Origin of the sequence: Catellatospora chokoriensis, assembly GCF_011297315.1 — a bacterium.
In the GTDB taxonomy this organism is placed as follows: Bacteria; Actinomycetota; Actinomycetes; order Mycobacteriales; family Micromonosporaceae; genus Catellatospora; species Catellatospora citrea.
In genome coordinates this window covers 455,809-511,915 of the sequence record NZ_JAAOTI010000001.1, presented here as the reverse complement: position 1 = coordinate 511,915, position 56,107 = coordinate 455,809, and the positions used below count along the sequence as shown (strand labels likewise).

Below are 56,107 nucleotides of genomic sequence, written 5' to 3'. Positions count from 1 at the left end.
GGATGCGGCAGCGCCGACCGGCAGGGTGAAGCCGGGTGAATCGGCCTGCGGACCACCGGTGACCAGGAAGGGGACGGACAGTCCGGCCACGGTGGCGACCGCGGCGAGCGCTGCCAGGGCACCGCGCCTGCGCCGCATGCCCTTGGCCCCCCGCAGCGCGGCATCGGCGAGGTCAGCCGGTCCGGCGACGTCCGACAGCCGCTGCATGGCCGTTTTCAGCTCAGGTTCGTATGGCGCGTTCATACTGGCTCCTCGATGTATCTCAGCTCCGGACACAGCACACGAAGGCGGGTCAGCGTGCGATGGACCTGACTGCGGACCGTCCCGACCGAGGTGCCCATCAGCGCGGCCACCTCGGCCTCGGGCAGGTCCTCGTAGTAGCGCAGCACCACCACCGCCCGCTGCCGGCGGGTCAGCTCGCCGAGCACCCGTGACAGCGCCAGTTTGAGGACCGTCTCGCCGGACGGATCCTCGACCGCGGTCATCTCGGGCAGCAGGCCCATCACGTGCTCGCGACGGTTCCGGCTGCCCCGCCAGATGCTGATGTGCTGGCGATACAGGATCTTGCGGACGTACCCGTCCGGCGACCCCGATCGGTGCACTCTCGGCCAGTGCAACGCCAGTTTCGTCAGCGCGACCTGAAGCAGGTCCTCGGCGTCCTGGTGATGTCCGGTGAGCAGGTAGGCGATGCGATACAGGGCCCCTTGCCGCAGCGCCACGTACTCCCGGAACTCCCGCTCGGCGAGTTCGTCCATCAGGTTCCTCCCTCGTGTCACCTCTCCACACGCGGCCGGAGGGGCGTCGCTATGTCGGGCGAGGACCGAATTCTCGAAGAATCCGAAATCGCCGGTAAGAATCGGTCCGGCGGCGCCACTACTGGTCGACGGCTAACCTTCCCCAAGGAGCAGGGCCAGTGACACATTCCGCACAGCGGGCGCGGTTCACCGCGCTGTTCGACCGACATCGCCGGCAGGTCTACGCGTACGCGGTGAGCCGTGCCGGGCGTGGTGCCGCCGACGACATCGTCAACGACACCTTCCTCGTGGCGTGGCGGCGGCTCGACGCCGTCCCCGCCGACCCCCTGCCGTGGCTGCTCGGCGTCGCCCGCAACGTCGTGCACGAGCAGCACCGTGCCGAGGCCCGCCAGCTCAGCCTGCTGTCGCAGGCCAAAGCCGCGGTCGAGGGCGACGTGGCCGAGGTGGTGGCCGAGCGGTCGGCGACCCTCGCGGCCCTCGACGCCCTCGGCGACGCCGACCGTGAGCTGCTCACCCTCGTCGCCTGGCACGGCCTGTCGGCGCGCGACGCCGCCAAGGTGCTGGGCTGCGCGACAGCCACCTTCTTCGTACGGCTGCACCGCGCCCGGAACCGGTTCGACAACGCCCTCGCCGCCCAGTCGGCCATGGCCGCCCGCACCCCTTCAGCACACAGGAGATCCGCAGATGAATCGCCATCGCCGCGCGTTGCAGCTGATCGCTGACGCGCGTCCCGCGGTGCTCGACGACGCGCCGGACCGGCCCGCGCCGCACTTTCCCGACCTGCCGGCAGGCGGAAGGTCCGTGCCGCGCTCGCGCCCCCGCCTGGTCCTGGCCGCTCTGCTGCCCGCCGCGGCAGCAGGCCTGATCGCCGTCGCGTTCCTCGTGTCCACCTCGCACACGCCCGTCAAGACGCCCGAAGCCCGGCCGGAGCAGTCCGCCCCACCGGCCGAACCGGTGACCGCGCGGGCCATCCTGCTCGCGGCGGCCGACAAGACCGCCGCGCTGGCCCCGGAGACCGGCGGCTACTGGGTGACCAGACAGGAGATGTACCACCTGTACGACGTCGGCAAATACCATGTCCTCGGCCGCAACGAGGTCGAGACCTGGCACGCGATGCATGCCGGGGGACAGCTCGTCATCGTGGCCCGGTGGCTGGGCGCGGCCCCGGCGACCGACGCCGACCGGGCCGCCTGGGCGGCGGCGGGATCACCGAAGCAGTGGACGTCCGCCACGCCCGACGGCAAGCCGGGCAGGCAGATCCCGGCCGGACCCGGCACGCGCAAGGTCGGCGCCACGACCAGCCCGGGCTTCGAACTGGCCGGCGGGAAGCTCACCTACGCGCAGATCCAGGCGTTGCCGACCGAACCGGACGCGCTCAAGGCCTACCTCATCAAGGCCGACGACGCGACGCGCGGTGACCTGCGGCCCGACGAACTGGAGCGGTGGCGCGTGGAGATGCTGTTCTCCAGCTCCCGCAACCTGCTCACGGAACTGCCGGTGGGTCCGCCGGTGCGCGCGGCGACCTACCGGATGCTGGCCGGCCTGCCCGGCCTGATGCTCACCGAGAACGTGCGCGACGAGCACGGGCGCACGGGGGCGGGGATCGGCTACGCGTACCGCAACGCCGACGGCAGCACGTACGAGTCGACGCTGGTCATCGACCCGCAGTCGGGTGCCCTGCTGGCGCTGAAGGAGCCGTCGTCGAGCGTGGTGATGCTCGGCGACCGGTTCACGGACACGCCGCCGCCGCGGTCCTGACCGCACTGCCGGCCGTGGCCGGCTGACGACAAGTCCCCACCCACTCCCGGTGCGGGCCGGACCTGATCCGGCCCGCACCCGGCTTCAGCGTGCCCGAAAACATCCCTCCCGCAGAACGGAACACCCCCCATGCGATGGAAGCGAACACTCAGCGCCGCACTCCTGCTACCCGCCGGCCTGCTGGCCGGGCCCCTGCCCGTCACGGCACAGCCTGCCTCGGCGATACAGGCGACGGCCGCACCCACCGGCGCGGCGACGCCGCAGGCCCGGGCGGGCCAGACGGTCACCCTGGTGACAGGCGACCGGGTGACCGTCGGCGACGGCACCGCGGTGTCGATCCAGCCGGCGAAGGGCCGCGAACACGTCACCTTCGCGACCAGCCGGTCCCGGGGACGCCTGCGGGTGATCCCGAGCGACGCCATGACGCTGCTGGCCGCGGGCCGTCTCGATCCGCGCCTGTTCGACGTCACGGCCCTGCTGGAGTACGGCTACGACGCCCGGCGGGCCGAACTCCCGCTCATCGTCACCGCCGACGGCACGAGCACGGCCCAGACCCGCTCGGCTGCCGCCGCCGTGCCGGCCGGCGGCCGGGTCCGGCGGCAGCTGCCCCGGCTGGGCGTGCTGTCCGTCGCGCAGGACCGCGCGCAGGCGGCCGCGTTCTGGCGGGAGCTGACCGGCCAGACCGGACAGGCGATGCGGCCCGGGATCGCCAAGGTATGGCTGGACGGGCTGCTCAAACCCACCCTCGACGGCAGCGTGGCGCAGATCGGCGCACCCGCGGCGTGGCAGGCCGGGCTCACCGGGCAGGGCGTGACCGTGGCGGTGCTCGACACCGGCATCGACGACACCCATCCCGACCTCGCCGGTAGGGTGACCGCCCGCAGCAACTTCACCGGCGGCGTCGACCAGGGCGGTGAGGACGACCGCGACCTCGCCGGCCACGGCACCCACGTCGCCTCGATCGTCGCGGGCAGCGGCGCGGCCTCGGGCGGCCGTTACCGTGGTGTCGCTCCCGACGTGCGGCTGCTCGACGGCAAGGTCTGCGTCGAGTGGGGCTGCGCGGAGTCGTGGATCCTGGCCGGGATGCAGTGGGCCGCGCAGGAGCAGCGCGCCAGGATCGTCAACATGAGCCTGGGCGGGTGGGACTCGCCGGGAACCGATCCCCTGGAAGAGGCGGTCGAGACCCTCACCCGCCAGTACGGCACCCTGTTCGTGATCGCGGCCGGCAACGACGGACCGTACGCGACGTCGGTGAGCAGCCCGGCCAGCGCCGACGCGGCATTGGCGGTCGGCGCGGTCAGCAAGGCCGACGCTATCGCCGACTTCTCCGGCCGCGGACCCCGGACCGGCGACGGCGGCATCAAACCGGACCTGACCGCACCGGGCGTGGAGATCACCGCCGCGAGGAGCAAGGACGCCCCGGGGCTCGGCGGCGAGCCCGGCGACCCCTACGTGAGCCTGTCCGGCACGTCGATGGCGACACCGCACGCCGCCGGAGCGGCCGCGATCCTCGCCCAGCAGCACCCGGCGTGGACCGGCGCCCGGATCAAGGCCGCGCTGATGGGCACGGCCCGGCCTAACCCGTCGGCCACCGTCTTCGACCAGGGCGCCGGGCGGGTGGACGTCGCGGCGGCCGTCGGCCAGGCGGTGACAGCCGAACCCGGCAGTCTCAGCTTCGGCAGGCAACTCTGGCCGCACGGGGACGACGCGGTGCTGACCCGCGCCGTCACCTACACCAACTCGTCGGCGACGCCGATCACCCTCGACCTGGCCGCCACCGCCACGATCGGCGGCAGCGCCGCGCCGGCCGGCATGTTCACCGTCGACCCCGCGCGGCTGACGGTCCCGGCGGGCGGCAGCGCGCAGGCGACGGTCACCGCCGACACCCGGGTGACCGGTCCGGACGGACTGGCGGCCGGTGCGCTGACCGCGACCGGCGCCGACGGCAGCAAGGTGCGCACGCCGTTCGCCGTGGACCGGGAGGTCGAGAGCTACACCGTCACCCTGGAGCACCTCGACCGCGCCGGACGCCCGGCGCAGTTCGCCGACGACGTGACCCGATACGACGGCCTGGTCGGTTTCAACGCCGCCGCCGCGGACGGGACGGTGACCCTGCGTATGCCCAAGGGCCGCTACGCGTTGAGCAGCTGGTTGGCCGACCGTGCCGACCCCGCCCTGACCCTGCTGGTCCATCCGGCGCTGGACGTGACCGCCGACCGTGTCGTGACGTTCGATGCGCGGCTGGGCAGGACGAGCATGATCACGGTGCCCCGGCCGGCGGCGGTCCTGGCGTCGATGAACATCGCGTTCAGCCTGCAGACCCCGCACGGCCCGGTCGTCAGCGGGCAGGGCGGCTCGTCGTTCGCGAACCTCTACACCGCCGACGTCGGCGACGGCATCCCGGCGGCGGGTTTCACCTCGTTCATCAGCGCGGTGTTCGCCAAGGCGGGCACCGACGCCGACGGCTACTTCCACGACAGCCCCTGGGTCTACACGATCAGTCACCACCAGGCCAACGGGCGGCTGATCAGCGGATACCGGCGCGACGTCGCCGAAGGCGAACTCGCGACGCTGCCCGTCGCGGTGGCCGCCGGCGACGAGCCGATGGACGGGCTGTGGGGAGCCACCAGCAGCATCCGACCCGGCCGGGAGGACGAGACGCCCGTGTTCCCGATCGCCTCGCGGCTGCCGTCCACGACGGTCCACTACGTCGACGTCGAACCGGGCAAGCAGTGGCGCGCGCGGCTGTACCGCACCTGGACCGATCCAGGGTCGGGCGACGGCTGGCGCCTCGGTCCCGCCGTGAGCGGCTGGACCGCGTACGTCGCGGGCCGGACCTACGAGCAGCGGTGGAACCAGGCCGTCTTCGGCCCCGCCTTCGCGGCGGTCGGCGACGCGACGACGGGCGTCACCCGCAGCGGCGACGTCATCGACGTGGACCTGTCGCTGTACGGAGACGGCGCCGGCCGGGTGGACCGTGAGGTCGGGCCGGGCACGACGGTGCTCTACCGCGACGGGCTCCGGGTCGGGTCGGCCGAGCTCGCCGGGCGCGGCGCGTTCACGGTCCCGCCGGACGACGCGGGGTATCGGCTGGAGGTCGCCGCGGCGCGGGGAGCCCCGTTCACGTCGTCCACGCAGACGACCGCCGCATGGACGTTCCGGTCCGGACACACCACCGGGGTGCTGCCGCTCTGGGCGGTCCGGTTCTCACCCGCGCTGGACCGGTTCAACACCGCGCCGGCCGGCCGATCGTTCACGGTGCCCGTGTCGGTCGTCGCGCAGCCGGGCGCGGCGGTCGGGAAGGTGAGCAGCCTGACCGTCGACGTGTCCTATGACGATGGCGGCACCTGGACGAGGACGGCGGTGCACCAGGGCATGATCACACTGCGCCATCCGGCGGGGGCGGGCTTCGTGTCGCTGCGCGCCGTGGCCGCCGACACCCGCGGCAACAAGGTGGAGCAGGCCATTTTGCGCGCGTACCGCTTCGGCGGGTGACCGGGTCGTGAGGTGAACGTGCCCGCCTGGCGCTGCACGTTCACCTCACGACGGCGTGCGGCCCGGCCGCATGCACCGCCGGCGGGCCATGTCACAGCGCTCGCCTAGGCTCAGGCCCGTGGGAGTACATGAGCTCACCCGCGCCGAGGCGCGCCGCATCGCCGTACGCGCCCAGCTGCTGGACCGGCCCCGGCCGGCCGCGCTGCTCGGCGTCGTGCAGCAACTGACGCTGCTGCAGGCCGACCAGACGGCGGCCGTGGCGCCCAACGCGGATCTGGTGCTGTGGTCCCGGCTCGGGTCGGCCTACCGGCCCGCTGACCTCGAAGCCGCGCTGGGCGACCAGGCGCTGCTGGAGCTGCAGGGCATGATCCGCCCCGCCGCCGACCTCGCGCTCTACCGGGCGGACATGGCCGACTGGCCCGGCCGCGGTGAACTGCCCGACTGGCAGGAGTACCGGCGCGACTGGGTCGAGGCCAACCGCGGTTGCCGGCTGGACATCCTGCGCCGCCTGCGCTCCGACGGGCCCCTGCCGGCCCGGGAACTGCCCGACTCGTGCGAGCTGCGGTGGCCGTCGAGCGGTTGGAGCAACGACCGCAACGTGCTCAAGATGCTGGAATTGATGGAAGCGCGCGGCGAGGTCGCCGTCGCCGGCCGGGACGGCCGTGAGCGGCTGTGGGACCTGGCGGAGCGCATCTTCCCCGATGACCGGGTCGTCACGGCCGACGAGGCGGCGCGGATCCGCGGGCAGCGGCGGCTGCGGTCGCTGGGCATCGCCCGCGGCAGCAGTGCCAAGCAGGCTGTCGAGCCGGTCGACGTGCTCGAGGCCGGGGAACCGGCCGTGATCGAGGGCCTGCGTGGCCGCTGGCGGGTCGACCCGGCCCAGCTTGACCAGCCGTTCACCGGCCGGACCGCGCTGCTGTCGCCGCTGGACCGCCTCGTCTTCGACCGCAAGCGGATGACCGAGCTGTTCGAGTTCGAGTACCAGCTGGAGATGTACAAACCCGCGGCCAAACGGCGGTGGGGCTACTGGGCGATGCCGATCCTGCACGGCGACCGGCTGGTCGGCAAGCTCGACGCCACCACCGACCGGCGGGCGGGCGTGCTGCGAGTCGACGCGGTCCACCGGGATGTGCCGTTCACGAAGGCGATGACGGTCGCGGTCGACCGCGAGATCGCGGACCTGGCGGCGTGGCTCGACCTGAACCTCGACCGCCCGCTGGACTGATTCTCCGCGGCCGGGCCACATGTGATCCAGCTCAAGATCCGGGTCGCCGACGCGGGCGAGGTGTCACATTCGGGAGTGCTGTCCTGTCTTCACTGCAGGGCGGCGCTGACCGAGCGGCAGGAGGGGGACGTGATGGCCACGGAACAGGACGCGCCACGGGTGCTGATCGACAAACAGCACCCGCAGGTGTATCGCGCACAACGCGATCTCGCGGCAGCGGTCCGGCAGGCCACGCGCGATGCCGGGCTCAGCCGCGTCCTCGTCGAGCTGGTCAACATCCGGGTCTCGCAGATCAACCGCTGCGCGTACTGCCTGGACGTGCATGTCCGCGACGCCCTGGCCGGCGGTGAGAGCGCCCAGCGCATCGCCGTCCTGCCGGCCTGGAGCGACACGACCCTGTTCACCGACCGCGAGCGGGCCGCGCTGACCCTGGCCGAATCCCTCACCACGCTGCCCGCCGACGGCGCCCAGGAACGGCACTACGCCACCGCCAGGCAGCACCTGACCGACGAGGAGATCTCCGCGCTCAGCTGGGTGATCATCGCCATGAACGCCTTCAACCGGATATCCATCGTCAGCCGCCACCCCGTCAGCCCGCAGCCCTGAGAGGAATCACGATGCCCGCCACCGTGCGCGACAATCCCGCCGAGAGCCGCTACGAGATCTACGACGGCGACCAGCTGGCCGGATTCTCGACCTACAAGCTGACCGCCGACACGATCGCCTTCACCCACACCGAGGTCGGTGAGGCGTTCAGCGGCCGTGGGCTGGCCAGGCAACTCGTCATCGCCGAACTCGACGAGGCCCGCCGCCGCGGGCTCGCCGTCCGCCCCTTCTGCCCCTACGTCCGCGAGATCATCCTCCGGCTCGCCGACACCTACCTGGACCTGGTCCCGGAGGCCGAGCGCGAGCGGTTCGGGCTGGTGCCGGACGTCGTGTGACCGGGCAGGCGATGGCCCCGAGCGCGCGCGGCCGTCGGGTCAACCCCGGGTGATCAGCTCGTTGGCGTAGGTCGCCACGTCCAGCACCGCCTGCTCGCCGGTGCGCCGGTGCACGTCAAGGGCCGTGTCGATGAACTTGATGCCGTGCGAGTCCTGGTCGTGCAACCCGCGTGCCATCAGGTCGGCCGGGTCCGTCGCGCCCCGGTCCGGCATCACCCGGGCATCCGGGGGAGAGTAGGCGCTGGTCACCGCGGCGGTGGCGGCCCAGGCAGCCTGCACGCTCGGCTCCCACAGTGCGGGCGGCAGCACCGGCACGACACGGGCGATCGCGCTGGGGGCGGTCGCCGCGTGCACCAGCATCACCGGGTTGCCATGCCCGTGCGTGCCGTACCGCAGCACCGCCGCCTCGACGATGGCGGCCAGCCGGTCCGGGGCACCCGAGCCGCCGTCACCGGGCGCCGCCCCGGCCGACTCGGGCCAGCCGGGCAGGTCGGCGAGTTGCGCCAGCCGGGTGCGGATGCCCGACCGCTGATGCGGGACGCGGGGCACCGCGTCCAGAGCCGAGCGTGGATCGGTCGACCGGTACGGGCCCTTGCCGGCGGGCGCCAGCGGCTGCCAGCGGGCCGCCCAGTAGCCGAGCCCCGCGCCCAGCTCGGCCACCCGAGCCGGGGTCGCCCCGCCGTCCTGCTCGCTGTCGAGCAGGGCACGTACGGCGTGCCCGACCCGGATGACGCCGTGCGTGGCTCCGGCCGCCACCCCGGGCAGCAGCCGCGGCCACCACTCGATCAGCACCTCGCGCCAGGGCCGCTCGGTGAGCTGCCGGTCGAAGAAGGTGAGCCAGTCACCGGTGCGGACCGGATCGCCCAACGGCTCGCGCCACTGCCCGGCCGAGATGCGCTGGATGCCGCGTGGGCGTTCGGACAGCCGGTCGGCGTACCCGTCGATCCAGGCATGCACTCGGTCGCCGTGCCCGTGGCGGACGAGCGCTTCGGCCGCCATCGGGGCGTGGTTGGACAGCCAGCCGTCGCGCTCCGGCCCGGTCTGCTGCAGCCGCTGGTATACCTCGTCAAGAACACCGTTTGTCATGGTCAACAGCGTGCAATCTCAAGTGCGCTTGATGTCAACACCTTCTGGCCTGCTGTGACATCGGTGGGCGGTCCTGGTCAGCTCGTGCGTCGGCGCACGTTCGCTCCGGCGGCCGATCAGCCCGCAGTGGTGGCGGCGTGGTGGTCGCGGATGACTTTGCGGAGCGCGGGCAGCACGGGCCCGGCCTGCTCGGCCAGTTGCTCGATGCGCTGCTTGCGCTCGCGGGTCTGCGCGCGACTGATCGCGATCCTGATTTCCCCGACCGCGGCGAGCGCCGTCAGTGCTCCCTCCTGCGGGTGGGCGCTGCTCGCGCCCAGCGTGCGGGAAACCGTCGACCGCAGCTCACTGACCAGCCGATGGCTGTGCACCTTGACCCGGGTCGCGGGAAAGAGGCCGAGCCACCGGTAACGCTCGGTGCTGATGAGGCGGGCGTCGGCCAGCCGCTGCTGCACGGCGCGGAACATCGGGGTCTGCGCGCGGTGCACCCAGTGCTTCCAGCTCTTGAGCCTTGGCGCGGCGGCGAGGTCCCGGAGCACGTCGGCGAGCAGGGGGTCGGCGACGCCGGTGCCGGTCGGCTCGGCCTTGCCGTCCGCATCGGACAGCGCGCCGAGCTGGAGGAGCTCGGTCAGGGCCGCGGCGCGCAGGACGTAGCCCAGGTAGCCGTTGCAGGTGAGCTGGTGCCGGTCGGTGTTGTAGGCCAGCAGGTAGACCTGTGAGGTGAGCTCCATGTCTGCCTCTTTCAGTCCGGGTCCTTGGGGGGACGTCCGCGCCGCCTCGGCTCGCCGACCCCACCGGGCAGCCTTCCGTCGCGGGCCAGCGACTGGCGCAGCAGGAACTCGATCTGCGCGTTGACGCTGCGCAGCTCGTCTGCCGCCCACCTGGCCAGCGCGTCGTGCACGGCGGGGTCGAGCCGCAGCAGCAACTGCTTTCGCTCACCCGCCATGGAGCTAGCATAGTGATATCACTTTTCGGGGCGCAAGTGGGTCCGGCAGCCGTTCCCGACGGCGGCTCTCAGCCCGTGCCGTGCGGCCCGGCGGTGCGGCGCAGTCCGGGGTGTACGCCGCGCGGGTAGCCGCTGTGCTCGGCCAGCCGCTGCAGCAGGGCGAGCAGTTGCCGCCGCTCGCCGCCGTCCAGGCCGGTGAGCAGTTCCTCCTCCTCGGCGTCGGCGATGGCGACGGCTTCGGGCAGCAGGGTGCGGGCCGCGTCGGTCAGGTGGATCGCGTGGGCCCGCCGGTCGGTGGGATGGCGCCGGCGTTCGGCGAGCCCGCGCTGCTCGAGGTCGTCGAGCAGCCCGACCATCACCTTGCGGTGGATGCCGAGCGCCTCGGCGAGCTGCTGCTGAGTCCGGCCCTCGCCCTGGGCGAGGTGCATGAGCAGGCCGAAGTGACTGGGCTGGATGCCCAGCGAGGCCAGGCGATCGGTGAACCGCGCCGCGGTGTGGAAGCCCAGCTGTGACAGCAGGAAGTTGGTCCGCTCGCCCAGCGGTCGGTTCGAAGGCGCAGGCACCGGAGTATTGTACGTCCACGAAATTGTCCTGTACGGTAACAATCACCGAGACTCCTCATTTCCGGAAAGGCACCTGATGAAACTGACGGTCTTCGGAGCCACCGGCGGCATCGGCGGGCACATCGTGCGCCAGGCCCTGGACGCCGGACACGCGGTGACCGCCGTGGTTCGCAGCTCGGCCTCATTCGACCTGCGGCACCCCGCCCTGGAGGTGGCGACGGTCCCCGGCCTGACCGACCCGGAACTCCTGCTACCCGCGCTCACAGGCAGTGACGCGGTCCTGTCGGGCGTCGGCGCGCGCGGCCGCAAAGCCGGCACCGTGGCCTCCGACGCGACCCGCGGCATCCTCGCCGCCATGGCGGACAGCGAGGTGCGGCGCTTCGTCGCGGTGAGCGCGGCCCCGCTCGCGCCACCTCCGGAGGGCGAGGGATTCTTCAGCCGCCGCATCCTGCTGCCGCTGGTCCGCGCCGCTCTCAAGGACGTCTACCGGGACCTGGCGGTGATGGAGGGGCTGATCCTGCAGAGTGCGACCGAGTGGACGGTGGTCCGGCCGCCCAAGCTCGTCAACAAGCCGGTGACCGGCCGCTACCGCACGGCCGTCGGCGGCAACGTGGTCGGCGGCCACACGATCTCCCGCGCCGACGTGGCACACGCCATGCTGGCCGCGCTGCACGACCCCGCGACCATCGGACAGGGCGTCGGCGTCGCCTACTGAGTCCCGCCGCGCGCGGGCGACAGCCGGCGGGGCGTGCGCCGTCACCCGACGGCCGCCGTCCGGGTTGACTGACTGTCACAGGCGGCACGGGAGGATCGGGGCACCATGCGTTTGAGCATCCGCAACCAGTTCGACGGCGAGGTCGTCGACATCGCCCGCGGCAAGGCGATGGCGACGGTGAAGATCCGGCTCGCGGAACGGACGGCCATCACCTCCGCGATCACCGTGGAGGCGCTGGACGACCTCGGGCTGACCGTCGGCCGACCGGCCACCGTCCTGATCAAGTCGACCGAGGTGGCGGTAGGGGTGGGTCCGATCGGGCTCGTCAGCATCCGCAACCAGATCCCGGCCACGGTCGTCGGCGTGGAGCACGGTGCCGTGATGACGACCGTGAAGCTGAGCATGGAGGACGGCCGGGCGCTGACCGCCGCGGTCACCCGGGAGGCGGCCGAGGATCTCGGCCTGGCCGACGGGGACGCGGTGACCGCGCTCGTGAAGTCGACCGATGTGAGCGTGGCGGTCCCGTGACCGCGCCGGTTACGACGCGTCGTCGGATCGGGCAGCGGCGGTCTCGGCCGCCGGAGCGCCCATCGGGACGTTGCGCACGCTGAGCACGAAGATCAGCGCCACACCCACCACCAGCGCGATGTCCGCCACGTTGCCCACGAACGGGCCGTAGTCGATGAAGTCCACGACGTGCCCCCGCGCGAAGCCGGGCTCGCGGAACAGCCGGTCCAGCAGGTGGGTGGCCGCTCCGCCGAGCATCAGCCCCAACCCGACAGCCCAGGCCCGCGACGCCACCCGGCGGGCGAGCAAGCCGATCGCGACGACGGCCGCTGCCGCGAACAGGGTCAGCACCCAGGTGTACTCGGTGCCGATCGAGAACGCCGCACCCGGGTTGTAGGTCAGCCGAAGCCGCAGCAGCTCGCCGATGACGTTGATCGGCGCCCGGCCGGCCAGCCCCTCCGCCCACCACTTGGTCAGCTGGTCGACGGCAACCAGCCCAGCGGCCAGGACGAGCACCATCGGGAACAACCGCGATGTCCGACTCGGCGACGCTGTCCGGTCACCCGCTGGCTGGCCCATCTCGATCTCCCTGTCCCGGTCTCCGCGCCCGTGGCGTGCGGCTTGCCACCCTAACCCACCGGCGAGAACGGCCGATTTCGGTTGCGGAGATCACGGAAGCGGACGACGCTACCGGGATGCTGCTTCGCCTGGCCGCCCTCGAGGATCTCGACGACCTGCTCGACGTGCAGCGGGAGGGCGCGCAGTGGGCGCTCGCGCACATCTTCCCGCAGGACACCCATCCGTTCCCGCGAGACAAGATCTTCGCTCGTTGGGCCGCCGAGATCGAAGATCCGGGCATCGCGGCGTACGTCATCGAGCACGAAGGCCGGATCAGCGGCTTCGCCGCCACCCGCGGTGACGAACTGCTGCACTTCGGCACCGCCGTGACCAGCTGGGGAACCGGGCTGGCGGCCTGCGCACACGACGAGATCCTGAAGCGGCTGGCCGCCTCCGGCGTCGCCGTGGCTCGGCTACGCGTCTTCGAGGAGAACCACCGGGCGATCCGCTTCTACGAGAAGCTCGGCTGGCAGCGGACGGCGGCACGCACCAGAACGTCCTTCCCGCCACACCCGGTGCTGGTGGGCTATGCGCGACCCCTGCCGCAGCGGGCTGTTGCGCAATCGTGATGATTTCCAGGATTAGCGGCTCGTCCAACGGGGAAACCGAGCGCGACCCGACCATCACGACGACGTGAGCGAGCGGCCGATGACCGAAAAGCTGGAGCTGCGCCTGTACACCTCACCGGTGGGCGTGTACCTGACCGCCCGCGGGCGGCTGGACTCGACCACCGCGCACCACCTGGGCAGGGCGATCGGGGTCGCGCTCGACCGCTGTCCCACCGACCGGCTCACCGTCGACTTCGCCGCCCTCGACGCGATCGACGCCGCGGGAATCGGCGTGCTGATGCTCTTGCGGACCAGCGCGCTGCGACGGGGCGTACACCTGGCGGTCGCCGATCCGCCGGCCCACATCCGTGCCGCCATCCAGGCGCTGCGAGCCGATCAGCTGCTCGCGGCCACGCCCGGCGACCTGGCCGACAGCGCCTCGCTGCGGCAGCACGCCGACCGGCGCCGCTCCCACGTGATACGTCGTCCCTGCCTGCGTCCACCGACCGCGGCGCGCCGTCGGACGCGCTGACCCGCCCGGCTACCTGGCCGTGCCGGTGCGCCACCAGTTCTTGGCGTCGGTCGGGTCCCCGGACCAGAACTCCAGGAGGTCTCCCGGTGCGAGCCCGAGGGCTTGTTCGATCTCGCCGGGGGTGAGGTTGCGCAGGGACTCCGACAGCGACCGGGTCAGTTCCAGCCAGTAGCCGCGCAGCGTGGACTCGCTGACATACAGCTGCTTGGCGACCTGGGCGTAGCTGAGCCCCCGCGCGCGGCCGTGCAGCAGCTGGCGCTGGCGCTCGCTGAGCAGCGTGATGCAGTCGCGCCGGACCAGGACTTCCAGGATGCCGACGACCGGCTGGGGCACGACCGTGCCTCCGGCGGCGACCTCCAGGAAGAGCTGCTCGGCCCGGAGGGTGGGCAGTGCCTTGGAGACGACTCCGCTGGCCCCCGCGGCCAGGCACGCTGCGAGGACGAACCGGCGCTCCTCCTGGCTGTAGACGCAGACCCGGTAGCCGCAGCCGGTCAGCGCGCGGATCGCGGCGATGCCCTGCCGCACATCGGGCTGCTGCTCCAGGTTCGCCAGGTGCAGGTCGAGCACGACGAGGTCGACGAGGGGCCGCCTGCGCACCAGTTCTTCGACCGTCGGCACTGCCACGACCACGTCGAGGCCGGGCATGAGCAGGCCGAACGAGTCACGTATCAGCGACGTGTCCTCGACGACGGCGACGGCGGGCCTCATGCCGCGTCCGCCAGGGCGTCACGGTCGGCACCGACGGCCGCGGTCGCGGGGCGGGACGTGATCGTCACGGTCGTGCCCTCGCCCAGGGCGGATTCGATCTCGACGGCCAGGCCGTGCCGTCGCAGTTCGCCGACGACGACCTCGCGCAGCCCGATCCCGCCGGTCGTCGCCGCCGGGTCGAAGCCGACACCGTCGTCGCGTACGGTCAGCGTCCAGTTCCCGTCGGCATCCTGGTCGAGGTGCACGACGACGCCGTCCGCGCGGGCGTGCCCGCGCACGTTGAGCAGCAGGCTTTCCAGCGCGCGCTCCAGGGCCGCGGCCTGGGCGGCGGGGAGACTCAGGCCGGCGCCGAGGTCGAGCAGGGCGTCGACGTTCAGGTCGGCGAACCGGTCGCACACCCGCGCGATCATCGCGGGGAGTGTCACGCGGTGGCCGGACCCGGCGGCGCCGTCGTCGTGCTGCGCCCCGCCGCGCAGGTAGGACCGCATGCGCTGGAGTTCGACCTCGGCGAGGTCGATGAGTCCGGACCGGGCGGCCTCGGTGCTCGGCTCGGTGAGCAGACGCATCACGGCGACGCCGTTGTGCATCATCACCTGCGCACGGCGTTCCTCCTCACGCCGGGCCAGTTCGGCCGCCCGCGCCCGGGAGGTGTCGGCGTCGTGCGCGATGCGGCGCGTATAGCCGAAGAACATGCGGGTGACCAGCGCGTACACCACATAGGTCAGGATGTTGCCGACGGCGGTCGAGGTCATCGACCCGCCGGCGGAAGCGCCGAGGTACACCAGGTAGCTGATGACGATGCCGAGCAGGCCGCCCGCCCAGAGCGTGAGGCTGCGGACGCCGCTGGCCGTGATGATGATCGACAGCGCGTAGCCGGGCTGGTAGGCGACCCAGGTGCCGAAGCGTGCACCGGATTCGAGCACCAGCGGCGCGAGTGCCAGCAGCAGGCAGGCCAGCGCGAAGTCCGCCGCGGAGGCGGTCGCGCCGAGCGGGCGGCGGCGCACGAGCGTCACCACGCTCACGGTGACGCTGGCGACGGCCGCGGCGATCCAGCATGCGAGGTAGGCGGCGCCGTGCGGAGACGTCGTCACGCCGGTGTGCACGGCGGGAATCATCTGCGCGAGGGTGCCAAGGCGGACTCCCGCGATGAAATACGAGAAAGCCCGCTCGACGCCGGCCCTGGTCGTCGGCAGTTCCGCGACACGCCACCGCAGTTTCCGGCTGCCCATACCGCTCCTCCCCGTGGGCGGCGGCCGGGGCCACCGCAAAGTCCGCGGATTCGTTGGGTCACAGCGGCCCCCCGAAACGCAACGATCAAGGTACTTCAGCAGCGCACCGGAAGGTAGGTCGCTTGCTGGCCGAAATTCGGGCCCGGCCGGCCGATCGGACGGCAGTGACCGTCGATTCGCCCGGCTTGGGGTCGGGTGTGCACTTCCCGTCGCCGGTCGCAGATCATTCCCCGGCAACTCCATGAGGAGCTCGCATGACATTCAGTCTCAGGCAAAGGGCCCGGCGTGCCGGTCTCGCCCTGCTCGCCTCCCTCGCGGTGGGCGCCGGGGTGGCCGTGCCCGCCGCACCGGCCGCTGCCGGTGGCACCACAACCACGTGCGCGCAGGTCGTCGCCATCGCGGTGCGCGGCACGGACGAGGCTGCGGGCACGGGCACGGGCCCGTTCGGCAACACGTACACGACCGGGGGCCTGGGCACGCCGGCCGCGGTCACCGCCGAGCTGAAGATGACGTCGAGCCTGCAGATCCGCAGTGCGGGGCTCATCTACCACGCGTCGTGGGACAACGCGGTGAGCCTGGCCGACGGCCCGTCGCACCTGCTCGACGAGCTCAACGCGCTGGCGAGCAACTGCCCCAACACGCGCACGGTGCTGGTCGGCTACTCCCAGGGCGCCGCCGTCATCGCGTACACCCTGACCTTCTACAAGGTCGTCATGTCGACGACGGTGCGGAACAACCTCGCGGCGGTGGTGTTCTTCGGCGACCCCGGCTACCGGCAGGGAGAGCTCTTCAACGACCCCCACAACACCAGCGACGGGTACGGCATCCGCTACCGGGGACCGGGCGAGCTCGACTGGGTCGCCTCGCGCCTGCACTCCTACTGCTACGAAGGTGACACGGTATGTGACGGCCCGTACACGGGCAACTGGACCGTGCACAACAACGCCTACGACGCGGGGCAGCCCGTCCAGTTGGCGACCCAGTTCATCCTGAACAGGCTGAACTACTCGGGCGGCGGCGACGACGGCTCCCCGTCCGGCGGCGGCTCGACGCCGGTGCCGACGCTGTCGGACGGTGTGATCCTGCAGGAGATCGCCCAGGCGGGCGGCTACACCGGCCCCGTCGACGGCATCCCGGGCGTCAACACCTGGCTCGGTACGCAGCAGGTGATGACGGGCTACGGCTATACCGGCCCGATCGACGGCGCACCCGGCACGAACACCTACGCGGCGATGCAGCGCCTGGCGCAGCAGGGCGGCTATACCGGCCCGGTCGACGGCGCGCTCGGCGTCAACTCGTGGAAGGGCCTGCAGACGGTGCTGTCGCGGTTCGGCTACACCGGCCCGGTCGACGGCGTGCCCGGCACGAACACCTACGCCGCGCTGCAGCGACTGGCCAAGCTCGGCGGCTACACCGGCCCGGCGGACGGGGTGCTCGGCACGAACTCGTGGAAGGGTGTGCAGAAGGTGCTGTCCGGCTACGGATACACCGGCCCGATCGACGGCGCCCCGGGCCCGAACACATATGCCGCGATGCAGCGGATGGCCCAGCTGGGCGGGTACACCGGCCCGGTCGACGGTGCCCTCGGACCCAACACCTGGACCGCGCTCGCCCGGCTCATCTGATCTCACGGCCCGTCAGGCTCCGCGCGACCGAACCCGGTCGCGCGGAGCCTGCTGCTGTCCACGGTCCGCCGGGGACGCCGTGGATTCCGCGATTTCGTTGGGTTGTCGGCCGCCCGACCGTCGGATGTGATCACTGGGTCGCGTTCGTGGCGAGTTCTAGGAGGACAGATGCCAGAATCGATCGACGGCGGTGCGCGTAACGTGCGGCGCCGCACCGTCCTTAAGGGAGTGGGGACGCTGCTGCCCGGCCTGCTGCTGCCCGCGGTGGCCGGTGGGACGGCGGCTGCCGCCGCCGAGAGCCGGCCCGCGCCCGGCGGGGTCGCGCAGGGGGCGTTCTCCGCGGGCGGATACACCTGGCAGGCCGCCGGGTCGCCGGGGCCGCAAGCCGTGTCCGGTGTGGTGTTCACCCTGGCTGCGGGTGCCCTGCCGCTGGCCGGCCGCCGGGTGCGGTTCTCGATCAGCGAGTTCCATGCGGTCGGCCGCAGCGTGTGGTTCGAGGCGGCGGCGGGCCGCAAGTCGTTGCGCCGGTTCGGCTACGTGGACCTCGACACCGACGCTGCGGGGACCGTGCGGCTGGACCCGTGGCTGCGGCTCGGCGCGGTGCCGACCTCCGCGCTCGGGGCACGGCCGGTGCTGCGCGCGCAGCTGGTCGGCGCGGAGACGATCCTCGCCTCGGCCCGGCTCGCGGTCGTCTGACCGCCGTCCCACTCCCGTTTCGAACCTTTCCACAGCGGCGGGCCGGTGGACGGCCGCGCCAGACCCAAGGAGCACGAGTTGACGAGAACCGTCGCGGGGGCCGAGCAGTGGGCCCGCGCCAACGTCACGACCGCCGGTGGTGGCGGCTTCTACAACGGCTACAACTGGAACGGCATGTGCCAGGGCCTGATGTTCCGGGCCTGCGGGCTCAGCGACTCGGCGGACACCGCGTACCAGGCGTACCTCGCCTCCGGAGCTGACAACACCGACTACTCTGCCGCGCCCCGCGGGGCGTTCCACTGGTGGGCCGACCACGGCGACCCCGACCCCGGCCATGTCGCACTCGACCTCGACGGCGGCGGCACCCGCTGCCTGATGGCCTCGTCGAAGCTGTCCGGCGGCGAGGACTTCGCGCCCGGCGGATACTGCATCGGCACCCAGTCCGTGGCCCGCTACAACGCGCTGTCCGGCCTGATCTACAAGGGCTGGACCCTGGACAACGTCGGCTCCCGGATGGCCGACGTGGGCACCCCCGGGCCGGGCAACAACCCGTCGCCGTCGGGCTACACGCTCACCACCGAGGACCAGCGGGTGCTGCAGACCCTCGCCGGGCGTGGCGGCTACACCGGCCCGGTCGACGGCGTCATGGGCGTCAACAGCTGGAAGGGTGTGCAGACCGCGGTCCAGGGCTACGGCTACACCGGACCCGTCGACGGACTGCCCGGCACCAACACCTACCGGGCGATCCAGTCCCTGGCCCAGGACGGCGGCTATACCGGGCCGGTGGACGGCATCCTCGGCCCGAACACCATCCGCGGCGTGGCCGGCTGGCTGTCGTCGCACCCGCCGTCGACCACTCCGGCACCCGGCCCGGCGCCGACCCCGCCGGCCGGCAGCTACGTGTACGGCCTCGACGTCGGCACCAGCCAGCAGAACCTGGACTTCCTCGCCGCGCGCAGCGCGGGTTTCCGCTTCTGCGTCGTCAAGGCCGGCGGCTCCAACGACGGCACCCACCAGCCCTACACCTCGCCGTACTACGTGCGCGAGGTCGACGCGGCGCGGGCCGCCGGGTTCCTGGTCGGCCACTACTGGATGAGCGGCTGGGGCACCGCGGCCGGCGACGCCGCCTACTTCCTGGCCAACCTGCACGACTACCGGGCCGGCGACCCGCTGATGATCGATGTGGAGGGCATCGACGGCAGTCCCGTGTGGACCGACGCCCAGACGGCCGCGTTCATCAACGCCGTCAAGGCCGCGCTGGGCGCGACCCCGTTCCTCTACACCTACTCGGCACTGCTCACCTCGCGCACCTGGACGCAGACCCAGGCGACCGGCGCGAAACTGTGGATCGCCGACTACGACATGGCCCCGGGCAGCCCCCGCATCGGTTCGGCGTACCCCACCTGGGCCATCCACCAGTTCAGCAGCTCCGGGTCGGTCAAGGGCGTCACCGTCGACATGAACGTGGCCAAGCCGGACGCCTTCGGCACCGCTGTCCTGCCGCCCCCGGGTCCGAACCCGATCCCCGACCCCGCGCCCGACATCTCGCTGGCCGACGGACTCACCCTGCAGCGCATCGCGCAGCTCGGCGGCTACGTCGGCCCGCTCGACGGCGTCCTCGGCATCAACAGCTGGAAGGGCGTACAGACCCTGATCAAGGAGCTCGGGCTGTACACCGGCCCGATCGACGGCATCCCCGGCCTCAACACCTACCAGGGAATCCAGCTGCTGGCCCAGCGCGGGGGCTACACCGGGCCCATCGACGGCGTGCCCGGCGCCAACACCTACGCCGGGCTGCGCGGCTACCTCGCCCAGGCCGGCGGGAGCGTGACGATCTCGACGGCGGACGCGACGACCCTGCAGCAACTCGCCCAGCGCGGCGGCTACACCGGCCCGGTCGACGGGGTGATGGGCGCCAACAGCTGGCGCGGCGTGCAGACCGTCCTGTCCCAGGGCTACTACACCGGCCCCGTCGACGGCGTACCCGGCCCGAACACGTACACCGGACTGCAGCGTCTGGCCGCCGACTACGGCTACACCGGCCCCGTCGACGGCGTACCCGGCCCGAACACCTACGCCGCCATCCGGACCTACCTGAGCGTGACCGCAGGCGGCCCGGGGGCGATCTCGATCGCCGACGGCACGGTCCTGCAGAAGGTCGGCAAGGCGGGCGGCTACACCGGCGTGATCGACGGCATCCCCGGCGGCAACACCTGGAAGGGCGTCCAGACGGTGCTGCGCGGTTACGGCTACACCGGACCGCTCGACGGGGCACCGGGCACCAACACCTACCGGGCGCTGCAGACCCTGGCCGTCGCCGGCGGCTACGGCGGCCCCATCGACGGCGTGATGGGCGTCAACAGCTGGAAGGGCGTGCAGACCGTGCTGTCGCGGTTCGGCTACAGCGGCCCGGTCGACGGCGTCCCGGGCACCAACACGTACGCCGCGATGCAGCGACTGGCCAAGCTCGGCGGCTACACCGGCCCGGCCGACGGGGTGCTCGGGTCGTACAGCTGGCGCGGACTGCAGGCATGCTTTCGAGGCTGGGGCTACTCCGGCCTGATCGACGGCGTGCCGGGTCCCGGCACGTACGCCGCGTTGCAGCGGCTCGCGCAGACCGGCGGCTACACGGGTCCCGTGGACGGCGTGCCCGGCTCGTTCACCTACCGGGCGCTGGCGAACCTCGTCTGACCGGCTCAGCGCCTCCCGGGCCGCGTACCCGCCTGCGCGACCCGGGAGGCGAGACCGTCAACTGAACTTCGTCTTGGGCCGCTTCTGCGGGACACCGTCCACGTAGAGGTCGACCTTCTCGTTGTAGAAGGCGACCAGCCCTTCGATCTTCCGGCTCTCGTGCAGCGGTGTGCGATACGACCACACGAGGTCGTCGTGCACGGTGTCGCCGGCCCGCACCGACCAGTACTCCGCCTGACCCTTGTACGGGCAGTGGGAGACGGTGGCGGTGGGCGTCAGCAGATCCAGCCGGACGTCGGTCTTGGGCAGGTAGAAGCGCGGCGGCAGCCCGGTCTCGAACAGCACCGTCGGCCGGTGCGACTCGGCCACGGTCACCCCGTCGACCTCGACGCGCACGTGCCGCGAGCTGGCGAGGATGTCCACCCGGGTGTGCGGATCGCGCGGGTGCGTGTACACCTCCTCGTCCTCCTCGAACCACGCGTCCATGGCCGCCCAGTCGAACCGCACGAGATCACGAAGCTCCTCCACCGGCGACTGCGCGTAGCGCAGTGCCGCGTCCTCGGCGGTACGGTCGCCGACCCGCACCGTGTACCGATCGCCGTCGCCCAGCCTCGGCGACCGGTCCGTGCGGCCGGACGGGGTGAGCAGGTCGCTGCGCACATCGGCGAGCGGGATGTAGTAGGCCGGGTAGTAGGGCACCTCCCAGACCAGCACCGGCCTGCTCGTGTCGGCCACGACCTGGCCGTTGAAGTAGGCGCGCACGCGTTTGGCGCCGTGCTCGATCCGGATCCGGGTAGCCGTGCCGCTGGAAACACTCATACCAGGAACAACGAGGTGATCCAGGGCCCGATTCCGCGACCGAACCCCCACCCTGTTGTTCCGGGCGCGTCCGAGGCCGATGCGGCGGGGACCGGTCCTCGGCCGTTCGACGGTATCCGGGCACGTGACGGCGCCGGGGGATGGGCCGAATCGGGGGCAGGCGCGGATGCTCGGCACCCACTACGCTTCGCGATCACTATGAGCGTGCTGACGTCACCGATGCCCACGACCCGGCGTTCGCGGCTGCGGAGTCCCGCCGGTCGCCCCGCGGCCGCGGCCGTCCTGGCGCTGGTTCTCATCGTCGCGGCCGGCGCCGCCTGGGACCCCTCCGGCTTGCTGGCACCCGTGGGCGGTCGCGGTCTGCCGCTGCTGGGCGCCGGTGGTGTCTACCGCTGGGCTCCGCTGCTGGTCGGGCTGCCGACGATGCTGCTCGCCGCGGCCGTTCCGGTCCTCGCGATCGGCGGTGGCCGGACGCAGCGGGCAAGATGGCGGGTCTTCCTCGTCACCTGGACCGCGGTGGTCGGTGCGGTCGCGCTGGCCGCCGCCGTCACCGGATTCGTCAGTGCCCTGCCGCTGATCGGGCCGCACCTGTCCGTCGGCTCCGCGTTCCGCTTTGCGTTCGCCACCAGCGGGTTCGCCGCGATGAAGTTCCTGCTGGTCGGCCCGCTGGCCGCCACCGCGGCGGCGCTTGCTCACGGCCGCCGGCCGATGGCCGCGAGCTCGGACGAGCGCGACACGGCGGGCCGGGATCCCCAGCCGGACACGGTCGCCCCCGCCGCCGACCGGCCCGCGTCCGCCGTCGGCGTCTGCGTGGCGGTCATGTTCGTGGTGGTGACGCTGGCGGCGGCCACCTTCGGCGCGTCGTGGTGGCGGGGCGGGCCGGTCGGTTACGCGTTCACCGGCCTGCTGCCGGCGCCCAGCGCAGCCGCGGGCCCGGTCGGCTACCTGTGCGGTGTGGTGCTGTTCCTGGGTGTCTTCGGTGCCGCGGTACGGGCGTTGCAGCGGCGGATCGTGCGCCACACGTCGTCGGGTGTGGCCGTGACGGTCTGGCTGGCCTCGACGGTGGCCGGCCTCGGCATCGGCGTGGTCTCGGCGGTCGCCGCCGCGCTCGCCTCGACCGGGCTGCGCGACGCCGGACCCGACAGCTGGTGGATCGGCGCGTCCCTGCTCGGTGTCGGCACCGGCATCGGCTACGGCATCGCGGTCGGCCTGATCGGAGCGATCGCTGCGGCTGTGGCGTGGCGGTGGCGTCCGGCCCGGGTCACGGCCCGTCTCGCCGGGTCGCGCCGGTGGGCTGTGGGCGCACCCGTGGTCGTGCTGCTGGCGGCCGTGCCCCTGGTGATCGGATCGTCCGCCGCCCCTGGGCCGCGACCGGTCGCGCCGGTGCCGGCGTCCGCCGGGCTTCAGCGACTGCACCTGCTTCCCGCCGCGACCGAGGACGGTCTGCCCACGATCGGCGACGTCACCGGTCGTCAGGTGATCCTGCGGGGCGTCAACGTGAACCAGCTGATCGACTACCACCTGCGCGATCCCGCCGTGGCGGCCACCGAGCCGCTGACCGATGCCGACTTCGCCCAGGTCGCCGCGATGGGCTTCAACGTCGTACGGCTGGGGATGTCCTGGTCCCGGCTGGAGCCGCGACGCGGGGAGTTCGACCGGGCCTATCTACAGCAGATCAGCACGGCGGTCGCGTCGGCCAAGGCGCACGGCGTCTACGTCGTGCTGGACATGCACCAGGACGCCTGGGGCAACGCCCTGGCCCGGCCGGGGGAGCAGTGCGGCGGCGGCACCAGCCCCACCACCGGCTGGGACGGCGCACCGGCCTGGGCGACGATCACCGACAGGACGCTGCACTGCCAGTTCCTGGCCCGCGACCTCGCCCCCGCGGTCGCGACGGCGTTCGGCAACTTCTACACCGACCGCGACGGGATCCAGACCGAACTCGTGCGCGCCTGGGCGTACGTCGCGCGAGCATTCGCGAACGAGCCCGCCGTCGCCGGATACGACCTGCTCAACGAGCCCGGCATCGGAGCGAACCCGCCGATCAGCTCCGGACTGCTGCTGGGCCGGTACTACGACGCCGCCATCACCGCGATCCGCGACGCGGAACGGGCCGGGCAGGGCTTCGCGCACCTGGTCTTCTTCGAGCCGAGCGTGCTCTGGTCGGGGCTGGCCTTCGACGTCGCGCCGCCGCCGGGCTTCACCGACGACCGGCAGCTGGTGTTCGCACCGCACCCGTACAGCGAGTCGATCACGATGGATCAGAGTTTCGGCCTGACGATCGCCTCGATCGAGCGGAACCTGACGGTGTCGGCCCGTGCCGCGGCGTCCTACGGCGCGGCGTACTGGCCCGGCGAATGGGGCTGGTTCGGCGACCCGGCGGTGGACGGGGCCAGCGTGACCCGCTTCGGCGCGGCCCAGGACCGGCTTGGCATCGGCGGCGCGTTCTGGGTGTGGAAGCAGGGCTGCGGCTCGCCGGAGACCGGAGCCGACGCCGCGACCTCGGGCAACCTGGCCCGGATCGACTGCGTCACCGGTGCCGCGATCCCCCCGCCGACCGGTTTCACGCAACCTTTGACCAGGGCGTATCCGCGGGCGTTCCCCGGCCGCCTGGACCGGCTCGAAGCCTCCGCGGGCGACGGCGGCCTGACGTTCGGCGCGACCGTCGACACCGACGGGGCCGACTGCGAACTCGACATCTGGGTGCCCGGTGAGGCGCAGCCGCAGCTGGCCACCCGGGGGGTCGGCGACGCGGCGTCGGTGAAGGTGCCCGGCGGCTGGCGGGTCACCGGATGTGCACGCGGCGCGTACACGGTCACCGTCACGCGGTGACCGCCGCCTGATCAGCCGGGCGGCTCGTCGCCTCGGATGCGGGCGTGCAGGTGCATGTCGTGCCGGCCGTCGGAGTGGACGGCGTCGCTGCGCTTGGTGCCCTCCAGGAGGAACCCGGCCTTGACGGCGACCCGGCAGGAGGCGATGTTGCGGGTCGAGTGATCGAGGTGCAGCCGGTGGAAACCGGCCTCACCCAGCGCCCAGGTGCTCAGCGCCGCCAGCGCTCGGGAGGCGACACCTTTTCCGCGAGCGGCCGGGAGCACCCAGTAGGCGCACCCCGCGACACCGTCATCGAGATTCAGCGACCCCATGGCCAGGCGTCCGAGCACCACACCGCCACCGTGGGTGACCGCCCAGCTCGCGCCGGTCTCCTGCGCCCACGCCTGGCGATACTGCTCGAACCACTCGCGGACCTGGTCCTCGGATGCGGGTTGACGGGTGTGCCAGTGCTGGATCGCGGGGTCCTGATAGGCGGCGAGGAACGCCGGTGCGTCGGCCGTCTCCCAAGGCCGCAGGACCAGATCACCTGGTGCGGAAAGCACCGGCTGCGGTCCGGCGCAGAGGGCTCCGACGGGGATGGCGGGCGGTGTCGAAAGCGTCGTCCTCACGCCGTATCCTCTCGCGGCAGTGATCATCTTTGTCAAGTCCACCGGGCTGAATGCGAGCGATCGGCACCGCCGCGGCGACGGCCCCGTACCCCCAAGCCTGCAGGCTTCAGGCCAGCTCGACAATCGCGCTCGTGCCGGAGCCGGGCCGGGACTCCCACTGCCAGGTCTCGTCCAGCCGTAGCCGGCCGTCGGGCAGCAGGGACAACGTGGACACACAGTGTCCGGTGGAGGTCTGCCCGTCCGTGTTGAGCTGCGTGTAGCGGAAGTCGAGCCGGTCGCCGTCGCGGGTGCCGACAAGGAAGCCGCGCCGGATCGCGCCACCGGCGTAATCGGCCCAGATCATGCCGTCCTGCTCGTGGTAGGTGAACACCGTCTGCGTGTCGACCTCGCCGCCCGCGACCTCCGCCACGGCGGCGAAGTGCCGCCCGTCCAGTGATGTGATCATGAACCAGATGGTGACATCCCATGCCTTCGGCGGGAACGCCCGTCCCGTGATGCGGGGAACAACCCGGTCAAGCGGTGGTCCGCAGGGTGCCGGGGTCGAAGTCATGGCGCCAGGCGGTGGACCGTTCGTGGACGCGGTGGAAGACATGGGGCAGATGCTGCCGGGCAGTGACGACGAGGAGGTCCTCGACACCGTCACGTGACTGCTCCATCGCGGTCTCGCCGCCCCGCACCGGCTTGATGTGCCGCATCATCAGCGAATAGCCACAGTCGGTCCGATTTGCCGGGTTATATTGCTTTCGCAGATAGGTGACTGAACTGGACTTTCCGTGAGTGGGGGCGCACATGAACGTACGGTCGAGGAGCACGCGTCGGGGCAGGTCGGCCCTGCTCTGGGCGGCCGCGATCGGGGTTCTCGCACTCCCGGCCTGTGCCAGCCCCGTGACGTCCGCAACCGCGCCGCGTATCGCCCAACCCTCGGCCACCGGCGCCCTGCTCCCCCGCGACATCGTCATCCCGCTGAACGAGGTTCAGACGTTCTTCCCGGACGTGAACCAGGAGGCCACCACGGGCTGGAACGCCACCGCCTCGGGCAGTCCCACGGCCACGAGAAGCGTCGCCTACACCAGCGGTGACGGCTCCAAGAAGGTCACCATCTCGGCGGACGCGTACGCGACTGCGGCCGACGCGTCCGCCGGCTACCAGCAGGCCGTCGAGTTGAGCCGCGCGGTTCCCGACGTCAAGGCCGTGCCGGTGCCCAGCCTGGGCGAGCAGGCCTACGCCGGAAGCGTGACCCAGAACGGCCAGACCCACGTCGGCCTCGGCGTGCTCGACGGCACGATGGTGGTGGGCGCCACGATCGCCGGCTACGAAGCCACTCCGGAGAACATCGCCAAGCTCACGGACCTGGCACGGGCAGAGGTCGCCGCGGCCAAGAACCGCTGAGCGGGCGGCCGCGGGATCGGGCGACGGTCGACCGGCGACCTCGGTGAGCGAGCCGCCGCGCGCCTGACGGCATGATCGACCACTTTGGTGAAACCGTCAGGACACTCAGTCGTCACGGCGAAGGTCGACGGCGGTTCATGTGTATCGATAGGATCGGCTCATTCTCGAAGCCTGTCGAAACGGCGGCACATGGACCCATTCGCGATCCTGCAGACCGGCGTCGGCGGTGGGACGTGGCTCGCCGCCGGCACGAACCGCGACCTGACGATCCACAACCGCAGCGGTCACGCCATCTTCGTCGCGCTGTGCAGCGGCGGCGACTCCTACTCCGCAGGTTGGGCGTTCATCCCCGACGGCGGCGGCCGGGCCGTGGCGATCGCGGCGACCGGGAGCGGCGAGGTGTGCCTGTTCGCGAGGACCGCGGACGGCCGGTGGTCCTTCGGCGGATCCGAGAAGTTCTACGTCGCGCAGCCCTGGGGCGACAGCGTCCAGCAGGGGTCGACCTTCAGGATCAAGAACGCGCGCACCCAGCGCCCGTCCCTGCTCGCCGGTGCCGGTGAGCTGAGGGTGGTGGGCGGTGTCGCCATCACGATGACGCGCGACACCTACTTCCAGGTCACCTGAGCGGTTCCCGGATGCGGTCGGGCCTCACTGACGCCGGGGAGCCACGGGGGCGGACAGGCCCGCGCTGAACAGCCGCACATCGACCTCGTTGAGCGACAGCTTCAGCGCGCCGAGGGCGACGGAGTCCGCGCCGAGGGTGGACGCGCGCACGTCGGGCATGCGCAGGACCAGGCGCTGGAGTTCGTTGCGCAGGGGGTCGAGCACCAGGTCGGCGGACCGGGAGAAGCCACCGCCGTACACGACCACCTGCGGGTCGAGGGTGAGCACGAGGGCGGCCGCGCCGACGGCGAGGTCCTTGACGTAGCGGGTGACCGCGCCGCGCGCGGCCCGGTCGCCTTCGCGGGCGGCGTTGAAGACCCAGGCGGCGGCGTCGTCGGGACTGACGGTCTCCGGCACGCCGGGGCAGTTCTGCAGGTGCTCGGGGGCGTTGAGCCAGCGGACGTGCTTCAGCGCGCCGATCTCGCCCGCCGCGCCGCCGAAGCCCCGGCGCAGCACGCCGTCGATGATCAGACCTGCGCCGTTGCGCATACCGCCGAGCAGGTAGACGATGTCGTCGGCGTCGGTCGCCGCGCCTTTCCACCGCTCGGCCAGGGCGGCCAGCTTGCAGTCGTTCTCCACCACGATCGGGCAGGAGAAGTGCGTGCCCAGGTGCGCGGGCAGGTCGACGCTCTTCCAGCCGGGCAGCGGGGTGAAGAAGCTGGTCCGCCCGGACGCGTCGACGGCGCCGGTGACCGCGGCGGTGACGGCCCAGATGTCGGAGGCCGTCTTGCCGGCCCCCGCCACGCACGCGCTGACGACCTCGTCGAGCACGGCGAGACGTGCGGCGGGTTGGGCCTCGGCTGACACGGACTGGCGTACGGTCTGCACGATGTTGCCGTCGAGATCGGCCAGCAGCGCCAGTATCTTGTGGACGCCCACGTCGACCCCGAGCACGTAACCGGCGTCGGCCCGGAACTGGTAGCGGCGCGCCGGGCGGCCGACGGCGCTGCTGGCGCCGGGCTCGAGCACGGTGGCCCAGCCGTCGGACACCAGGCCCTGGGCGATGACGTCGACGGCGGGCCGGGACAGCCCGGTGCGCTGGGACAGCTCGGTGACGGTGGACGGCGGGTGGTCGCGCAGCGCGCGCACGATGCTCAGGGAGTTGAGCTCGCGCAGCCGCGGCAGATCCGTTCCGGTTGTTGCTAGCTCTGTCACGTTCTGTCCCTTGTTTGCGTGCGGGAGAGCCCGCGCAATACGCTTTGATCTTTACAAAATCGCCGAGTGATGGCAAGCCCACCCTCGGTGAAGGCGGTGGCGGACACCATGCCGACTGCCGTCCGCGGACCGCACGCCGACTTGCCGGGATGACAGCCCAGGCCCGGTTGCCCACACGGGGGAGGGCAACCGGGCCGGTCCGGTCGAAGCCGGAACCACGTCAGGAGATCGGATAGGCCTGGGCCGCGGGCGTGACCGCCGCGGTGAAGTCCGCCCTGCGGCCGCCGACGGTGTACTCGTAACGGCCCAGCCGGGCGACCTCCGGTTGCGCCGCCAGGTAGCCGACCATGTCGTCGAGCTCCGTGGCCGACAGCCAGCTCGGCGGGTCGGACACGGCCCGGAACCGGCAGATGTCGGCCAGGTCGCGCAACCAGACCAGCTGCTGCTCGGTCAGCAGGTTCAACCGGCTGCGGAAGTAGATGACATCAGGGTCGACCTCGGCCAGCGGCTGGTGCCACAGCCGGTGCAGCGTGTTGACCACCGCGTTGCGGGCCATCGCGTCGGACGGGTCGTCGCTGGCGTAGTTCTGCCACATCGGCGCGACGTCGGGACCGCTGCGCATCCCGTCGAGGATGCCCAGCGACGGCAGCAGCATCGCTCCGCTGCCCAGCAGGTACACGTCTTCGCCGGCGACCTCGCGGATCAGGGCGAGGGCGTCGCGGTAGGACTGCTCGCGCTCGCCGCCGTCGGCCCGCACACCCGGTGCCGCGCCGGCGTTGACGAAGTCGAGCTTCAGATACTTGTAGCCCCACTCGTGCACCACGCGGTGGGTCAGCTCGGTCAGGTAGTCGCGGGCGGCGGGCCGGGACAGGTCCAGGGCGTGGTAGCCGCTGCCCCAGTTGTTCCCCGCGATCACGTGCTCGCCGCGGTGGTCGCGCAGCAGCAGGTCGGGGCGCTGCCGGGCGAGTTCCGAACCGGGCAGGGCGATGAACGGCGCCAGCCAAAGCCCGGCCGTCATGCCCGCGTCGGTGATCCGGTCGGCCAGCGCCTTCATGCCGGACGGGAACTTGTGGTTGGGCTGCCAGTCGCCGACCAGCCGCTCCCAGCCGTCGTCGACCTGCACCACGTCGAAGGGCAGCCCGCGCAGGTCGTCGACGTCCTTGGCGAGCTGCTGCTCGGTGATGGTCTCGTAGTAGGCGTACCAGGAGCACCAGACGTTGCCGGCGCGGCGGGTGCTGCTGCCCAGCCGCTGCGCGAGCTGCCGGGTGTACGCGGCGAAGACCTCGTCCTCGGGGCCGTACGCGGCGAACCAGGGCGCGGCGCCGTGCTCGTACCAGCCGGACAGGGTGTCCCGGTCGGCGGCCAGCCGTGGCACGCCCAGGCCGAGCGCGCCGAGCAGCAGCACGTTGCCGTCGCCGGCGTCCAGGGCGGCCACCGCGGAGGAGTGGTGGCGGGCCGGGTCGTCCCAGACGGTGTCGTCAGCGGTGAGGCGTCGCTGCGGGTTGGCGATGCGCAGCGGCGGTTCGCTCAGCCGCCGCCAGCCGCAGGGACTCCACGAGTTGTGCCCGTGCCGGTAGAACAGGGCATCGCCCAGTCCGTGCAGCAGCGCGACCCGTCCCGGTGGCAGGACCAGGCCCCCGTCGGCTGCTTGCGGGCTGCCGGGGCCGTCGTGTTCGAGGGCGAAAGTGTGGCCGGCCAGCTCGATGAGCAGTGCCATGGTTCTCCTTGGCGGGTGAGATGCAGATGAGTCGCAGGTGTGGGGTGCGGCGGGACGCGACCATGCGTCCCGCCGCACCTGTTCGTCGTGCGGGCTACTTGAACAGGGCGTTGACCTGGTCGTTGGCCTTCTTCAGGGCGCCGGCCGAGTCGGACTGGCCGAGGATCGCGGACTGGATGGCGTCCTGCACGAGCTGGCTTACTTCGTTGCCGTGCTCGGTGATCGGCACGAAGAACGTGCCGCCGGGAGCGGCCGCCTCGTCGACGAACACCTTCACGTCGCGGCCCTTGCCCGTGTGGGCGGCCAGGGCCTTCTCGCTGGCGGACTTGATGGCGGGGAAGACCACGCCGTTGCCGCCGACGATGTTCTGGCAGTCGGCGGAGCCCAGGAACTTGACCCACTTCCAGGCCTCGTCCTTGTGCTTGGTGCCGGACCAGATCGCGTCGGACAGGCCGTTGATCGCGGTCTTGCGGCCCTGCGGGCCGGCCGGCAGCGGCGCGAACGCGAACTTGAGCTTCGCGGCCTCACCCAGGTAGCTGTTGATCATCCACGAGCCCGCGAAGGTGATCGCACCCTTGCCCGCGTTGAGCAGCGAGTCACGGCTCAGCGTGGACGCCTTGTCCAGCGCGGGGGCGTAACCCTTGGCGCTCAGCGACTTGAACCAGTCGATGGTCTGCGCCAGCTTGGGGTCGTCGTACTTGTACTGGGTGCCCCAGGGGTTCTTGTCCAGGTAGGTGAAGCCGTTGCTGGCGGCCAGGTTGCCCCAGCCGTTCTGGCCCTGCGAGCCGTCGGCCCACTCCGGCAGGTAGCCGAAGACCTTGACCTTGGTCTTGTCGAACGCCGGGTCCAGGCCGTTGCGGCCCTTCTCGTCGACCGTGGCCTTGGCGATGACCTGCTCGAAGGTGCCGCCGTCGGTCGGGTTCCAGGTCAGGTTCGCCAGCGCCGCCGCGTCGATGCCCTGGGCCTTGAGGTGCTCGGTGTTGTAGACCAGGGCCATGGTGTCCCAGTCCTTCGGCAGGCCGAAGCGCTGGCCGTCCTTGGTGAACAGGTCGGCCAGGCCGCCCTGGTACTGGGACAGGTCGACCTTGTCGGCGTCGACGAAGGGCTGGATGTCGAGGATCTGGCCGGAGCTGACGAACTGCGGGTAGTACGAGCCCTGGTTGGTCCACACGTCCGGGGCGTCGCCCGCGGCGATCTGCGTGGTCAGGTTCTGCCAGTACTCGCTCCACGCCGCCTGGCTGATCTTGATGGTGATGTTCGGGTTGGCGGTGTGGAACGCGTCGGCGCACTGCTGGTACGACGCCTTCTGGTTGTCGTCCCAGAGCCAGTAGTCCAGGGTGACGGCGGCGCCGGGCTCCTCTTCGGTGGTGCTGCAAGCGGCCAGGCCGGCCGCCACGGCCAGGGACAGCAGCGCTGCTCCGGCCCGTGATCTGCGGTTCATCGGTGCCTTCTTTCCTTTTTGGGGTGGGTGTTGTCACTTGCTTCCGGTGAAGTTCAGGGACTGGACCAGCCGTTTGCCCATGAAGATCAGCAGTAGGAGGACGGGCAGGACCGACAGCGTCGAGGCGGCCATCAGGCCGGTCCAGTCGGGTTGGGTGTTGGGCGACTGCTGCAGGAACACCCCGAGGGCGACGGTGACGAGGCGGTTCTCCTCGTCGCGGCCGACCAGCAGCGGCCACAGGTAGTCCTTCCAGGCCCACACGGTGGTGGTGAGCCCGATGGTGATCAGCGGGCCGCGGCTCATCGGCAGCGCGATGCGCCAGAAGATGCCCCAGGGCCCGTTGCCGTCGAGGATCGCGGCCTCCTCCACGTCGCGGGGCAGCGACAGGAAGAACTGGCGCAGGAAGAACACCGCGAACGGGGTCATCAGGATGGTCGGGGCGACCATGCCGGCCATGGTGCCCATCAGGCCGAGGTCCTTGACGAAGATGAAGTTCGGCAGCAGGGTGAAGATCGGCGGCACCATCAGCGCCGCGATCACGATCGCGAACACCAGGTCGCGGCCGGGGAAGCGCAGCCGGGCGAACGCGTATCCGGCCATCGCGCAGAACAGGGTCTGCACCGCGGCGATGAGGCTGCAGTAGACGACCGAGTTCCACAGGTAGCCGGCGAAGTTGATGTGCGCGCCGGACCCGCCGGCGGCACGCGCCTCGGCTTCGGTGGTCAGGCCGAGCACCCGGGTGAAGTTGATCAGCGTCGGGTGTGCGGGCAGCAGGCCGGCGTTGTCGGTGTAGATGTCGGCCGCCGGGGTGAGCGCGGTGCGGATCATCCACCAGAACGGGAAGACGGTCACCACGACGAAGACGGCCATCGCCACCCACGCCAGCGCGCGTCCGGGGCGCAAGGATTTGCGGGTCATGTCTGTCGTCCCCTCTCAGGCCAGGTCCGAGCGCGAGGCACGCAGCATGCGCATCTGTATCGCGGTGAGCACGCCGAGGATCAGGGCCAGGCAGATCGCCGCCGCAGCGGCGTAACCCATGTGGAAGTACTTGAATGCCTGCTGGTAGATGAAGTAGTAGATGACCTGCGTGGCGGAGACCGGCCCGCCCTTGGTGGTGACCGCGATGGTGTCGAAGATCTGGAACGAGCCGATCATCGACACGACCAGCACCAGGGCCAGCACGGGGCGCAGCAGCGGCAGGGTGATGCCGCGGAACATGCGCCACTCCCCGGCGCCGTCGATCGCCGCGCCCTCGTAGAGGTACTGCGGGATCTGCAGCATCCCGGCATAGAGCAGCAGCGCCGTGTAGCCGGTGTAGGCCCAGGTGTTGATGCCGGCCACGGTCGGCATCGCCCAGGTCTCGTCGGTGAAGAAGCCGACCGGGCCCAGGCCGAACGTGTGCAGCAGCTGGTTGACGAAGCCGAGGTTGGTGTCCAGCAGCCACATCCAGAGCAGGCCGATGGTGACGTTGGGGACCAGCCACGGCAGCAGCAGCGTCGCCCGGAGCACGACCGAGCGGGTCAGCCGGTGCATCAGCGAGGCGACACCCAGTGCCAGCAGCGTCTGCGACCCGATGTTGAGCACCACGTACCAGGCGGTGACCAGCATGGAGTTCCAGAACTTCGCGTCGGCGAACAGCTTGGTGTAGTTCTCGGTGCCCACGTACGACGCGGTGTTGAGCATGTTGTAGTCGGTGACCGAGTACCACACGCCCCGAGCGGCCGGGTAGCCGTAGAAGACGGCGAACCCCACCAGCACCGGTAGCAGGAACCACCACGCCGCCCGGCGGTCGTCCCGCGGTTTTGTCGAGCTCATCCACGTCCTCGGATCCGTCTATCGGTCGGCTCTTGCCAGCCGCCCCGCTCTCGAATAATGATGTAGACCTTCGAAATTTTGTCAACACCTCTTCGTATTACTTCGGTAACGACGAGGGGGACGACCAGCTCAGAACCGCTGTGCCGATGCTCCGACCAGGGACTATGTGGACCCTGTGCGTCGGCTCAGTGGTGTGCCCGCGTGGCACAGGCACCTCGCACCGCCCGGAGAACAGCCCGACTCCCACCGGAGATCACCGTGAAATCACGTTCACGCGGCCGTACCGTCCTGGCCGCACTCGCCACCGCCGCCCTCGGGGCCGCCCTGGTGCTCGCCGGCCCGTCCGGCGCACAGGCCGCCCCCGCCGGCCCGCCGCCCCGTCCCGCGGCGCCGGCCAGCCCCGACCCGGCCCTGCAGGCCCACCCGCTGACCGCGGCCCCCGGGCCGGTGGACAACCCGCTCAAAGGCTGGGCCAGGTTCTACTCGCCTGGCGGTGACCAGAACAACGGCTTCCCGCACTCGCTGACCTGGGGCTACTTCGGCCTGTCCGAGATCATGACCAGCGCCGCGAACTGCGGCAGCTACAACTGGTCGATCATCGACAGCATGCTGGCCGAGACGGCCGGCTACGGCAACCAGGCCGCCATCCGCATCTACATGACCTACCCCGGCGGCACCGGCAGCCACCCGGCCAACGCCATCCCGCCGTGCTTCAACGGCAACGTCGCCACCCGCGCCGACGCGACCTGGAACGTCACGCACCCCGACTACGACAGCCCGTTCCTGATCAACGCGTTGAAGAACTTCATCGCCGCGTTCGGGGCCCGCTACGACGGCAACCCCCGGCTCGGGTTCATCCACCTGGGCCTGGTCGGGTTGTGGGGCGAGTGGCACACCTGGCCCTACGACACGGACACCGCTGACGGGCTGCCCGACTACATGCCCACCGACGCCAACGGCGCGCAGCTCGTCGCCGCTTTCGACGCCGCGTTCAACACCACCAAGGTCGAGATCCGCTACGCCGACGCGGCCGGCGGCGCGGCCAACTCCCGCGACATCGGCTACCACGACGACTCGTTCTGCTTCCGGGAAGGCTCACCGCTGCAGGGCGTGACCCTGCCGACGTCCCTGGGCGGCGCCTCCTACGCCCATCTGCAGCGCAACATCGCCACCGGCACCGAGAACAAGTGGATCACCAGCTCGATCGGCGGCGAGCTGCGCCCCGAGATCCAGACCTTCGCTTTCCAGTCCTGGCCGAACGGCTCCGGAACCGTCGACAACCTCAAGGCGTGCATCGAGCTCGCCCACGCCACCTGGATGATCAACGAGGGGAGTGCCGCCTACTCGCCCACCGACGCGAACGTCTCGGCCGCAGTGCGGGCGATGGGCTACCACCTCACCGTCGGCAACGCCTACTTCAAGGACACCGCCAGCGGCACGACCAACGTCGGCGTGCAGATCAGCAACACCGGCGTCGCCCCGTTCTACTACCCCTGGACCATGACCCTCGGGCTCAAGAACAGCTCGGGCACCGTGGTGCAGACCTGGGACACGTCCTGGGACCTGCGTACTGTCCAGCCGCTGTCGATCCGGGCGTTCCCCGACTGGAACGTGGGATCCGATCCCACGTACCGCAGTTTCGGCCACCCGCAGTACTTCCAGACGAGCGTCGACCTCGCCGCGGTGCCGCAGGGCAGCTACCAGTGGGTGCTGCGCGTGAAGAACCCGCTGGAGACCGTCGACACCGACGCGAAGAAGCTGCGGTTCGCCAACACCACCCAGAACGCGGACGGCTGGCTCGGCATGGGCGCGGTGACCGTCGGCACCGGCGGCGGTGGCGACACCACCGCACCGTCGGTCCCCACCGGGCTGACCTCCACCGGACAGACGTCGTCGTCGGTCTCGCTGTCCTGGTCCGCCTCGACGGACAACGTCGGGGTGACCGGCTACGAGGTGTTCCGCGGCTCGACGCTGGTCGGCAGCCCGGCCGGGACCTCGTTCACCGACACCGGCCTGACCGCGTCGACGAGCTACAGCTACACCGTCCGGGCCCGGGACGCGGCCGGGAACCGGTCCGCGGTCGGCAACACGGTCACGGTGTCCACCACGTCAGGCGGTGGCACGCCCACCGGCTACGAGGCCGAGGCTTCGGGCAACGCGCTGTCCGGCGGCGCCCTGGTGGCGGCCTGCGCCACATGCTCGGGCGGGTCGAAGGTCGGCTACCTCGGCAACGGGGCGTCGATGGCGTTCACCAACGTCGCCGGCGGCACCGGCGGCCCGCGAACGGTGACGATCTACTACCTGACGGCCGAGGCGCGCACCGCCGTGGTCAACGGGCAGACCGTCAACTTCGCCTCGACCGGCAGCTGGACCACGGTCGGCTCCACCACCGTCACGGTCGACCTCGCCGCGGGCAGCAACACCATCACCTTCGCCAACCCCGGCGGCTGGGCTCCTGACATCGACCGCATCACCGTGTCCACCGCGGGCGGCGGAGGCGACACCACCGCGCCGAGCGCCCCCACCGGCTTGGCCTCGCCGAGCAAGACCGCCGGGTCGGTCACGCTGTCGTGGAGCGGCTCGACCGACAACGTCGGTGTGACCGGCTACCAGATCCTGCGCGGCGGCAGCCCGGTCGGCACGTCGACGACCACCGGCTTCACCGACACCGGCCTGGCCGCGTCGACCGCCTACACGTACACGGTCAAGGCCTATGACGCCGCCGGGAACCACTCGGCCGCGTCGAGCCCGCTGACCGTGACGACCAGCGCAGGCGGCACGGCGCCCGTCAGCTACGAGGCCGAGGCCTCCGGCAACACCCGTACCGGCACGGCGGCCACGGCATCCTGCACGGCCTGCTCGGGCGGTGCGAAGGTCGGCTACGTCGGCAGCGGCGCGACCCTGTCGTTCAACAACGTCGCCGGTGGCACGGGCGGCGCGCGCACCGTGACGATCCACTACCTGTCGGCCGTGGCACGTTCCGCCACGGTCAACGGCCAGACGGTGAACTTCGCGCCCACCGCGAACTGGGACACCGTCGGCACCACCACGGTCACCCTGAACCTGACGGCGGGCAACAACACGATCACCTTCGCCAACCCCTCCGGCTGGGCGCCTGACATCGACCGCATCACCGTCGGCTGACCCTGCCTCGCACGCTCCGGCCAGGCAACGGGGGCCTGGCCGGCCCACCCCCGACCGAGGAAACCCACATGAGAAGAACAGTCCGCCTCGCGGTCGCCCTGCTGGCGGCCCTCACCCTCGCCGCGGGCACCCCTGCCGCGGCCCGGCCCGCGCCCACCGAACCGCAGTGGACGCCGCTGACCTACACGTCCGCGCCCGCCGACAACCCGCTCAAGGGCTTCATGCCGTACGCGGGCAGCTACCAGACCTTCCCGTACAGCATGGAATGGTTCTACCTGCCGGTCCGCGACGTGATGACCGGCCCGAAGCAGTTCCGCTGGGACGCCGTCGAACGCCAGCTCAACGCCATCGCCGCGCGCGGCCACCAGGCCGTGTTCCGGTTCTACCTCGACTACCCCGGTAAGCCCACCGGTATCCCGCAGTACCTGCTCGACCAGGGCCTGGCCACCCACGCCTACGACGACTTCGGCAACAACGGCGTCAGCGTCGCCCCCGACTACAGCGACCCGCGCCTGGTCACCGCCGTGCAGAACTTCATCACCGCGCTGGGCCGCAAGTACGACGGCGACCCGCGCATCGGCTTCCTGACCCTCGGGCTGATCGGCTTCTGGGGCGAGTGGCACACCTGGCCCTACGACGGCTGGACCAAGCCGGAGAACTGGATGCCGTCCACCGACATCCTCGCGGGCATCCTGAACACCTTCGACACCGCGTTCGACAGGACGAGGCTGCTGGCCCGCTACCCGAGCCCGCAGAACAAGGACCTGGGCATCGGTTACCACGACGACTCGTTCGCCTTCGAGACGCTGCCGGTGCAGTCATGGCACTTCGTGCAGCGCCTCATCGACGAGGGCGTCACCGACAAGTGGCAGCGTGAGCCGATCGGCGGCGAGCTGCGCCCCGAGATCCAGGCCTGCCTGTTCGAGCAGCCCGTCAGCTGCGGCCAGTACGAGGACTTCACGCAGTCCGTCGACCAGACCCACATCAGCTGGATGATCAACCACGCGGCGTTCGCGCCCGACGGCTACACCGGCGACGAGTACTTCCGCGCCCTGGCCGCCGCCAAGTCGCTGGGTTACGAGCTGACCGTCACCGAGGCCGCGCTGTCCCGCGACCGGGTGTCGGTGCGCGTGGCCAACCGCGGCACCGCGCCCTTCTACTACGACTGGCGCGCCGAGCTGGCCGCCGTCGACAGCCAGGGCCGTTTCGTCAAGCGCTGGCACACCGGCTGGTCCGTGGACGGCATCCAGCCCGGCCAGGCCCCCGCCGAGCTGACCACCCGCATCGACACCCGCGGCCTGCGCGCCGGCAGCTACGACATCGTGCTGCGCGTGGCCAACCCGCTGCCCAACGGCATCCCGTTGCGGTTCGCCAACACCAGCCAGGACACCCACACCGGCTGGCTGCACCTCGGCACCGTCACCACCCGCTGACGGCGCCGACGCACCACCCGCACCTCGGCGCCGCCGGCAGCCGGTCGGCGGCGCCCGCACCGAACCCTTTCCTGTTCCTGAACTTCGTCCCCGAGGGGAACACCGGTTCATGCCATCCGTACGCAAGCTGCTCGCCACGACGGCGGCGGCGCTGACGCTCGCGCTGGTCGCCACCAGCGCGGCGGCCGCACCCGCAGGCCCGCCCGCCCGGCCCCCCGCCGGTCCCGGCCCCGACACGAGCCTGGCCACCCACACCTACACCTACGCCGACGCCGCGCTCGGCCAGCCACTGAAGGGGTTCGCCCCCTACCTCTTCCCCGGTGACAACCTGTCCACCAAATACCCCGGCGGCCTGGTCTGGAGCTACTTCGCCCTCAACGAGGTGATGAAGGATCCCGCCAACTGCGCGAACATCGACTGGAGCGTGTTCGAGAAGGCGCTCGACGAGGCCGCCGTCTGGAGCCGCCAGACCGCGTTCCGCTTCTACCTGGAGTATCCCGGCGGCAGCGGCACCCACCCCGGCAACGGCATCCCGCCGTGCCTGAACGGCAAGATGGCGTTGCGCACCAACGGGTTCTGGGGCACCGTCAGCCCCGACTACGACGACCCGGACGTCATCGGCGCGCTGGTCACCTTCATCAACGCGTTCGCGGCCCGCTACGACAAGGCCGGGCCGGGCGGCACCGCCGACCCGCGCATCGGGTTCATGTCGCTGGGCCTGGTCGGCCTGTGGGGCGAGTGGCACACCTGGCCGTACGACCGCGACCTGGCCGACGGCTACCCGAACCTGATGCCGACCGACGCCACCATCCGCACGATCATCGGGGCGTACGACACCGCGTTCGACAACATCCAGCTGGAGGTCCGCTACCCGCTCGCCGGCACCGAGACCGCGAACATCGGCTTCCACGACGACTCCTGGCCGTACCAGGAGTTCCGCAACGGCGGGCAGCTCAAGAGCATGACGCTGCCGATGTCGATGAACGGCTGGGAGGACGCTTTCCTGCAGCTGCAGCTCAACACCGGCACCGAGAACCGGTGGGTGACCCAGTCCATCGGCGGCGAGGCCCGGCCCGAGATCCAGGGCACCCTCTACGCCAACTGGCCGGGCGGCTCCGGGCAGGTCGACGACGTGCTCGCGGCGACCGAGCTCACCCACATCACCTGGATGATCAACCAGACCGGCGCAGGCGGGTACAGCACCAGCGACCCGAAGGTCTCCGCCGGGGTCCGCAAGATGGGCTACAACCTGCACATTCCGCAGGCGAACTTCAACGCGACGGCCGCGGGCAACTTCAAGGTCGGCGTCACCATGCAGAACGACGGCGTCGCCCCGTTCTACTACCCGTGGACGGTGCAGCTCGGCCTGCGCAACAGCGCGGGGGCGGTCGTGAAGACCTGGGACACCAGCTGGGACCTGCGCACCGTGCAGCCGCTGAAGATCCGCGCGTTCCCGGACTGGAACGTGGGGGCCGACCCGAAGTACCTCGACTTCGGCCGCCCGGTGAACTTCTCCACGACTGTCAGCACCGCGGGCGTGCCCGCCGGGGCGTACAGCCTGGTCCTGAAGGTGCGCAACCCCCTGGAGGCGGTCACCGCGGACGTGCTGCGCGCTCGCCCCGCCGCCAGCAGGCTCACCGACTGGATCATCGACCAGTGGCGGCCCCGCCTGCCGCTGTCGTTCGCCAACAGCAATCAGGGCGCCGACGGCTGGGTCAACCTGGGCAGCGTGTCGACCTCCGGCACCTGCACGGGCGATTGCACCGCTCCGTCGACCCCGTCCGGCCTGGCCGTCTCCGGGGTGACGAACACGAGCGTGTCGCTGTCGTGGACGGCGTCGACGGACAACGTCGGCGTCACCGGCTATCAGGTGTTCCGGGACGGGGTCCAGGCCGGTTCGCCGACGGGCACCACGTTCATCGACAGCGGGCGCTCGCCGGGGCAGACGTACCAGTACACGGTCCGGGCGGTCGACGCCGCCGGGAACGTGTCCAATTCGTCCGCAACGGTGTCCGCGACCACCACGGGATGCGCGGGTGACTGCACTGCCCCGAGTTCGCCGACTCTGTCCTCGCCGGGCAAGACCAACACGAGCGTGTCGCTGTCGTGGACGACGTCCACGGACAACGTGGGCGTGACCGGTTACGAGGTGTTCCGTGGGTCGACCCTGGTCGGCAGCCCGACGGGGACCTCCTACACCGACACGGGCCTGACCGCCTCGACGGCTTACGGCTACACCGTCAAGGCACGTGACGCGGCGGGCAACCGGTCGGCGGCCAGCAACACGGTCACCGTCACCACCGACGCCGCACCGCAGCCCCCGACCGGCCTGGTGCTCGACAACTACGACGGCACCCCGGCGTACCCGTCGTCGAACCAGAACGACCTGGGCAAGTGGACCGGCGGCAACTGCTTCCTCGACGGCGGCGGCAACGGCGTCGTCACCGGCGGCGCGCTGAGCCTGCGCTACAACAACTGCGGCTGGTTCGGCTCCGACGTCGGCGTGGACCTGAGCTCGTACACCTACCTCGTCGTGCGGATCAAGGGCACGGCCGGTGGGGAGCAGACGCACTTCAACCTGGGTCTGGGCGGTTCGACGAGGGTGTTCGGCGACTTCACCCTCGACGGGGGAGCGCACCCGGTGATCACGACGGCGTACCAGGACATCAAGATCCCGATGGTCGCCAACGGCATCAACCGCAACTCGCCGTCGCAGCTGGCCATGGGCTTCTGGTACGGCGGCAACTCGACCATCTCGATCGACCACATCTCGTTCCAGTAAGGCAAGCCGGCCGCCTGGCAGGGCTCCCGACCCGGCCAGGCGGCCCACCCTCCCGATGCACAGGAAGGCCACCATGCCCACCCGCAGTCTGCGGATGTTCACCGCGACAACGTTACTGGCCGCGCTCGTGGTCGTGACGGCCGGTGCCGCGCCCGCCCAGGCGGCCACCGTCACCTACCAGGCAGATCTGTCCACCGCGTTCGCCAACCCGGAGCGCGGTTACCACAACCGTTACGAGATCATCAACGACCCGGCGGTCAACGACTACGTCAACGCCGCCACCATCCCGGGCTTCAACCCGGACCTGCTCGACCGCACCTTCGCCCGTGCCAAGGCCAACGGCAACACCCTGGTGCACAGCTATGTGCACCTCGACAAGTACAAGACCCAGGCCCTGCCCCAGGCGCTGCTGGACAACCTCGCCTCCGGGCTGGCCGCGGTCCGCACCGCGGGCATGAAGATCGTGCTGCGGCCCGCCTACACCTGGGACGGCTACGCCACCGTCGCCGAGTCGCAGATCCTCGCCCACATCGCCCAGCTCAACGCCGTGATCACCGCGAACGCCGACGTCGTCCTGCACCTGGAGACCGGCTACCTCGGCGCCTGGGGCGAGTGGCACACCGGCGGGCTGGCCAACCCGTCCTCGGTCGAGGAGGCGCCCGCCCGGTACCGCATCGTCAAGAAGATCGCCGACACGACTCCGGCGAGCATCCCCCTGGCGATGCGCTACCCGATCTACATCAAGGAGATGGTCGACCCCACCTCCTGCGTGGTGCCCGAGGGCTGCACGCTGACCCAGGCGCAGAAGGACCGGATCAGCTTCCACAACGACTGCTTCCTGGCCGACCTCAACGACATGGGCACCTACGACAACCCGTCCTGGATGGGCTGGTTCTACATCGAGCAGAAGAAGCAGTGGATGTACGACCTGGCCACCTCGACCGGGTTCAACAAGATGGTCGGCGGTGAGACCTGCGGCGCCGACGGCTACAACGACGCCGCCTGCGTCAACGCGCAGACCGAGATGAACAAGCTCAACTTCACCGAGATCAACGAGGACTACGCCGCCGTCAACACCGACAAGTGGAAGGCGGCCAACCTCGCCGCGAGCGGCAACGACCCCGCCGAGACCTGCTTCACGCGCATCAAGCGCAAGATGGGGTATCGGCTGAGACTGCTCGACGCCACCTTCCCCAGCACCGTGGCACCCGGCGGCAGCCTTGCGCTGACCGCGCACCTCAACAACGACGGCTGGTCCGGCCTGATCAAGGGCCGCACCGCCTACCTGGTGCTCGACAGCGGCACCAACCGCTACAACCTGCCGCTGGGCGGCGTCGACCCGCGCGCCTGGCTGGCCGGCGCGAGTGCTGTCACCGGCAGCGTCACCGTGCCCGGCGGCGCGGTCGCGGGCAACTACAAGCTGGCGCTGTGGCTGCCGGACCCGGATGCCGGGCTGCAGGCCCGTCCCGAGTACGCGATCCGCTTCGCCAACACCGGCACGTGGGACGCGGCCAAGGGCTACAACGTGCTGGCCTCCTCGGTGACCGTCGGCTCCTGCACGGGCGATTGCACCGCGCCGTCGGCGCCGACGGGCCTGACGGTGTCGGGGGTGACGAACACGAGCGTGTCGCTGTCGTGGACGGCGTCCACCGACAACGTCGGCGTGACCGGCTACCAGGTGTTCCGCGGCTCGACCCCGGTCGGCACCCCGACGGGCACCACGTTCACCGACACCGGCCGCTCGCCGGGGCAGACCTACCAGTACTCGGTCCGGGCGGTGGACGCCGCGGGCAACGTGTCCGGTGCGTCGGCCACCGTGTCGGCGACCACGACCGGCTGCTCGGGCGACTGCACCGCCCCGAGCGCGCCCACCCTGTCCTCGCCGGCGAGGACCGACACGTCGGTGTCGCTGTCGTGGACCGCGTCCACCGACAACGTGGGCGTGACCGGGTACGAGGTGTTCCGGGGCACGACCCTGGTCGGCAGCCCGGCCGGGACCTCGTTCACCGACACCGGCCTGACCGCGTCGACCGCCTACGGCTACACGGTCAAGGCACGTGACGCGGCGGGCAACCGGTCGGCGGCGAGCAACACCGTCACGGTCACCACGGAGGCGACCCCGCAGCCGCCGACCGGTCTCGTGCTGGACAACTTCGACGGGACGCCCGCGTACCCGTCGTCGTCGCAGAACGACCTCGGCAAGTGGACCGGGGCCAACTGCTTCCTGGACGGCGGCGGTTCCGGTGCGGTCACGGGCGGGGCGTTGAGCCTGCGCTACAACAACTGCGGGTGGTTCGGCTCCGACGTCGGCGTGGACCTGAGCGCCTACACCTACCTCGTCGTGCGGATCAAGGGCGCGGCCGGTGGCGAGCAGACCCACTTCAACCTGGGTCTGGGCGGTTCGACGAAGGTGTTCGCCGACTTCACCCTCGACGGGGGAGCGCACCCGGTGATCACCACGGCCTACCAGGACATCCGCATCCCGATGGCCGCCAACGGCATCAACCGCAACTCGCCGTCCCAGCTGGCCATGGGCTTCTGGTACGGCGGCAACTCCACCATCACCATCGACCACATCACCTTCCAGTAGCCGACGGCCGGCCAGGCGACCCCGGGACCGACCGGGGCCGCTTGGCCGGCCTACCCCATGCGTGCCCTCCGGTGTGGCACGATCTGCCGGCATGACCGGGCATTCGCACAGCCGATCCTCGATGCCTTCGGCCGTCGCGGCCGCGTTCGCCGCCTGGGCGGCCGGCATCATGCTCGGCCACTGGGGCCTGGGCGCGGCGCTGCTGCGGCTCCACATCGGTTACCTCGACATCGCGCCCTCCCGCCTCGGCGCCCTGGAGCCGGCTGCCATCACCATCGCCGCCGCGTTCACCCTGCTCGCTGCCGGACTGCGGCCCCTTCCCTGGTGGCTGAGCGGGTGGGCGATCAGCGTCGGCGGGCTGCCGCTGGTCCTGGCCGGGTCGTGCGTGGAGTTGGCCGACACACCGGGCAACGACATCGTCGCCCCGGCGCTCGCGTCGGTCGGGCTGGGCGTCATGCTCGCCGGAGTGCTGCTCGCCGCCGCGCATGCGCCGGTCGCGGTCCGCGCGGCCACCGTGTCCGGGTTCGCCGTCGGGCTAGTGCTGTGCCCGTACATCCTCACGGTCGTCATCCCGCCGAGCGACCTTCCCCGGGTCTTCATCCCGGAGTTCTTCTTCCCTGGGACGGCGCTCGCCCTCGCCCTGGTCGCCGCGGCGACGGCGGTGATCCGCCCCGATACAGCCGGGCTTGCTGCGGACGCGCCCCGCGCGGAGGCTACCGGCCGCTGGGCTTGCGTCGCCGCGGTCGCCGCCGCCGTCCTCGTGCTGTACGCCGGGAACCTGGTGTTGCGCACCGGCATCGAGCAGCCGCCGCCCGGCGTCGACATCGGCTTCTGGGACCGGCCGGCGGTGCCGGACGCCGTCCGCTACGGCATGGTCGTGCTGGCGGCGGCGATCACCCTGGTGCTGAGTCGGCAGGCCTACCGGCGTGGCCACGCCGAGCTCGTCCGGTGGACGGTGCTGTGCCTCGCGCTGGCCGCACCCCTGCACACCGTGGCGACCGACAGCCTCTACCTGACCGCAGGGCGGCCCTGGCTGTTCATGGCCGGTGCCGCAGCGGCCGGGCTCGGTGCTCTCGCCGCGATCCGCGCCGCCGGGCGGCTGCCGTGGGACGCGCTCGGCGCGGGGACGGTCGCCGCGGGCATGCTGGCGCACGCGGTCGGACCGCGAGAGGGGGACCTCTGGACGGCGGCCGGCTCGCTGCTGATCGTGCTGGGCCTGTGCTTCGCGCTGAGCGCCGGCCTGATCCGGGTGTCGTCCACGACGCACGGCACACCCGCCGAGGTGGCCGGTTCCGCGCTGCTCGGCCTGGCCACGCTGGTGCTGGCGGGACATGCCCTCAGCCCGCCGGCGGTCGAGGTCGCGGAGTCCGCCGGGTTCGACGGCGCCGTGCTCACCGTCGCGTCGTTGGCGGGTGCCTCGGCGGTGCTGCTGGCGGCCCTTTCCGGCAGGTCGCGCGAGGTCGAGCGGGTGAGCGAGCATTGAGTCGCGGCGGGGTCTTGCGCAATAACTCTACCTAGGTAGATATTAGAGGCATGGTACGTGCGAGACAGCCCTCCCCGCAGACCGCGGCCGTGCTCGTCGCCCTGGCCGAGACCGGTGACGGCTGGAGCCATGGCTACGACCTGTGCCGTGCCCTCGATCTGAAGGCGGGCACCGTCTATCCGATCCTCATCCGCCTCGCCGAACGCGGGCACGTGGAGACCTCCTGGGAGACCGACCCGCCGCGCGGCCGGCCGCCCCGCCACCTGTACCGGCTCAGTGCCGCCGGTGCCGAACTCGCCCGCACCGTAGCCGCGGCGGCGCGCGCCGCCGAGGGCACGCCCGCCCCGGGCGCGGCCCGGCTCGCACCCAGGACCGCCTGACCGTCGACCGTTCCATTCCGGACCCGCCCCTGCCGCTCGGAGGCCTCGATGTTCGCCTTCCTCCTCTTCCTGGTGATCCTCGCCCCGCCCGTGCTCGCGATCGTGGTGCTGGCGGTCCGGCTGCGTGACGCCGTCCTCCGGGGCGGTGCGCGCACGCTCCCGGCCCGCACCCGTGCCGCGTGGCGTCAGGGCACCCGACGCCCCGTGCGGCCCGCGCTCCTGGCCGTCGTCGCCGGTGCGGGGCTGCTCACCTTCGGCCTGGAGCGGCTCTATCTCGCCACGGTCGCGGACGGTCCGCGCTGGGGGGTCGACGTGGTGCTGCTGACCATGGCGCTCGGACTGCTCGGTGCGGTCGTGTGCGGCGGCCTCGCCGGACTGGCCGCGGCAACCGTGGCCCGGGTCCGCGGATTCGGGGCCGGCGGCATCGCCGGGCTGCTGGCCCTCGCCGCCGTGGCGGCCGGCAGCGCGGCCGCGCACCTGCCGCTGCGCGCCGCCTACCGGGCGGACCCCGGCAGCTTCCCCGCCATCGCGAACCTCGGTGACGGCGATCTGCTGGCGCCGTTCGAGATCTTCCTCGCCGTGCTGATCTGGGCGCTGCCGTGGCCCGTCCTGGGCGCGGCGCTCGGCGCCAGGGCCGTGACCGCGGACCGATCCGCGCCGCGCGACGTCTGGCAGCTCCTGCTCGACATGACCACTGCCGACCTGCCCGAGCACCGGGCTGCCTGGGGTGCCGCGCTGCGGGCCGAGCTGGCAGCGATCGACCCACGGCCCGAGCGGCGCAGATTCGCCCTCGGCGGCGCGTGGGCCGCGGTGCGCTCCGGGCGACCGCGCGGCACGTGGATGGCGGCCGCCGTGGTGGCGGTCGCGGTGGCGGTCGGCAACTTCGCGGCCTCGCGGTGGTCCCTGACCCACGACCGCGGCGGTGTACTCGACTTCTGGCTCGCCTTCCCGAGCGTGCTGCTGCTCGCCGTCGCGTTCGTGACGGCCTGGCGCAGCCGCTCCTTCGGTTCGGGAATGCGCACCGGGGCCGTGTCCGGGCTGGCCGCCATGGCGGCCGTGCTCGCCGTCAGCATTCCCGAGGCCGTGGTCTGGGCGAACCGGCAGGCCGGCTACCTGAGCACCGGCGACGCCGTGCCGCCGAGCTGGCAGTCGGCGGTCCTCGACGTGCTGCGCCTGGACTTCCTGGTCGTGATGGTCGTCTTCTGGCTGGCGGGCACGGCCGGCGGCGCGGCCCTCGGCACGGCGTTCGGCCGGCGGCGGCCCGCCGGCGCTTCCGACTGACCGGTCGGCCACTGCCGCGCCCGTCGCCGAGCCCGTTCCGGCGCGGCAGCCTGTCCGCGACACGGGGTTGACTTTGTCGCATGTTATGACTCATCGTGTTGAGACAAAGCTTGCGACGTATCGGAGGTGCCGGCATGCGCCAGGCAGATCACACAGAGGTCAAGCAGTGGCTGACCCAGCGCGGCCTGGCCGACGTCGAGCCGACCCCGCTGCTCGCGACGCGCCTGGCGGTGCGGCGGCACGCCAAGCTCGCCGACAGCCTCCTGCTGGCGGCGTTCCTGATCGGCGCCGCACTGACCCGCGCGCTGGCGCTGCCCGCCGACGACACGTCCTGGCTGCCGCTGGTGCTGGCGGCACTGGTGGTCGGGTTGCTGGTGGCGCAGTGGCTGCTCGGCGGGTGGGTGCGCCGCGTCGACCAGCGGGCCGGCGGGGAACTGCCCCGGCGGGTCGCCCATCCGGTCGAGCTCGGCTGGCGGGCGGTGCTGGGCCGCCCGCATGCCGGGTTCGCGGTCGCCACCTTCGCCGGGGCGTTGCTGCTCGCGCTGAGCGTGCTGCCGATCGCGGACGCCACGCTGCGCAACGGAGCGGTCGTCGTGCTGATCGGCCTCGCCGGCACCGGCGTCGGTATCGTCCTGCAGCTGCGCCAGGTGCTGGCGAGCCCCGCCGTGGCCGAGGACGAGGCGTCGCTCACGGCCGATGTCATCATGCGGGTCGAGGACGCCCGTGCCCTCGTCACGCCCAGCCTGGTGTGGTCGCTGCCGGCCATCTTCCTGTACGGGGAATCGCTCGGCTGGTGGAACGCGGTCTCGGTGGCGCTCGTGGTGGTGGGCGTCATCGCCCTCTGCCTGGTCCAGTTCAGGACCGCGGACGTCGGCACGACGGCACGGCGGGCCATGGCCACCCGATGATCGTCATCGACGCGGGGTCGCCGACGCCGCCGTACGAACAACTCCGCGCCCAGCTCGCCCGGCAGATCCAGGAACGCTCGCTGGCCGTCGGCACGCGACTGCCGACGATCCGCCGCCTCGCGGCCGACCTCAGCCTCGCCGTGAACACCGTCGGCCGGGCATACCGGGAGCTGGAGGAGGCCGGGCTGATCGAGACCCGCGGACGGGCCGGCTCGTTCGTGTCGGCGGCCGGCGAGCCCGCCCTGGAGCAGGCCCGCCGCACCGCCCGTGACTATGCGGCGTTCATCGCCAGCGTCGGCATCGATCACACCGAGGCGATCCGGATCGTCGAGGCGGCATTGGCCGCCACCGGGTCGCCCAGAACTGATCGGTGACCGCGCGGCACGTGAAGCGCATCGGAGGTCAAGCCTCAAGCCGGCCACTCTCGATCCTGGCCAGGAAGAAATCCCGGACGTCCTCGGCGAGCAGGTCCGGCACCTCCATCGCGGCGAAGTGGCCGCCGCGCTCGAACTCCGACCAGTGCCTGATGTCGTAGAGCCGCTCGGCCAGGGGCCGCACCGACTGCGTGATGTCGTGCGCGAAAACGGCCACGCCGACCGGCACCGGGCACGGCTCGACCCGCCGCGGCGTGTCACGGTGCAGCCGCGCCGAGGAGGCCGCGGTGGCGGTCAGCCAGTACAGCGAGATGTCGGTGAGCATGCGATCGTCGCTGATCGGCGAGCGGGGGTCCGTCCACTGCGCGAAGCGCTCGGCGATCCAGGCGAGCTGGCCGACCGGTGAGTCGGTCAGCGCGTAGCCGATGGTCTGCGGGGTGGTGGCCTGCAGAGTCTGGTAGGGCGGACGGTTCGCCATCAGCTGCCGGACCTTGTCCAGCCGGGCCTCGTCCGCCGCGGACAGTTCGAGACCGGCGTCCGGGTCGGGCCGGGTCGGCAGGTAGTTGACGTGCACCCCGACGACCTGTTCCGGCGCCACCGCGCCGAGCGCCAGCGAGATGCCCGCGCCGAAGTCGCCACCCTGCGCGCCGTAGCGCTCGTATCCGAGGCGGCGCATCAGCTCGGCCCAGGCCCGCGCGACCCGGACGATGTCCCAGCCGCGCTCGTGGGTCGGCCCGGAGAAGCCGTAGCCCGGGATCGATGGGATGACCAGGTGGAAGTCATGCGACAGCGGCTCGATCACGTCGAGGAACTCCAGGAACGAGCCGGGCCAGCCGTGGGTGAGGATCAGCGCGAGCGCGTCCGGCTTCGCGGACCGGACGTGCACGAAGTGGATGTGCTGCCCCTCGATCTCGGTGGTGAAGTGCGCCAGCTCGTTGAGCCTGGCCTCGTGCTCGCGCCAGTCGTAGCCGGTGCGCCAGTACTCGGCCAGTTCCTTGAGCCGCGCGAGAGGGAAGCCGTAGTCCCACCCCGCGTCGGCGACCTCGTCGGGCCAGCGGGTGCGGGCCAGCCGGTCGGTCAGGTCGTCGAGGTGGGCCTCGGGGATGTCGATGCGGAACGGCTTGATCATGGTCTGCCTCCGAGGGGGTTCGTTGGTCAGCTAAACGTTAGTGCGACTAACGTTTGGTGTCCAAACGGTACCACAGTCATTGGTGCTCCCAACGATTAGTTAGGCTGGTCACATGGAGAACCCGATCGACCAGCCGCCCGCCAGGTGGGAGAACCTGCCCAGCTGGCTGCTCACCCAGACCGCCGGCCATGCGCACCGCCTGGTGACCGACGGGTTCTCGTCCGTCCACGCCCGCGGCTACTACTACCGCCTGCTCGCGACGCTGGAGGAGTTCGGCCCGGCCAGCCAGGCCACACTGAGCCGCCGCAGCGGCATCCATGTCAGCGACATGGTCGCGACGATCAACGAGCTCGCCGACGGTGACCTGGTCGAGCGCGCCCCGGACCCCTCCGATCGGCGGCGCAACATCATCTCGCTGACCGCCGCGGGCAAGCGGCAGCTGCGGCGACTGGAGAAGAAACTGGCCGAGTGCCAGGACGAGCTGCTGGCCCCGCTGTCACCGCAGGAGCGTCAGCAGTTGACCGAGCTGCTGTCCAAGCTGCTGGACCACCACCGGCGGCCCGCCGGCACTCCTGAAGAGCCGTGGCGCTGACCGCGGGCGCGCCGAAAAGCCGACGACCGGGTGTCGGTGCGATGCTGTGGCGGTGACCGACTCCGAGCAGGCGGACCTGCTCACGAGATTCGCGGCGGACGTCGACCCGCTCGCGCGGCGCGTCCTGGCTGCCGAGCGACTGTCGCAGGTGTGCGACCTCATTCGGGAGATGATGGGGCACTGCCTTCAGGCGCCGTACCTAGGGCATATGTGGGGCGCGGGGGAGCTCTACTCCATCTGGGGCGAACTCGACGACATCCTCGACGGTTGGCCCGTCGACCACGGCCCGGACACCGAAGCCGTCGCTGATCGCGAGCTCCGGCGCGCCGCGGGCGAGTGGCTGGACATGCCGCGAACCGGGGCCGGCATAAGGGATTACACATATCGGTGGCGGACTCGACTGACCGAGCGGACGTGGACCTGAGCCGGTCGGCCTCCGCCGGGACAGGCGCGCCGGACTTGGCGCAAAAGAACAGGCCCGGGGCCGTGGTGCGGCTCCCGGGCCTGTCTGGTCGTGCTCATCGTGCCGTGTGGTCACGCGCCTGGCGGCGCTTGCGGCCGTGACGGTGCAGCCTGTTGGCTACCCGCTCCTTCGCGGCCTCGTCGATGAGCTCTCGGTGATGCAACTTCGCGAGATCGAAGTACATCTCGGGTGATCCGAACATCGCAGACTCCTCAGTCCTTGACTCTGTGTCTTGCTGACGAGATGAATACTCCTCTCCAAACGATCCCGCCCCATCCGCAGCGACGGCGTATCTTGCCTGGCCGCCACCTACCTAGGGCCATGCCTAAGGCGCTCTAGGTATGCCTACACACGGTGACCGCGATCACCGCACCGACGCTGACACGTCCCTTTCGGAGTGATCTGCCGCAGGCGTCGGCAAGGCGTTGAGAACCCCGCCTGCGGGCTTCCATTGATGTCGCGGCGTCGATATCCTCACTGCGACTACCGAACGGGGGAGGTTCCGGTGGGCACTGACGCCTGCCAAGCGCGGACGCAGACAGGTGCCACGGCCGGGTGCCCAGGCGAGGGCACACCGTGCGACGCACCGGTGAGACGCATTCCAACGACGGCGACCGGATCCGCTGCCATCCGCGCGGGCGCTGGCTTCGAGACCGCACCGCCCGCGTCCACCCTGCGCCGACACGCACCGCCGGCGACCGCCCGTGGTCCGCGGCCGCATGACTCCTTTCCGGTTCGGGCAGGCGGCCGGCCTGCTGTCACCTCACCGTTCGTGAAAGGACGGGACCGCATCGTGTCTGAAACCCCACTGTGGCTGCAGGGCCGCACCGCCGTCATCGACGCCGCCGAAACATCGGCCTGGCGTGACGGCAAGACCCCCGACTACCACCTCTCCCACGAGGTCATGCCGGGCCAGCGCAGCACCCAGCACGCACCCGACTCGCTCGAAGCGATCGTGGAGAGCATCGTGCAGGTCTTCGAGATGGAGGTCTCCTACAAGAAGGACCCGGCCACCTGGGTGTCGATGGTGACCGAGCACTTCCGGACCAACGTCAACGGCGGGCCGTGGGCCAGCGCGCAGGACATCGCCGACATCGGCAGCTACAACATCCTCATCGGGGACAGCCCGTTCTACCGCAGCGGCCAGGAGTCCTTCGACTCCTCGCACCACATCTTCCACAAGGCGTTCCCGGGCGGGTTCTACTGGGAGGTCCTGGAGGTCATCAGCCCGCCGCCGGTCGTCACGTTCAAGTGGCGGCACTGGGGCGCGTTCGAGGGCGAGTACCACGGCCACCAGCCGGACGGCCAGACGATCGAGATGTTCGGGATCAGCGTGGCCAAGGTCAGCGACGACCTGAAGCTGCTGGAGGTCGAGCACTACTACGACCCGAACCAGTTCCTCGGCAAGCTCACGGGCGGCTGCCCCGTCGCGCACTGACGACACCCGGCGGGGCCGCCCGGCACCACCCGGGCGGCCTCGCCGCTGCCGGCCGAGCGGATCAGGGCCGGAAGCTCGCCCGATACTGGGTCGGCGTGCGGCCGGTCAGTTCGCGGAAGGCGGCGTTGAACGCCGACAGCGAGGTGTAGCCGACGGTGTGGGCGATCCAGGTGACCGGGGCGTCGCTCGCGGCGAGTTCCTCGATCGCGCGCAGCACCCGCATCCGGCGCAGGACCGCCTGCCAGGTCAGACCGGTCTCCTCCGCGAAGCGCCGGGCCAACGAGCGCGGCGCCAGGCCCACTTCGGCGGCGACGTCCTCGAAACGGACCTCCCCGCCGAGCTGCCGCTCGGTCGACTCGATCGCCCGGCGCAGTTCCGGCGACCGGCCCGCGGGCACGACGACGGCGCTCGGCCGTTCGGCCAGCTGCCAGGTCACCGCGGCGAGCGCCGCGAACAGGGTTTCGGCGTACGCGGTGAGGGGTTCGTCGCTCTCGCCCCAGGCGCCGCACTCGTCGACCAGCGCCCGGGCCAGGGGGTTGAGGTCGAACACGGTCAGCGGCGCGGGCGGCGGGGCGGTGAAGCCGGTGTCGAACAGCACCGACGCCGTGGTGACCGGCTGCGGGATGCTGACCTGGATCGGCCGGCCCGCCTCGATCAGGGCGGCCCGCGCCGGCGGCAGCAGCCACGCCTGGCCCTGCGCCTCCAGCCGGAGTGTGCCGGCGGAGGCGCAGAGCAGGTAGTGGCGGTCGACGCGGAGCTCACGAGCGGGCTCCGCGGGGAACGTGCGGACGAAGCTGTACGCCTCACGGGTCATCGGCGGCCTCGCACGGACACATCGTAGGCGGTCAGGCCACCGTTTCCAGCAGTTCGGCGTGGAAGCGGCGGCTCACCGGCGGCGCGGTCATCATCGGCCGGATCACCTCGCCGGAGCGGGCGAACGCCTCCGACGCCAGGTAGCGGGCGAACGACTCCTCGTCGGTCCACTCGTGCACGACGGTGATCGCGGACCCGTCCGCGCGGTCGGCGTAGACGCGGAAGGCGACGTTGCCCGCCATGGCGCGGACCCCTGCGCTCTCGCCGTCGAGCTGAGCGAGGGCGGCGGCGAGGTCGGCGGCGGCGGTGCGGAAATCGAGGATCGCGATGAGCATCGAGGAGACCTCCCAGGACGGTGGCGGCGGCTGCCGCTGCTGGATTCGATCCTCGCCGCGTTCGCGCCGGTCGGCCGCCGTCAGGCGGACACGTTCACGCTCGCATCGGACGCATCTCGCCAGCCGTGGACCGCGCCCGGTGGTCCGGACCGCGCCGACCAGCGCATCGAGAAATGGGGATGTCCGATGCGGGCCGGCTCGGCACACTGGTGCCGTGGACAGTCGTGAAGTCGAGCAGTTCGAGCGGGACGGGTACGTCGCCGTACGCGGTGCCGTCGCTCCCGACGTCGCCGCCGCCTGCCGGGACGCCATCTGGGCGGTGCTGGCCGAGCAGGGTGTGACCCGTGACCCGGCGACGTGGACGCGCCCGGTCGTCCGGGTCCTCTGCCCCGACGGCGGACCGTTCGAAGCCGCCGGCACGTCGCCCGCGCTGTGGTCGGCGTACGACACGTTGATCGGTCCCGGCCGGTGGGCACCGCGCCGTGGCGTCGGCGGCACGGTGCCGGTGCGGTTCCCGTCCGAGGAGTTCCCCGGCGACGCCGGCTGGCACATCGAGGGCAGCTACGAGGTCGACGGGCAGTACTGGGCGAACGTGCGCTCGCGGGCCCGCGGCCTGCTGGCGCTGTTCCTGTTCAGCGACGTGGGCGAGCAAGACGCGCCGACCCGGCTGGCGATCGGGTCGCACCTGGCGATACCGAGCATCCTGGCCCCGGCGGGCGAGGCGGGCATGGACGGGGGCGCGCCCATGGCGAGGGTACGTCCCTCGGTGCTGTGCCGCACCGTCGTGCACGCGACCGGCCGGGCCGGTGACGTGTTCCTGTGCCACCCGTTCATCGTGCACACCGCGACGTGGCCGCACCGCGGCACGACGCCGCGGATGATGGCCCAGCCGGCCGTGTACGTCGCGGACGGCTTCGCGATCGACGGCTCCGACCCGTCGCCGGTGGCCCGCGCGATCGTCGCCGGTCTGCACACGCAGCCCTGACCCGCGACCGGACCAGGGCGGACGGATTCACAGGCCGAACAGCGACCGCAGCTCGGCCTCGTGCCGTGGATCGGTGGTGGACACCACGACGTACAGCGCGATCTCGCCCGCGACCGCGATCAGGACCCGGGCCGCGCCGTCGAAGCGGTACATCGCGTCGCAGCCCTGGTTGCCGGCCCAGCTGTAGGTCGTCGGCAGCTCCTGGTAACGCTGTCGCAGCACGTCGAGCGCGTGCGGCGGCAGCGGCAGGTCGAACCCGGAGAACGCGTCGGCGGGCTCGCACGAGTCCCAGACCGAGGTCAGCAGGTAGTCGGAGAACCGGTCGGCGTACGGCATCAGGGTCACGTCGCGGTCGTCGGGATCGATGACCCACACCGGCGGGTCGTCGTCGGGGCCGGATGCGGCCCCCGGCAGCGGGAACAGCGGCTCGGTGCCGTCGGGCCACGGGGCGAGCCGGACGACCCAGTGGCAGCAGTACTGGCAGTCGGTCTCGGTGATGAGCCGGCCGTGGGCGAGATGGTCGATGCGGTCGCGGGGTTCGCCGAGTTCCGCGGTGGTCGTCAGGGGATTCTGCCGCCGCTCGGCGAGCCGGCGCTGCGCGGCGCCGACCGAATACCACTCCCGGACCGCCGCGGGCAGCCGCAGCCCCGAATGTCGCTCCAGGTCGTCCAGCCGCGCGACGAGCTCCGGCTCCATTTCGGGCCGCAGATCCATCAGCCGGTACGCGTCAGCGTGCCACCACCCGGAAGTCTTCGGCATCGCACGAGGTTAGCGGGCCGTACCGACGCTCGCGGGGCAGTCGTCGGGCCGGGGCCGGACGCCATACGAAAGAACAGGCCCGGGGCCGTGGTGCGGCTCCCGGGCCTGTCTGGTCGTGCTCATCGCGCCGTGTGGTCGCGCGCCTGGCGGCGCTTGCGGCCGTGACGGTGCAGCCTGTTGGCTACCCGCTCCTTCGCGGCCTCGTCGATGAGCTCTCGGTGATGCAACTTCGCGAGATCGAAGTACATCTCGGGTGATCCGAACATCGCAGACTCCTCAGTCCTTGACTCTGTGTCTTGCTGACGAGATGAATACTCCTCTCCAAACGATCCCGCCCCATCCGCAGCGACGGCGTATCTTGCCTGGCCGCCACCTACCTAGGGCCATGCCTAAGGCGCTCTAGGTATGCCTACACATGGTGACCGCGATCACCGCACCGACGCTGACACGTCCCTTTCGGAGTGATCTGCTGATGTCGGACGGCCCGGTTAGGGTCGGACCGTCTTAGGCGAGGAGGCATGTGGTGCGGGTTGAGGTGCGCAGCAGGATTCCCGGCGGGGAGCGCCTGCCCGATGTGCTCGTGCAACTGGCTCAGGAACAGACGACGGTGCGTGAGCTGATCCGTGCCGCCGTCGCCGAGCAGGTCCGGGCCTGGCAGGCGGACAGAATGCGCTGCCGCGCCCTGCTGGACCGGCAGTACCTCACCGACGACGACATCCGTGCCCAGGCCGCGACCGGAGTGGTGCGCCTGCCCGACCGGCAGCTCGCCGAACCTGACGTCGACGCCGAGGTGGGCCGCGCCTGGCGGGCGTTCGAGCGCGGCGCGTTCGCGCTGTTCGTCGGCGGTCGGCAGGTGGACCTGCTGGACGAGGAGATCGTGCTGCGCCTGGGCGAGCCGGTCGTGTTCGTGCGTCTCACCGCGCTGGTCGGAGGCTGACGTGCACCACCCCGTCCCGGACAGCTACCTGGAAGCGTTCGCCGAGGAGCGCGCCGCGCTGTGGCAGCGGGTCGAGCAGGTGCGCGCCGCGATCAAGGACGGTGACCTGGCACTGGTGCGCGAGCTGGGGCCGATCGTCCGCGAGCAGTTGCGCCGTGGCGACGACCGCGTCGGCGGCAACCTGGAGCGCCGCATTCCGGACCTCGACCAGGCGTTCAGCGACGCCTACGACGAGGCGTTCCCGCTCGCCCCCGACGCGGACCTGCGTACGGTGCTGGACACGCCCTGGCCGACGGCGTCTCGCGACGCGGCGCTACGGGCGCTGCTGGGATGCGCGGTCGGGGTCATCCCGCAGCTGGACGAGCCCGCCGACCGGTTCATCGCGGCCGGTGACGTCGCCGCGATGCGGGCTCTGGTGCTGACGCCGCTCGGCTGGCTGAACCGGCCCGCGGCGACCCGGCTGCTCGACGCCCTGCACGCCCACGACGCGCTCGACCGGAAGCTGGTCGAGCATGCCTTCACCGTGGACCGCTGGCTGGGCTACGCCATCGTGGGCCGGGACCCGGCGGGCGGTCCGCCGGGGCCGCCCGCGCCGTGCGCCGAAGGCGTGCGCCCGTACGTCGACGAGATGCTGTGGCGAATGACCTCGGCCGGGGTGCCCGACGACGAGCTGCCACAGGTGATCGTGCCGCGCGGGCTGCGGTTCATGCTGCGCGGGCTGGACTGGACAGGCGAGGAGAAGACCGGCCGGCGGCTCGGCGCGGCCGAACTGACCGAAGCCGAGCTGGCCGAGCTGGTCGCCCACCTGGCCGAGCACCCACCGGAGATCCGGCTGCGCGCCTTCCACCTGCGCCGGCCCGCGGGCGACGCGGAGGCGCTGCTGCCGGTGCTCGGCCTCGCCTCGGCGGCGGCGCTGCTGCGGGTCGTGGACCTGATCGAGGCGGGCGGGGTGGTCCGCCACGACCGCGAGTCGATCCTGGCGGCGGCCGAGGCGGCCGGACCCGACGCGACCGCCCGGCTGCTGGACCAGACACCATCCGAGCTGGTCAGCGCGGCACTGGGACGCAATCGCGCGGCGGTGCTCAAACGGGTCAAGAGCAACGCCCTGGCAGGCATCTCCGCGTACGGTCTGCTGCCGCTGGCGGACGGCGAGACGGTGCTCGACCGGTACACAGCGCTGCGTGAGGTCGCCAAGCGCGGGCCGAAG

The 56,107-nt window shown here is 71.5% G+C and carries 55 protein-coding genes (2 of these 55 running past the window's edge); 32 read left to right on the top strand and 23 right to left on the bottom strand.

Annotated features, from left to right (window positions below):
• Positions 1-243, bottom strand: partial view of a hypothetical protein gene (locus HAV39_RS02260; protein ID WP_191837444.1) — the start only. It extends 597 nt beyond the left edge of the window; only the first 243 of its 840 coding nucleotides appear in the window; it begins with the start codon at positions 241-243; the stop codon falls past the left edge of the window.
• Positions 240-755: a SigE family RNA polymerase sigma factor gene (locus HAV39_RS02255; RefSeq protein WP_191837443.1), complete on the bottom strand. Its 516-nt coding sequence runs from the start codon at positions 753-755 to the stop codon at positions 240-242. Before HAV39_RS02255 ends, HAV39_RS02260 begins: the two co-directional genes overlap by 4 nt.
• A 158-nt stretch (positions 756-913) precedes the next feature.
• Between HAV39_RS02255 and HAV39_RS02250 the strand changes: the two genes are divergently transcribed.
• The 6 genes from HAV39_RS02250 (at position 914) to HAV39_RS02225 (ending at position 8,174) form a co-directional block, all read left to right on the top strand.
• Positions 914-1,477: an RNA polymerase sigma factor gene (locus HAV39_RS02250; protein ID WP_191837442.1), complete on the top strand. Its 564-nt coding sequence runs from the start codon at positions 914-916 to the stop codon at positions 1,475-1,477.
• Positions 1,440-2,513, top strand: coding sequence for a CU044_5270 family protein (locus HAV39_RS02245; RefSeq protein ID WP_191837441.1), 1,074 nt, complete (start codon positions 1,440-1,442; stop codon positions 2,511-2,513). The genes HAV39_RS02250 and HAV39_RS02245 overlap by 38 nt, the downstream gene beginning before the upstream one ends.
• A gap of 129 nt (positions 2,514-2,642) precedes the next feature.
• Positions 2,643-6,008 carry a S8 family serine peptidase gene (locus HAV39_RS02240; protein WP_191837440.1) on the top strand — a complete coding sequence of 1,122 codons (3,366 nt, stop codon included), beginning with the start codon at positions 2,643-2,645 and terminating at the stop codon, positions 6,006-6,008.
• 118 nt (positions 6,009-6,126) lie between these two features.
• The gene (locus tag HAV39_RS02235) at positions 6,127-7,233 is read left to right on the top strand and encodes a DNA glycosylase AlkZ-like family protein (protein WP_239120884.1); all 1,107 of its coding nucleotides are present in this window, start codon (positions 6,127-6,129) and stop codon (positions 7,231-7,233) included.
• A gap of 132 nt (positions 7,234-7,365) precedes the next feature.
• Entirely contained in the window at positions 7,366-7,839 is a 474-nt protein-coding gene (locus HAV39_RS02230) for a carboxymuconolactone decarboxylase family protein (RefSeq protein ID WP_191837557.1), read from the top strand.
• Positions 7,840-7,850: 11 nt separating this feature from the next.
• Positions 7,851-8,174 (top strand): GNAT family N-acetyltransferase, encoded by a 324-nt coding sequence (locus HAV39_RS02225; RefSeq protein WP_191837438.1) that lies wholly within the window; start codon positions 7,851-7,853, stop codon positions 8,172-8,174.
• A 39-nt stretch (positions 8,175-8,213) separates the two neighbouring features.
• On the opposite strand, the gene HAV39_RS02220 is transcribed toward HAV39_RS02225, so the two are convergent.
• From HAV39_RS02220 to HAV39_RS02205, 4 genes are all read right to left on the bottom strand, one after another.
• Positions 8,214-9,260 carry a questin oxidase family protein gene (locus HAV39_RS02220; protein ID WP_191837437.1) on the bottom strand — a complete coding sequence of 349 codons (1,047 nt, stop codon included), beginning with the start codon at positions 9,258-9,260 and terminating at the stop codon, positions 8,214-8,216.
• Between the two features lie 116 nt (positions 9,261-9,376).
• A complete protein-coding gene (locus HAV39_RS02215) occupies positions 9,377-9,988 on the bottom strand; it encodes a GOLPH3/VPS74 family protein (protein ID WP_191837436.1) in 612 nt (203 codons plus the stop codon).
• A gap of 11 nt (positions 9,989-9,999) precedes the next feature.
• A complete protein-coding gene (locus HAV39_RS02210) occupies positions 10,000-10,203 on the bottom strand; it encodes a type II toxin-antitoxin system antitoxin (protein ID WP_191837435.1) in 204 nt (67 codons plus the stop codon).
• 68 nt (positions 10,204-10,271) lie between these two features.
• A complete protein-coding gene (locus tag HAV39_RS02205) occupies positions 10,272-10,766 on the bottom strand; it encodes a MarR family winged helix-turn-helix transcriptional regulator (RefSeq protein ID WP_191837434.1) in 495 nt (164 codons plus the stop codon).
• Positions 10,767-10,842: 76 nt separating this feature from the next.
• Here HAV39_RS02205 and HAV39_RS02200 point away from each other — a divergent pair, with 76 nt between their 5' ends.
• The gene (locus HAV39_RS02200) at positions 10,843-11,481 is read left to right on the top strand and encodes an NAD(P)-dependent oxidoreductase (RefSeq protein ID WP_191837433.1); all 639 of its coding nucleotides are present in this window, start codon (positions 10,843-10,845) and stop codon (positions 11,479-11,481) included.
• A gap of 105 nt (positions 11,482-11,586) precedes the next feature.
• Positions 11,587-12,009, top strand: coding sequence for a TOBE domain-containing protein (locus HAV39_RS02195; protein WP_191837432.1), 423 nt, complete (start codon positions 11,587-11,589; stop codon positions 12,007-12,009).
• 9 nt (positions 12,010-12,018) lie between these two features.
• Here HAV39_RS02195 and HAV39_RS02190 read toward each other — a convergent pair whose 3' ends face one another.
• Entirely contained in the window at positions 12,019-12,507 is a 489-nt protein-coding gene (locus HAV39_RS02190) for a signal peptidase II (RefSeq protein WP_191837431.1), read from the bottom strand.
• Positions 12,508-12,683: 176 nt separating this feature from the next.
• On the opposite strand from HAV39_RS02190, the gene HAV39_RS02185 reads away from it, so the two are divergent.
• Both HAV39_RS02185 and HAV39_RS02180 read left to right on the top strand, forming a co-directional pair.
• A complete protein-coding gene (locus tag HAV39_RS02185) occupies positions 12,684-13,175 on the top strand; it encodes a GNAT family N-acetyltransferase (protein WP_191837430.1) in 492 nt (163 codons plus the stop codon).
• Positions 13,176-13,254: 79 nt separating this feature from the next.
• A complete protein-coding gene (locus tag HAV39_RS02180) occupies positions 13,255-13,686 on the top strand; it encodes an STAS domain-containing protein (RefSeq protein ID WP_191837429.1) in 432 nt (143 codons plus the stop codon).
• Positions 13,687-13,695: 9 nt separating this feature from the next.
• Here the strand turns inward: HAV39_RS02180 and HAV39_RS02175 are convergent, their stop codons facing one another.
• The gene (locus tag HAV39_RS02175) at positions 13,696-14,394 is read right to left on the bottom strand and encodes a response regulator transcription factor (protein ID WP_191837428.1); all 699 of its coding nucleotides are present in this window, start codon (positions 14,392-14,394) and stop codon (positions 13,696-13,698) included.
• Entirely contained in the window at positions 14,391-15,623 is a 1,233-nt protein-coding gene (locus HAV39_RS02170; protein ID WP_239120885.1) for an ATP-binding protein, read from the bottom strand. Before HAV39_RS02170 ends, HAV39_RS02175 begins: the two co-directional genes overlap by 4 nt.
• Before the next feature lie 254 nt (positions 15,624-15,877).
• On the opposite strand from HAV39_RS02170, the gene HAV39_RS42085 reads away from it, so the two are divergent.
• From HAV39_RS42085 to HAV39_RS02155, 3 genes are all read left to right on the top strand, one after another.
• Positions 15,878-17,248: a cutinase family protein gene (locus tag HAV39_RS42085; RefSeq protein ID WP_203736600.1), complete on the top strand. Its 1,371-nt coding sequence runs from the start codon at positions 15,878-15,880 to the stop codon at positions 17,246-17,248.
• A gap of 168 nt (positions 17,249-17,416) precedes the next feature.
• A complete protein-coding gene (locus tag HAV39_RS02160; protein WP_191837427.1) occupies positions 17,417-17,944 on the top strand; it encodes a hypothetical protein in 528 nt (175 codons plus the stop codon).
• A gap of 78 nt (positions 17,945-18,022) precedes the next feature.
• Complete coding sequence (locus HAV39_RS02155; RefSeq protein ID WP_191837426.1) at positions 18,023-20,635, top strand: GH25 family lysozyme; 2,613 nt, start codon at positions 18,023-18,025, stop codon at positions 20,633-20,635.
• Between the two features lie 57 nt (positions 20,636-20,692).
• On the opposite strand, the gene HAV39_RS02150 is transcribed toward HAV39_RS02155, so the two are convergent.
• Positions 20,693-21,454: a DUF427 domain-containing protein gene (locus tag HAV39_RS02150; RefSeq protein ID WP_191837425.1), complete on the bottom strand. Its 762-nt coding sequence runs from the start codon at positions 21,452-21,454 to the stop codon at positions 20,693-20,695.
• Between the two features lie 198 nt (positions 21,455-21,652).
• On the opposite strand from HAV39_RS02150, the gene HAV39_RS02145 reads away from it, so the two are divergent.
• A complete protein-coding gene (locus tag HAV39_RS02145) occupies positions 21,653-24,286 on the top strand; it encodes a cellulase family glycosylhydrolase (protein WP_191837424.1) in 2,634 nt (877 codons plus the stop codon).
• Positions 24,287-24,297: 11 nt separating this feature from the next.
• Here HAV39_RS02145 and HAV39_RS02140 read toward each other — a convergent pair whose 3' ends face one another.
• Entirely contained in the window at positions 24,298-24,894 is a 597-nt protein-coding gene (locus HAV39_RS02140; RefSeq protein WP_239120886.1) for a GNAT family N-acetyltransferase, read from the bottom strand.
• Between the two features lie 106 nt (positions 24,895-25,000).
• Positions 25,001-25,339, bottom strand: coding sequence for an avidin-fold protein (locus tag HAV39_RS02135; RefSeq protein WP_191837422.1), 339 nt, complete (start codon positions 25,337-25,339; stop codon positions 25,001-25,003).
• On the opposite strand from HAV39_RS02135, the gene HAV39_RS02130 reads away from it, so the two are divergent.
• The 3 genes from HAV39_RS02130 to HAV39_RS02120 all read left to right on the top strand — a co-directional run bounded on the left by HAV39_RS02130 (position 25,338) and on the right by HAV39_RS02120 (position 26,907).
• The gene (locus HAV39_RS02130) at positions 25,338-25,541 is read left to right on the top strand and encodes a hypothetical protein (RefSeq protein ID WP_191837421.1); all 204 of its coding nucleotides are present in this window, start codon (positions 25,338-25,340) and stop codon (positions 25,539-25,541) included. The genes HAV39_RS02135 and HAV39_RS02130 overlap by 2 nt on opposite strands.
• A 238-nt stretch (positions 25,542-25,779) precedes the next feature.
• Complete coding sequence (locus HAV39_RS02125; RefSeq protein WP_191837420.1) at positions 25,780-26,283, top strand: hypothetical protein; 504 nt, start codon at positions 25,780-25,782, stop codon at positions 26,281-26,283.
• Between the two features lie 189 nt (positions 26,284-26,472).
• Positions 26,473-26,907, top strand: a complete 435-nt coding sequence (locus tag HAV39_RS02120; protein ID WP_191837419.1) for a hypothetical protein — start codon at positions 26,473-26,475, stop codon at positions 26,905-26,907.
• Positions 26,908-26,931: 24 nt separating this feature from the next.
• On the opposite strand, the gene HAV39_RS02115 is transcribed toward HAV39_RS02120, so the two are convergent.
• The 5 genes from HAV39_RS02115 to HAV39_RS02095 all read right to left on the bottom strand — a co-directional run bounded on the left by HAV39_RS02115 (position 26,932) and on the right by HAV39_RS02095 (position 33,074).
• Positions 26,932-28,101, bottom strand: a complete 1,170-nt coding sequence (locus HAV39_RS02115) for an ROK family transcriptional regulator (RefSeq protein WP_191837418.1) — start codon at positions 28,099-28,101, stop codon at positions 26,932-26,934.
• A gap of 220 nt (positions 28,102-28,321) precedes the next feature.
• On the bottom strand, positions 28,322-29,818 hold the full coding sequence (locus tag HAV39_RS02110) for a glycoside hydrolase family 36 protein (RefSeq protein ID WP_191837417.1): 1,497 nt from the start codon (positions 29,816-29,818) through the stop codon (positions 28,322-28,324).
• A 94-nt stretch (positions 29,819-29,912) separates the two neighbouring features.
• Complete coding sequence (locus HAV39_RS02105; protein ID WP_191837416.1) at positions 29,913-31,259, bottom strand: ABC transporter substrate-binding protein; 1,347 nt, start codon at positions 31,257-31,259, stop codon at positions 29,913-29,915.
• 33 nt (positions 31,260-31,292) lie between these two features.
• Positions 31,293-32,177: a carbohydrate ABC transporter permease gene (locus HAV39_RS02100; RefSeq protein WP_191837415.1), complete on the bottom strand. Its 885-nt coding sequence runs from the start codon at positions 32,175-32,177 to the stop codon at positions 31,293-31,295.
• 15 nt (positions 32,178-32,192) lie between these two features.
• Entirely contained in the window at positions 32,193-33,074 is an 882-nt protein-coding gene (locus HAV39_RS02095) for a carbohydrate ABC transporter permease (protein WP_191837414.1), read from the bottom strand.
• Between the two features lie 258 nt (positions 33,075-33,332).
• Between HAV39_RS02095 and HAV39_RS43180 the strand changes: the two genes are divergently transcribed.
• The 9 genes from HAV39_RS43180 to HAV39_RS02050 all read left to right on the top strand — a co-directional run bounded on the left by HAV39_RS43180 (position 33,333) and on the right by HAV39_RS02050 (position 47,449).
• Positions 33,333-36,218 (top strand): fibronectin type III domain-containing protein, encoded by a 2,886-nt coding sequence (locus HAV39_RS43180; protein WP_203736744.1) that lies wholly within the window; start codon positions 33,333-33,335, stop codon positions 36,216-36,218.
• Positions 36,219-36,286: 68 nt separating this feature from the next.
• A complete protein-coding gene (locus HAV39_RS02085; protein WP_203736743.1) occupies positions 36,287-37,651 on the top strand; it encodes a DUF4832 domain-containing protein in 1,365 nt (454 codons plus the stop codon).
• A 109-nt stretch (positions 37,652-37,760) separates the two neighbouring features.
• Complete coding sequence (locus tag HAV39_RS43175; RefSeq protein WP_203736742.1) at positions 37,761-40,433, top strand: fibronectin type III domain-containing protein; 2,673 nt, start codon at positions 37,761-37,763, stop codon at positions 40,431-40,433.
• Positions 40,434-40,506: 73 nt separating this feature from the next.
• Complete coding sequence (locus HAV39_RS02075) at positions 40,507-43,023, top strand: DUF4832 domain-containing protein (protein ID WP_191837412.1); 2,517 nt, start codon at positions 40,507-40,509, stop codon at positions 43,021-43,023.
• A 91-nt stretch (positions 43,024-43,114) separates the two neighbouring features.
• Positions 43,115-44,506: a hypothetical protein gene (locus HAV39_RS02070; protein ID WP_191837411.1), complete on the top strand. Its 1,392-nt coding sequence runs from the start codon at positions 43,115-43,117 to the stop codon at positions 44,504-44,506.
• 50 nt (positions 44,507-44,556) lie between these two features.
• Positions 44,557-44,886, top strand: coding sequence for a PadR family transcriptional regulator (locus tag HAV39_RS02065; protein WP_191837410.1), 330 nt, complete (start codon positions 44,557-44,559; stop codon positions 44,884-44,886).
• Between the two features lie 48 nt (positions 44,887-44,934).
• Complete coding sequence (locus HAV39_RS02060; protein ID WP_191837409.1) at positions 44,935-46,167, top strand: hypothetical protein; 1,233 nt, start codon at positions 44,935-44,937, stop codon at positions 46,165-46,167.
• 134 nt (positions 46,168-46,301) lie between these two features.
• Positions 46,302-47,075: a hypothetical protein gene (locus HAV39_RS02055; protein ID WP_191837408.1), complete on the top strand. Its 774-nt coding sequence runs from the start codon at positions 46,302-46,304 to the stop codon at positions 47,073-47,075.
• Positions 47,072-47,449: a GntR family transcriptional regulator gene (locus HAV39_RS02050; RefSeq protein WP_191837407.1), complete on the top strand. Its 378-nt coding sequence runs from the start codon at positions 47,072-47,074 to the stop codon at positions 47,447-47,449. The genes HAV39_RS02055 and HAV39_RS02050 overlap by 4 nt, the downstream gene beginning before the upstream one ends.
• A 28-nt stretch (positions 47,450-47,477) precedes the next feature.
• Here the strand turns inward: HAV39_RS02050 and HAV39_RS02045 are convergent, their stop codons facing one another.
• Positions 47,478-48,578 (bottom strand): epoxide hydrolase family protein, encoded by a 1,101-nt coding sequence (locus HAV39_RS02045; protein WP_191837406.1) that lies wholly within the window; start codon positions 48,576-48,578, stop codon positions 47,478-47,480.
• Between the two features lie 112 nt (positions 48,579-48,690).
• Here HAV39_RS02045 and HAV39_RS02040 point away from each other — a divergent pair, with 112 nt between their 5' ends.
• Together HAV39_RS02040 and HAV39_RS02035 are read left to right on the top strand one after the other, a co-directional pair.
• Complete coding sequence (locus HAV39_RS02040; RefSeq protein ID WP_191837405.1) at positions 48,691-49,170, top strand: MarR family winged helix-turn-helix transcriptional regulator; 480 nt, start codon at positions 48,691-48,693, stop codon at positions 49,168-49,170.
• Between the two features lie 52 nt (positions 49,171-49,222).
• The gene (locus HAV39_RS02035) at positions 49,223-49,594 is read left to right on the top strand and encodes a hypothetical protein (RefSeq protein ID WP_191837404.1); all 372 of its coding nucleotides are present in this window, start codon (positions 49,223-49,225) and stop codon (positions 49,592-49,594) included.
• Positions 49,595-49,688: 94 nt separating this feature from the next.
• Here the strand turns inward: HAV39_RS02035 and HAV39_RS02030 are convergent, their stop codons facing one another.
• Positions 49,689-49,835 carry a hypothetical protein gene (locus HAV39_RS02030; protein ID WP_155385753.1) on the bottom strand — a complete coding sequence of 49 codons (147 nt, stop codon included), beginning with the start codon at positions 49,833-49,835 and terminating at the stop codon, positions 49,689-49,691.
• 591 nt (positions 49,836-50,426) lie between these two features.
• Here HAV39_RS02030 and HAV39_RS02025 point away from each other — a divergent pair.
• Positions 50,427-51,071: a SnoaL-like polyketide cyclase gene (locus HAV39_RS02025; RefSeq protein ID WP_191837403.1), complete on the top strand. Its 645-nt coding sequence runs from the start codon at positions 50,427-50,429 to the stop codon at positions 51,069-51,071.
• A gap of 61 nt (positions 51,072-51,132) precedes the next feature.
• On the opposite strand, the gene HAV39_RS02020 is transcribed toward HAV39_RS02025, so the two are convergent.
• Positions 51,133-51,885, bottom strand: a complete 753-nt coding sequence (locus HAV39_RS02020; protein WP_191837402.1) for an AraC family transcriptional regulator — start codon at positions 51,883-51,885, stop codon at positions 51,133-51,135.
• A 31-nt stretch (positions 51,886-51,916) separates the two neighbouring features.
• On the bottom strand, positions 51,917-52,219 hold the full coding sequence (locus HAV39_RS02015; RefSeq protein WP_191837401.1) for a putative quinol monooxygenase: 303 nt from the start codon (positions 52,217-52,219) through the stop codon (positions 51,917-51,919).
• 214 nt (positions 52,220-52,433) lie between these two features.
• On the opposite strand from HAV39_RS02015, the gene HAV39_RS02010 reads away from it, so the two are divergent.
• Complete coding sequence (locus HAV39_RS02010; RefSeq protein WP_191837400.1) at positions 52,434-53,204, top strand: phytanoyl-CoA dioxygenase family protein; 771 nt, start codon at positions 52,434-52,436, stop codon at positions 53,202-53,204.
• Between the two features lie 27 nt (positions 53,205-53,231).
• Here the strand turns inward: HAV39_RS02010 and HAV39_RS02005 are convergent, their stop codons facing one another.
• Together HAV39_RS02005 and HAV39_RS02000 are read right to left on the bottom strand one after the other, a co-directional pair.
• Complete coding sequence (locus HAV39_RS02005) at positions 53,232-53,963, bottom strand: SMI1/KNR4 family protein (protein ID WP_191837399.1); 732 nt, start codon at positions 53,961-53,963, stop codon at positions 53,232-53,234.
• A 119-nt stretch (positions 53,964-54,082) separates the two neighbouring features.
• Positions 54,083-54,229, bottom strand: a complete 147-nt coding sequence (locus HAV39_RS02000; RefSeq protein WP_155385753.1) for a hypothetical protein — start codon at positions 54,227-54,229, stop codon at positions 54,083-54,085.
• Between the two features lie 257 nt (positions 54,230-54,486).
• Between HAV39_RS02000 and HAV39_RS01995 the strand changes: the two genes are divergently transcribed.
• Both HAV39_RS01995 and HAV39_RS01990 read left to right on the top strand, forming a co-directional pair.
• Entirely contained in the window at positions 54,487-54,900 is a 414-nt protein-coding gene (locus HAV39_RS01995) for a hypothetical protein (protein ID WP_191837398.1), read from the top strand.
• Between the two features lies 1 nt (position 54,901).
• On the top strand, positions 54,902-56,107 hold the 5' portion of the coding sequence (locus tag HAV39_RS01990) for a DUF4132 domain-containing protein (protein WP_191837397.1). It continues 1,296 nt past the right edge of the window; the window shows 1,206 of its 2,502 coding nt (coding positions 1-1,206); it begins with the start codon at positions 54,902-54,904; its stop codon lies off the right edge, out of view.

What these genes read in the sequence shown, in the direction of transcription:
- HAV39_RS02255 (WP_191837443.1), bottom strand. Translation starts at nt 755, where the DNA reads ATGGACGAACTCGCCGAGCGGGAGTTCCGGGAGTACGTGGCGCTGCGG.
- HAV39_RS02245 (WP_191837441.1), top strand. Translation starts at nt 1,440, where the DNA reads ATGAATCGCCATCGCCGCGCGTTGCAGCTGATCGCTGACGCGCGTCCC.
- HAV39_RS02240 (WP_191837440.1), top strand. Translation starts at nt 2,643, where the DNA reads ATGCGATGGAAGCGAACACTCAGCGCCGCACTCCTGCTACCCGCCGGC.
- HAV39_RS02230 (WP_191837557.1), top strand. Translation starts at nt 7,366, where the DNA reads ATGGCCACGGAACAGGACGCGCCACGGGTGCTGATCGACAAACAGCAC.
- HAV39_RS02225 (WP_191837438.1), top strand. Translation starts at nt 7,851, where the DNA reads ATGCCCGCCACCGTGCGCGACAATCCCGCCGAGAGCCGCTACGAGATC.
- HAV39_RS02220 (WP_191837437.1), bottom strand. Translation starts at nt 9,260, where the DNA reads ATGACAAACGGTGTTCTTGACGAGGTATACCAGCGGCTGCAGCAGACC.
- HAV39_RS02215 (WP_191837436.1), bottom strand. Translation starts at nt 9,988, where the DNA reads ATGGAGCTCACCTCACAGGTCTACCTGCTGGCCTACAACACCGACCGG.
- HAV39_RS02210 (WP_191837435.1), bottom strand. Translation starts at nt 10,203, where the DNA reads ATGGCGGGTGAGCGAAAGCAGTTGCTGCTGCGGCTCGACCCCGCCGTG.
- HAV39_RS02200 (WP_191837433.1), top strand. Translation starts at nt 10,843, where the DNA reads ATGAAACTGACGGTCTTCGGAGCCACCGGCGGCATCGGCGGGCACATC.
- HAV39_RS02195 (WP_191837432.1), top strand. Translation starts at nt 11,587, where the DNA reads ATGCGTTTGAGCATCCGCAACCAGTTCGACGGCGAGGTCGTCGACATC.
- HAV39_RS02190 (WP_191837431.1), bottom strand. Translation starts at nt 12,507, where the DNA reads ATGGTGCTCGTCCTGGCCGCTGGGCTGGTTGCCGTCGACCAGCTGACC.
- HAV39_RS02185 (WP_191837430.1), top strand. Translation starts at nt 12,684, where the DNA reads ATGCTGCTTCGCCTGGCCGCCCTCGAGGATCTCGACGACCTGCTCGAC.
- HAV39_RS02180 (WP_191837429.1), top strand. Translation starts at nt 13,255, where the DNA reads ATGACCGAAAAGCTGGAGCTGCGCCTGTACACCTCACCGGTGGGCGTG.
- HAV39_RS02175 (WP_191837428.1), bottom strand. Translation starts at nt 14,394, where the DNA reads ATGAGGCCCGCCGTCGCCGTCGTCGAGGACACGTCGCTGATACGTGAC.
- HAV39_RS02170 (WP_239120885.1), bottom strand. Translation starts at nt 15,623, where the DNA reads ATGGGCAGCCGGAAACTGCGGTGGCGTGTCGCGGAACTGCCGACGACC.
- HAV39_RS42085 (WP_203736600.1), top strand. Translation starts at nt 15,878, where the DNA reads ATGACATTCAGTCTCAGGCAAAGGGCCCGGCGTGCCGGTCTCGCCCTG.
- HAV39_RS02160 (WP_191837427.1), top strand. Translation starts at nt 17,417, where the DNA reads ATGCCAGAATCGATCGACGGCGGTGCGCGTAACGTGCGGCGCCGCACC.
- HAV39_RS02150 (WP_191837425.1), bottom strand. Translation starts at nt 21,454, where the DNA reads ATGAGTGTTTCCAGCGGCACGGCTACCCGGATCCGGATCGAGCACGGC.
- HAV39_RS02145 (WP_191837424.1), top strand. Translation starts at nt 21,653, where the DNA reads ATGAGCGTGCTGACGTCACCGATGCCCACGACCCGGCGTTCGCGGCTG.
- HAV39_RS02130 (WP_191837421.1), top strand. Translation starts at nt 25,338, where the DNA reads ATGAACCAGATGGTGACATCCCATGCCTTCGGCGGGAACGCCCGTCCC.
- HAV39_RS02135 (WP_191837422.1), bottom strand. Translation starts at nt 25,339, where the DNA reads ATGATCACATCACTGGACGGGCGGCACTTCGCCGCCGTGGCGGAGGTC.
- HAV39_RS02120 (WP_191837419.1), top strand. Translation starts at nt 26,473, where the DNA reads ATGGACCCATTCGCGATCCTGCAGACCGGCGTCGGCGGTGGGACGTGG.
- HAV39_RS02110 (WP_191837417.1), bottom strand. Translation starts at nt 29,818, where the DNA reads ATGGCACTGCTCATCGAGCTGGCCGGCCACACTTTCGCCCTCGAACAC.
- HAV39_RS02105 (WP_191837416.1), bottom strand. Translation starts at nt 31,259, where the DNA reads ATGAACCGCAGATCACGGGCCGGAGCAGCGCTGCTGTCCCTGGCCGTG.
- HAV39_RS02100 (WP_191837415.1), bottom strand. Translation starts at nt 32,177, where the DNA reads ATGACCCGCAAATCCTTGCGCCCCGGACGCGCGCTGGCGTGGGTGGCG.
- HAV39_RS02095 (WP_191837414.1), bottom strand. Translation starts at nt 33,074, where the DNA reads ATGAGCTCGACAAAACCGCGGGACGACCGCCGGGCGGCGTGGTGGTTC.
- HAV39_RS02085 (WP_203736743.1), top strand. Translation starts at nt 36,287, where the DNA reads ATGAGAAGAACAGTCCGCCTCGCGGTCGCCCTGCTGGCGGCCCTCACC.
- HAV39_RS43175 (WP_203736742.1), top strand. Translation starts at nt 37,761, where the DNA reads ATGCCATCCGTACGCAAGCTGCTCGCCACGACGGCGGCGGCGCTGACG.
- HAV39_RS02075 (WP_191837412.1), top strand. Translation starts at nt 40,507, where the DNA reads ATGCCCACCCGCAGTCTGCGGATGTTCACCGCGACAACGTTACTGGCC.
- HAV39_RS02070 (WP_191837411.1), top strand. Translation starts at nt 43,115, where the DNA reads ATGACCGGGCATTCGCACAGCCGATCCTCGATGCCTTCGGCCGTCGCG.
- HAV39_RS02065 (WP_191837410.1), top strand. Translation starts at nt 44,557, where the DNA reads ATGGTACGTGCGAGACAGCCCTCCCCGCAGACCGCGGCCGTGCTCGTC.
- HAV39_RS02060 (WP_191837409.1), top strand. Translation starts at nt 44,935, where the DNA reads ATGTTCGCCTTCCTCCTCTTCCTGGTGATCCTCGCCCCGCCCGTGCTC.
- HAV39_RS02055 (WP_191837408.1), top strand. Translation starts at nt 46,302, where the DNA reads ATGCGCCAGGCAGATCACACAGAGGTCAAGCAGTGGCTGACCCAGCGC.
- HAV39_RS02050 (WP_191837407.1), top strand. Translation starts at nt 47,072, where the DNA reads ATGATCGTCATCGACGCGGGGTCGCCGACGCCGCCGTACGAACAACTC.
- HAV39_RS02045 (WP_191837406.1), bottom strand. Translation starts at nt 48,578, where the DNA reads ATGATCAAGCCGTTCCGCATCGACATCCCCGAGGCCCACCTCGACGAC.
- HAV39_RS02040 (WP_191837405.1), top strand. Translation starts at nt 48,691, where the DNA reads ATGGAGAACCCGATCGACCAGCCGCCCGCCAGGTGGGAGAACCTGCCC.
- HAV39_RS02030 (WP_155385753.1), bottom strand. Translation starts at nt 49,835, where the DNA reads ATGTTCGGATCACCCGAGATGTACTTCGATCTCGCGAAGTTGCATCAC.
- HAV39_RS02020 (WP_191837402.1), bottom strand. Translation starts at nt 51,885, where the DNA reads ATGACCCGTGAGGCGTACAGCTTCGTCCGCACGTTCCCCGCGGAGCCC.
- HAV39_RS02015 (WP_191837401.1), bottom strand. Translation starts at nt 52,219, where the DNA reads ATGCTCATCGCGATCCTCGATTTCCGCACCGCCGCCGCCGACCTCGCC.
- HAV39_RS02005 (WP_191837399.1), bottom strand. Translation starts at nt 53,963, where the DNA reads ATGCCGAAGACTTCCGGGTGGTGGCACGCTGACGCGTACCGGCTGATG.
- HAV39_RS02000 (WP_155385753.1), bottom strand. Translation starts at nt 54,229, where the DNA reads ATGTTCGGATCACCCGAGATGTACTTCGATCTCGCGAAGTTGCATCAC.